This is a genomic window from Aestuariirhabdus litorea, assembly GCF_003864255.1.
GTDB classification, from domain to species: Bacteria; Pseudomonadota; Gammaproteobacteria; order Pseudomonadales; family Aestuariirhabdaceae; genus Aestuariirhabdus; species Aestuariirhabdus litorea.
Window position 1 is genome coordinate 2,055,615 of record NZ_QWEZ01000001.1, and the last position, 57,671, is coordinate 2,113,285.

Genomic DNA, 57,671 nt, shown 5'->3' on the forward strand with positions numbered 1-57,671 from the left:
TAGATCTGCCCCTGGTTGATCAACTCGATGATGATGTTTGCGTCCTCCTGCGAGGTCATCACTACCGAGACAATTTCGGGATAATGGCGCTTCAACAGCTTGATCAGAGTGGTGACATCCCCGCTCCCGATACTGACTTCGGAGATCACCACCCCTACCGGATTGCTCTCCAACAGGCTCATGGCATCATCCATTGAGCGCGCAAACAGCAGGTTGTGGGTCGTGCCTAGCACCTCCTGCAGCTGATTACAGGCGGACTCATCATCATCGATCACCAGGATATTACCCGACTCAACCACTGCGGACTGAGCCCCCAGGGAGGGGCCATCAGCTACAGCCTGCTCGGGCACTATTTCGGGGGAATTAAGGGCAGTATTGGCCGCCTCTTCAACCACGCTACGAATCTGGCTATTCACCCAGGGCTTGTGCACAAAGCGGTAGATCTCACCCTCGTTCACCGAGTTGACCACCGCCTTGTAGTCCGAGTAGCCCGTCAATAGAAGGCGCATGGTGCCGGGAGAGATCACCTTAATCTGGTTAAGCAGTTGGGTACCGGTCATGCCCGGCATGCGTTGATCGCTAACAACCACATCGGGCTTGAAGGTTTTGACTTGCTCAAGGGCCTCCTGGCCACCTTCTGCAACCGCCACATCGTACCCTTTTCTGAACAACCACTTCAGTGCGTGCAGAATTTTAGGTTCGTCATCCACAAACAATATTCTTGCGCGTCGAGTTACCATATTCTCACTCCTGACATCATTGATGCCCTTAGTTAGGCAGGTCAGCCACAGGCAGGCGAACAGTGAAACAGCTGCCCTCGCCAACGACCGTTTTAACGGTCAAGTCACCACCATGCTCAGCAATGATCTCCTTGCAGATTGAGAGACCCAGGCCGGTCCCCTCACCCTCACCCTTGGTGGTATAGAATGCATCGAAGATGTGCTCCAGGTCTTCCGGCTTGATGCCAGGCCCGTTGTCTTCGACATCGATCACGACATTATTGCCTTCCATACGCGAGCGGATCGTCATCTTGCCCTCATCACCCAGCGCCTGACCGGCATTGATCATCAGGTTCATCAACACCTGATTGATCTGGGATGGCATGCAGGCCACCGGATAGATCTCACCCAGATCCTGCTCGAACTCAATGGTGGTGGCGATGGAACTGCGGGCGATATAGAAGACATTCTTGATTGCATCGTTCAGGTTGTACTCACTGACCTTGGCACGATCAATACGGGTGAAGTTCTTCAGGTTAACGACCAGATCGCGCATCTGCTCTACACCACTGAGGGTTGAGTCGATCAGCTCTTCCACCTCGCTCAACTCCATCGCCTCATAGTTATTGATCTCTGAGGCATAACGCTGCTTATCCAGCTTGACCAGCACTTCGGGCTGGTCACTCTTGCCCGCCAGCTGGATCAGGCGAGAACCCCAGCGGTGGGGCAGTTCGATCTCCTCCAGCACCTCCCGCATCATGGAGACGTTACTTCCCACAAAGGCCAGGGGGGTGTTGAGTTCGTGGGCCACCCCCGCCACCATACGACCGAGGGAGGCCATTTTGTCGGAGTTCGCCAGATGCCCCTGGGCACGGGTGTTCTCTTCGGCCTGCTCCTTGATGATGTTGTTGGCACGCAGCACGATCAAAAACAGCGCAACATAAAGCAGGATGGAGAGGCCGATAACAGACCCCAGCACCAGATACTTGGTTTCATCGATATGGTCGATCAACGGGGTCATGTCGGAGTAGATCTCGAATACCCCTACCAGGTTGCCGTCGGCGTAGAGCGGCACGTAGCTGGAGATAACGTCACGATCCTCTACCACCTGCTCGAAAGCACTGAAGGTGTCTCGGTGAGTCAACTCACTCGCCGGACGCTCGCCTACCGCCGACAGGTAACCGGCGTTCTTGCTTTTGTCATCTCCAATCTGGGCGGCCTCCGTGGAGAAGACGGTAAGGCCCTCTAGATTGAATACTTTCACTTTAAGTGCGTTGGTACCCGCCATCATCCCCTGCACGAGGCCGTAAAGATGAGGCTGCTCGGGGGCGTTTTTTAACTGCTCACGGGACAGGGTTGAGGCGCGGTTCACCAGAGGTTCGAACTCCGCCCACAACGAGTTGGCAAACGCCTTGGCCAGGTTGACGTTACTGCTTTCTGCCTGGGCCACCAGGTTATCCAAAGCGGTCCGGTTCTGCAGATAGGCCAAGCTACCAGCGACAATCGAAAATGCCACCAGACTCGTTAATAGGAAGTAACGGACTAGATGAAAACGCATAGTTTAAGTGCCTCAAGTTACGCCGATCATTATTCCTAATGGCTGCAGATTGTCTGCGGCACTCCCGGCACGGGCACAAGCACAGTGTATGGCACCAAATGGCGGGAGCCGTACGCGACTTCGGCTAACGTCGCATACGACTAGCATAAAGCAAAAAGCGAACCATGAACTGGTTCACACTCTAAATAAGGAGACAACCCCAGCAAAAGTGACCGGATTCACACTTTGAGTCAGGGGACAACCGAATCAATATTGACCTGGATCACTTTTTCACCCATCTCGGACAGGGTCATAGGGCTGGTAACGCCCCTCAGATCACCAGATTTAGTACCTGCGGTTCCCGATTTTGAGAGTGTCGCGCTCAGCAGCAACGCCTCCCCGGAGTCCACTATGACCCCCTGGGTCAGCAGGTTACGATCATCGATCGATACCAGGGTAGGCAACTGTCCCGCCTGCAAGCGAACAGCCGCCAGCGGCATGGGGGGGCCATCGGCGCGCTTGAGGGCGACAAACACGGTGCTGGAGCCATCAACCTGCTCCAGCAGGCCTGGGTCAATTTCAACCAGAACCTTCAGGGGCTTGTCACCAAACACACCCTGCCCGCTAGCAGCAGCTGCCGACGCAGGCGACGAGGAAGCGGCGGCCGGTAACTCTCCACCGGAGCCTGCCAGCTGCTGGCGAGCCATTTCAATCGCCTGCCGGATACCCTCTTCACTCATGCCAGGGCGAATATTGGTCAGCATTCTCTCCCAACGCATGACCGCATCCGCGAAGTTCCCGCTGTCATAGGCGATCATACCCAGCAGGCCGTTCAAACCCGGATCCATGTCATCATCGGCGAGCGCCTGATCGATAATTGCCTGGATCTGCGGTGTCACCTGGTTACCACTACCGAAGTAAAGGGCCTGCGCCTTTTGCGCCAAAATCTCTGCGTGCTCCTTGCCCAGAATCTGGCTTACCCGGTCAAAGGCTTCTGCCGCTTGCTCATACCGACCGATCGCCGTGTAGGTACGCCCCAGGGTAAACCAGCCCTGGGAGTTATTAGGATCGGCCTCAAGCTCCTGCAACAATGCAATGGCCATCCCCTCCATGGAGCCCTCTCCGTGGGGATTCGCCGCTTCGGCCTGGGGTGGGAGAGTCAACAGGTCACTGGCCCCCAGTTTGAGGTACAGACCGTAGCTGGAGAGAGGTAGCAGCACCAGTACCAGGGCAGGCAATACCCAGCGAGCCCCCTCGTGGCCGGCCTTTTTAGCCACCACCATGGCATCATCTTCCAGCAACGCCCGTTGCTGTTCCAGCTGCAGGCGGGCAAACTCCTTGTCGTCGATCTTGCCCTCTGCGCGATCCGCCTCCAGCTCCGCCATCCGCTCGCGGTAGACCGCAACGTTAACCGCCGATTCATCCAGCACATCGGCATCCGCCTTTGTTGACCGCATCAGAGGAACCAGCACAAAACCCAGTGCAACAACAACCATCAGCACCGTAATCAACCAAAACAGAAACATGGATACCCCGCCCGTTCTATTGAGATAAAAGCCTAAGAATCAGCAAGGGATTCTATATGATAAAATTGAGGGATGCGCGCTTATCGTCCCACTCTCTCATCAGCTGCTCGAAATCTGTGAGACCCAGTGGCTTACTGAACAGGTAGCCCTGCAGATAATCCACCCTCATGCCGCTAAGCAACTGGTACTGCTCTGCCGTTTCGACCCCCTCAATGACCGTTTGCAGGTCCAGCGCTTCCGACAGTGCCGCCACCGCCTTGACGATCTGTCGATCATCCTCGCTGGTGTGCAAGTTGGTAATGAAGGCTCGATCCACTTTGAGATAATCAACCGGAAAACGCTTCAGGTAGCCCAGCGAAGAGTAACCCGTGCCAAAGTCATCAATGGAGAATTTGACCCCAAGTTTGCGGATTTTATCCATCAACTCCAGCACCCGGTGATCATCCTCGAGAATCATTCCCTCGGTGATTTCAAGGGTGATGTAACTGCGTGAAACATCGGCCTTTTTCAGGATTGACAAAATCTCCTTGGCGGTTTCAGGGTCATGAAACTGCCGGGGTGACACATTGACCGAAACCCTGATCGGCTCCCACCCGTTTTGTAACCACTGCTGGATCTGCTGGCACACCCTGTTCAGGACCCAGTTGCCGATACGCAGAATCTGCCCGCTCTCCTCGGAAAAGGTGATGAAGCCATCGGGGTAGACCATGCCCCGCTCGGGGTGGTTCCAGCGCACCAGCGCCTCGGCACTGGCCAGCTTGCCAGTGCGGGCCGAAACAATGGGCTGGTAGTGCACGCAGAACTCATCGCGTTCGATGGCGTTGAACAGCTCCGCCTGCAGCTGCCGGTGCTGGACAACCAAGGCGTTCATCTCTGGCGTGAAGAAGCGATAGCCATTACCACCATCGGCTTTAGCACGGTACATCGCGCTTTCGGCATGACGCAGCAGCTCCCGCACCGTTTCGGCCGGGTCGCTGGAGGGCTGGACATCCGAGGGGAAGATGGAAATGCCGATACTGCCGGTCATATGGCAGACCTCACCTTTGATGGTGTAGGGTTCAGCCACCTGCTCCAGCAACTTACGCGACAGTTTGGCGATCTTGTCCGGATTCTCCACCTTGGAGAGTATCACGGCGAACTCATCGCCCCCGAGGCGGGACAACTTGCTTTCGCCAAGGCACAACCTCAGGCGCCGACTCACCTCCAGCAGCAGCTCATCTCCACGGTTATGGCCGAGGGTATCGTTGATCCATTTAAAGCGATCCAGGTCGATCATCAACACCGCCACCTGGGTACCATTGCGATAAGCCTTGAGCAGGGCATCGGACAACAGGGTAAAGAACAGGTGCCGGTTGGGCAGGTCGGTCAGGGCATCGTAGTTTGCCTGGTGGAAAATCAGCGACTCGTTCTCCTTGCGCCGGGTAATATCGCTGAACACCGCCACGTGGTATTTGACGCTCTGGTCGTTTTCCCGCAACACCACGATCGACAACCACTCGGGGTACACCTCTCCGTTCTTGCGCCGGTTCCAGATCTCCCCCTCCCAGTGGCCAAACCGATCCAGGGATTCCTGCATCTGGCCATAAAACTCGGGGCTTTGCCGGCCCGAACTCAGCAGGCCCGGATTGCGGCCAATCACCTCTTCGGCGGTATAGCCGGTAATGCGGGTAAAGGCCGGGTTGACGGTTACGATGCGGTTTTCGGAGTCGGTCAGGATGATCGCCTCACTGGTCACATCAAACACGGTTTCAGCCAGTTTGAGACGGGACTCCTGCTGCTTGCGCAGGGTCAGGTCCTCTTTCAGGGCCACATAGTTGACCGGGGTGCCCTGATCATCCACCAGCGGGTAGATGGAGACATGCTCCCAATATTCGCGCCCATCCTTGCCACGGTTAACCATATCACCATGCCACTCACGACCGCTGGTGATCTCCCCCCACATCGCCCGATAAAAGGCGTCGTCCTGCTTGCCTGACTTAAGTATGTTCGGGTTCTGGCCAATCACCTCGGTGGCACTGTAGCCGCTGATCTCACTAAACACCGGGTTCACGTACTCAATCACACCACTGGTGTCGGTAATCACAACCGATACCGGACTCTGCTCGACCGCCTGCAAGACCTTGCTGTAACTATCCTGCTGCCGCTGGCGCTCCATCTCCGCTGACGCCCTGACGGCAAATATCTTGAGCAGGGACTCGATCTCCTTGGGCTTCTGGATCACATTACGCCCAAGCAACACCAGCAAGCCGCAGTGGTTGCCCTCACTGTCAACCAGCGGCGTCCCTACGTAGCTCTCCAGCTGCATCTCTTCCAGCATTTTGTCTTCGGGGTAACGATTGATCACCCCGGAATCGACATAGCACATCTCACTCCTGAGCACATCCTCGCAGGGGGTACCCGCAAGCTCATAGACAAAATTGCCAACCGGTCGACCATCCTCGTAGCACACCAGGGTTCTCGCCTCGTTCCTGGCCTCATCCACGGTGGCGATAAACGCGATGTCCATACCACTGAGGCTGGAGAGATAGCTGAGCAGGGAGTGGAAAAAGTCCTCACCTATCTTGCCGGAAACCCCCTCGGCAATCTGACGCAGGCGCTGCTCCTGCTGTTTGCTTTCGGTAATATCTTCACAGATACCATCGATGCCCAGCAGTTTACCCTCATCATCATAGCGCGCACGGTCAAAGTGACGGAGGTAGCGCACATCCCCGGTCTCGGCATGCAATATCCTGAACTCACCCTCCCGGCTCTGCTTGCCCTCAAAGGCCCAGGAAAAGGCCTTCAGTGCCTGCCCCGAAGCGGTTCCGGTGACGGAGAAACTCTGGCGATCCAGCACATCAAAGATATTGAGGAACTCATCTGCCGGGACCCCAAAAATGCGGCTGACCGAGGGACTGATGTACTCGACATCGCCGTCAGGCAGGTTGACCCGGTACACCACCGAATCGATTCCCTCGATCATCTCCCGATAGCGCTGCTCGCTGCTGCGCAGAGCCAGCTCGCTGTTCTTGCGCTCGGTACTGTCCCGCGAGACGCCGATGTAGCCTAAAACATCGCCCCGCTCGTTTCGGTAGGGCAGCTTCAGGGTGTCGAGCAGCCGCTGCTGGCCGCCGATGCGCACCCACTCCTCATCGCGCCGCGGCTCCTGGCGCCGCCTCAACTCATAATCGATCTCATGAAAGTAGTTGCCCGGCTGGCGCTGGAACAGCTCGCCATCGGTATGCCCAATGATGGCGGTAATGGGCTGGCCAACGTAGTCGGAGAAAGCCCGGTTGCAGCCCTGGTAAACCCCCTTGATGTCTTTGAAGTAGATCATGTCGGGAATCGAGTTGATCAGGGAGCTCAGGCGAGCCTCTCCCCGCGCCAGCTGTTCGGTGGTCTCCACCAGCTCGGCTGTGCGCCGCTGCACCTCACGGCGCAGTAGCCGGGGGGCCTCCAGCAGGGCAAACACAACCAGGCCCAGCAGCAGCGCGAGGAGCGCCCCCAGCGGGAGCAGATGACGGCTGAAGGGATCATCAATTAGCCAGCCTCCCTTGGGGTAGGCCGCCAGTTGCCAACTGCCCCAGGGAAGCTCGACGTTCTGTACCAGCGCCTCTTTCTGGAACACCGAAAGGGGGCCAAAAAACACCTCACCATCGGCACCACGGGCATCCTTACCCCGCAGCGAGAAGTGGATGGGGCCATCCTCAAGCAGGCCGGCCTCACTCAGGAGAGGTTCAACATCCAGCACCATGGTTGCAAACCCCCAGAAAGCAGGCTCCCCATGTCGGTTGTGGTAGATCGGCAGGCGCGCAACCACCCCCTCCCCCCCCTGTAAGAGGGGGAAAGGGCCCGCCAGCACAAACGCCCGCTCCTTGATGGTTCGTAGCACCGCCTCCTTACGGACCGCGTCACCCAGCAGGTTGTGCCCAAGCACATTTTCATTGCCCTCGATCGGGTAGACGTAGGTCACCACGGCGTCGGGGGCCAGTTGCAAGCTGCGCACCCCGTCAACACGGCCGTAGAGCTCGGCGGCGAAGGTCCTGAATTTGGGGTCGGTCAGGGTGTACAGCTGGGTTTTTGCGAAGGCCGCCAGCCCCTGCACCAAAGCAACACGACGGTTAACCGCCGCCTCCAGCAGCGCGTGTTTTTTGCTTAACTGCTCAACCACCTGGCTGCGGAACTCATTACGGTGGGTCTGCCGGTCAAGATTACTCAGCCAAACAACAGCGGACAGTATCGCAACAAAGGTCGCGATCGCGATCACTAACGACAGTAATCTGTATCTCATACTAGACCCAAGATTCCTTTTAACCGAGACGCTGAGATCATTAACAGGCTCCCATGGTCTCAGGCCTCACACAGTTGAGGGCAACGGTGACAGTGCCAGCCAAAAGCCCCGATCGGCCTGACCGACTGTCCCTCTCGAGATTCGTTATTGAACTCTGAGTGAATACAAAATTCCCGCTTCATCCGCAGGCGCTCGACAATATCCCGCTTTGCCCTGAAGCTGAGTCCCCGTAGCATCGACTCTACCGAGGCGGGCATCAGTACCTCGTAGACAGGGCCATGAAGATCGAGCAGCAGGACCTCCAACCCCATGGAACGGCAGATCGTTTGCGCAAAGGAAAACTTGCAGTCGCTCACCCCCAGGACCTGTTCGGGAAGCCACTCCAGATGAAGCATCAAAGAGCCCTTCTGCAAAGAGGCCAGTTTGTACTTGCCATACGTGAGCGTCCGGGGTCCCCCCCCCACTCCCTCGATCATCTCGGGTAACACCTGATGAAACTTCAGCATCAGGTGGCGATCTTCCTGGAAGCGCCCGTCCGCCTGGTATCGACCGATGCGCGGGGCTTGCTGTAAACCGGCCATCAGGGTTTCCAGGTCACAGTAGCCCTCCTCGGGCCGCTGGGCCTGCTCAGCAACCAGAAAGGGTACATCTACGAGTTCGGGCTCAATCATTCAGTCCTCTCCTGCCTACGGATTAAATCCCAGAAGCGTCCTATTCGACCCGCCGGACAGCGAGCCTTCCGCCCCATTCAGCATCACGACTAGTCACCAAACGATGACAAAACAGCGCCACCCCTATAAGCGGATAGCAAAGAACCAACAATCCTGCAATAAATACGCCACTTGCCAAAACCTCCCTTTAGTTGCTGTTTTTAACCGCTTCTTCAGCCTCCGCCAGACAGACGCAGTTCCTTCCTGACTCTTTTGCGCGGTATAGAGCCTGATCTGCGCGCTTGATCATGTCATCTTCGGTAGTGCCTTCCAGAAACTGGGAAACACCAAAGCTGCAGGTGATCCTGGGGTGGGTCTCATCGTGCTCAATGGCCAGCCGCAAGCGTTCACAGATCACCAGGGCGTCCGCCTCGCTCGATTTGGGCAGCAGCAGCACGAACTCCTCCCCCCCCCAACGACCAATGCTGTCCACCGCCCGCAGCATGTTTGATGCGCAGTCAGCCACCCGCTGAATCACCTCATCCCCAACATCGTGGCCAAAACTGTCGTTGACCTGTTTGAAATGGTCGATATCAAAAATAACGAACGTAAAGCCGCCGCCGTAGCGCTGGCTGTAGTGAAGTTCCTTGCGCAGCTCCTGCTCGAACCGGCGCCGATTCCACAACCCGGTCAGGCTGTCGGTGGTCGCGAGCCGCTCCAGCTCCTTCTCGAGTTCCTTACGGCGCGTGATATCTTCGAAGGTGGAAACAAAGTAGAGCGTCTCCCCATCCTCGTCACGCACCGCCGTGATGGTGATCCACTCGGGGTAAATATCGCCATTTTTGCGTTTATTCCAGACTTCGCCGCGCCAGTACCCCTGATCCAGTATCGCCTGCCACAACTGCTGGTAGAAGGTGGCATCATGGTAACCCGACTGCAGCATTCTGGGATTCTCTCCCACCACCTCCTCGGCGGAGTAACCGGTAATACGGGTAAAGGCTCCATTCACTCGCTGGATGGAACCTGACGGATCCGTCACCACCACCCCGACGTTGGTCTCAAAGGCAGCCGCAGCCAGCTTCAGCTCCCGCTCCTGCTTTTTCTGCTCCGTAATATCGACGTAATGGGAGACATATTTGACGATCTCACCCTTCTCGCCCCGCACCGCACTGATCAACAGCAGCTCGGGGAACACCTCACCGCTCTTGTGGCGGTTCATGACCTCGCCCTTCCAGAACCCCTGGGTTTTGAGCGACGACCACATGGAGGCGAAGAACGCTTCATCATGACGCCCGGAGTTCAGGATGCTGATTTTTCTCCCGATCACTTCATCGGGCAGGTAGCCGGTGGTGCGCCCGAAGGCACCATTGACCGCCTCGACACGGCCCTCGGCATCGGTAATGCAAATAGCTTCATTGCTTTCAAACACCCCCGACACCACATCCAGCATGCGCTTGCGCAGGGTACGCTGCAGCAGGCCGCCACTGATGTACCAGAACCACCCCATTGCCAGCAGGGTAAAGACCGCCGCCCCGCCGAGGACCACACGACGCTGGTAGGCCGTTGCCTCCTCAACCGTTGCATCGGAGATGTAGGAGAGCAGGTAACGTTTGCGCGTGTGTTCGGAGAAGCCGAGACTGCTGTTGCGAAACACCACCATCCCCCCGGGGATCTTGACGCTGCCACTGTCCAGCACCTGCATGCTACGCCACAGCAGCGGGTGATCCATTCCAAGGCTGTCGGACAGCCCCGACTCCGAAGGTATCGCCTGGCTGCCGATCACATAGTCGCCCTGGTCATCCACCATGGCGTTACTGTAAAAGCCGCTACCCAGCCCCTGATAGAACCCGCCCAGCATCTGCTCAGCACGCAGAGAAAGCACCAGCAGCCCGTCCCGCTGTCCCGAGAGGTCAACCACCGGTGTAATGGCCCGCAGTACAATCTGGGGGATGGTTTCACCCTGGGCAAGGTCGATCCGGGAGAAGTAGACCTCACCGACTTCGAGGGAGGCGGCATCCTCGACAAAATAACTTTCTCCCAGATAATCCAGCTGGCTACCGGCGAAGGCCCGGTTGTTGATCGCATCGTATTCAACCCGAACCATCTCCAACCCATAGGGGTCCAACAGGCTGATCTGGCTGTAACGCGCCTCAAACCAGGCGACCCCAACCCAATGGGTCTCCAGGGTTTGGCGGGACTGGATATCTCGCTCGGTAACGTAACTGAGCAGGGTGCTGTCCCGGGAAAGGGCCACCACCTCTTTAGCCAGGTTACCCAGACGCTCCGCCTCAAAGGCGGTATAGGCCTGCAGCTCCAGCTGGGCCGAGCGAACCAGGCGGTCGGTTTCGATCTTTTTCACCTGATTGAGGGCAAAATCGACCACCACCAGGACAACCACCACCAGCACCGCGCTCCAATAGATAAAGTCGCGCAATTGCTGGCGCTGGAGGTGACGGCGCTCCTCTAGGGTAAGTAGATGCTCGAAACTATTCATAAACGAGGGGAGGGCCCCCCTAAATCACGTCATGATACATGGTCAAACAATACAGGCTGATCCCCGGCGAAACAACCAAAGGCTTGGGCCCTGTAATAAAACAGCCATAAACCTCCAACGCCCTGTGATAAGAGCCCCAAGGCGGTGTTTAGGTTGATAAAAAATCGACCTCACTCTCCCCATCACCCTCCACAGGGTGTACCCTTAGGATCTGAATAATGCTTCGAATGAACATCCCGAATAGAGAGACCATGAGCTATCCTCGCCCCCTCCTGATTGCCGCCATTACCGGCTGTATAGGCGTCAGCCAGCCGCTGAGCGCAGCCGACAGCCACACCGCCGACTCCATGGACGGTCACACGATCTACCAGAACTACTGCTCCGTTTGCCACGGGGACAAGGGGAATGGTCAATCGCGGGCTACCGGCGGGCTATCCGTCCCCCCCCGTGACTTTACCTCCCTGCAGTCGGCCCAGGAGCTCACCCGGGAGCGCATGATCTTCTCGATCTCCTACGGGCGCCCCAATACCCCGATGACCAGCTGGATCAACCGTCTGGGCGAAGAGCGAATCGAGATTGTGGTGGACTATATCCGCAACACCTTTATGCCGCTCGACCAGCTCGCCGCCAACCGCGCAACGGATGAATCCACCCCGGCCGGGCACGATGACCACTCCGCCATGGGCCCTATGGACGGTGGTGACAACGACCACAGCTCCGGCGCCATAGGCGAGGAGCATGAACACGAGTTCAAGGTGGCTGATATGAGCCTGGGCATGCCGATGGGGCTCGAAGGCAAGGCAGCCTGGGGCAAGCTGTTCTACGACAGCACCTGCGCTAACTGCCATGGTACCGAGGGGGATGGAAACGGACCCCGTTCAACCTTCATCTTCCCCAAACCACGGGACTTCCACCACCCGGCGGCGCAGCAACAGCTCAACCGCCCCCACCTGTTTGATGCCATCGCCCAGGGTAGCCACGGCTCCGAAATGCCCGCCTGGGATAAAGTGCTGACCTACCAGGAGGTAGCCCACGTCACCGAATACGTCTTCACCGCCTTTATCCGCCCGGACCTGGCAGAGGACGCCGAAGGGGCACTGCAGTCAGAGCACAGCAAGCACTAACATTAATAGCGCGTTGCTCAGGCAAAAAAAAACACCGGCCTGACCGGTGTTTTTTTTGCTTCTTTACTGCCCAAAGGGGGTATAGCGGGTCTGCAACCAGGCGGCTATATCTTCCGCCTCCTGGGCCGTCAACGTGACATAGGGCATCAAGGCTGCCGGTGGCTGCTCATCCCACTTTTTAAGCTCATGTATCACATTTTGCTGGCGACTCGGGCGCAGGATAGAGGCCGCATTCAGGATAGCCTGTGCCGAGGTACGCTGGTTACGGGGGTAATCCCAGGTCTCTCCGTTAAAGGTCCCCTCGCCATTTTCACCGTGACAGGCGGAGCAGGCCTTCTCCTTGAAGAGTTGTGCGCCACGCTCAATATCGCCCCGCACCACCAGCTCATCCACAGGGGGAGGGGCATCCGCACCGGGGGTGAACTGGCGATCGTGCTGCTGGTCAGCGGTGACCAGTTTACGCTTCAACTCCAGGGTCCAGCGCCCTGTAGCCTCATCAAAACGGGCGTCGCTGTAGACATCGTTACGGCTTCCCTGACCCGGGGTGCCTATGTAGTAGGGCAGGGAAACCCCTTCAGCGAACTGCATATCCTCGGTAATCGGAATGAGGTCCGCCTCGACAAGGCGCTCGGTCCTGAAGCCAGGGATGGTGTAAGAACCCGATTCCAGGTCACCCCGGTGAACGTATTGCGGGCGGAACGGCTTGGTCAGGGCGTTATCGATAAAGGGCTCGTTGCCCTCATCACCTTTACGCCCGTTGTAACTTTCCAGGCCATACTCCACGCGGCCATCCCAGAGCGTATTCATGGGCAGGTGCCGGGTAGCGGTCCAGTGCCACAGGTCCGCGATATCACCCTCAACAGTGGTGTGCATCGCAGCCGAGCCATCGCCTATTCCCGCCTTGGCAGGGTCCCCACTCACGGCGAGGTTGGCATGGCAGTAGCCACCACACCCCTGGCCACCGCTTTTGAAGTTACCCTGACGATCCACCATCGGGAACATAAAGAAGGCGCGGTCCTCGCTTTCCACACCCTGCATACGGTCATTGCGGTTCACCGCCGTCGCCGCAGCGGTACCGGGCCGGAAAGGGGTAAGGGGCATGGGTACCCACTGTCCGCCCCTGTAGACCCAACGATTACGATTGATGGAGGCATCGCCGTTGGCATCCTCCCACTGCACCACAAAATAGAGGTACTCGCCGTCCCAGGCGGAGCCCAACAGGATGTCGGTGGGGGTCGCATCACGGTGATTGCTGAGGGGATAGTTATTCATCACCCGGGGCTTGATCAGGGTGAAGCGCGACGAGTCCCACTCATCAGCCACCCCGTCTGCAGTTATCTGGCCCGGTTCGACGCGGACCGACTGCACCGTCCTGGGGTGCTGGGAAGCTCCCGCCTCCCTGGGGGAAAAGTCGAGATACAGCAGGTTTTCCCCATAATGATTATGGGAGTTTTCGGTGATGGCCATGGAGAAATAGGTATTGGCCGGTCGCTCGGCGGCCCAGGCGATAGATGATGCCACCAACAGGGGGGTTAACAGCCCCGGTCCAACAATTTTTTTCATTCCACGACCCTTTTCATTCGATCCAAACGACTCTTTTAGGCTGCCACATCCCAACCCTGAGGGTGCGAGCCAAAGCTGTCGCCGTAGTTTGATAGAGTGGCTCGGGAGGTGCAAGTTCAAATAACCCTTCCCGCCCTCCCTGAGGCTTCAAGGCCGGACAACCGGTAACGGTCGGCATGGCCTCCTCCATTGAAACCGGGACTAGCGAGACCCCGCTAGGGATCTTCCCAGCTCCACGGCTCGCTGGTTGGCCATCCTGACCACCTGGCGCTTCTCCTCCTCTCCCATCTCCCGCCAACGCATAATCTCCTGATCGGTTCTGTAACAGCCGATACAGATATCCTCCTCATTCAAGGCACAGATACTGACACAGGGGGAGGCAACCGGAGACTTATCCATGGCTAAACATCCTTCTCAAAGCGTGGGTCAGGCTGGAGCTCTTTGCGGTAGCGCCGGGCGTTTTCGACGTAGTGGTGGGCACCCACCGCCAGCATCTGCTGCTGGCTTTCACTCAACTGCTTCACCACCTTGCCAGGCGACCCCATCACAACAGAGCCATCGGGAATCTCCTTACCTTCCGGCACCAGCGCATTGGCTCCGATAATGCAGTTTCTGCCAATCTTCGCACCGTTAAGTACCACCGCATTGATTCCGACCAGGGAGCCATCACCGATTTCGCAGCCATGCAGCATCACCTTATGACCAATAGTTACATTTTTCCCAACGGTCAGCGGAAATCCAGGGTCGGTGTGCAACACGGATCCATCCTGGACATTGCTGTTTTCTCCAATGGTAATGAGTTCATTGTCTCCACGGATGACGGCATTGAACCAGACACTGGCGTTGGCTTCGAGTCGGACCGATCCGATCAGGATCGCACTATCGGCCACATAGTATTCCTGGTTAGCGGTTTCTAGCTTACGCTCTTCCAGCTGATAGATCATAAGGCATCCTTAATAGAAAGATTGATTTGGAAAAGGTTAATAATGGGCGGTGGCCGCCTTAGCGGGTCAGGTTATCGGCACTGAGCTGGGGGACGTCGAGTGGAATATTGGCATCGAAGGCTACGTTTAACAGCTCCACCAACATAACCGCAGTCAGACCCCAGATCTGGTACCCCTCATACTCATAGGCGGGCACATGGTAGGTCTTTTGCTGAAATCGTATCGGGTCGGTGCGCAAGCGATTATCCTGCAGGAAAAAGGCCAGGGGTACTGAGAAGATGCTCTCGAGCTCATCCGGGTTGGGGTAGAGTTCCGCATCCGGCGGAATCATCCCGACAAAGGGCGTCACCTTGATACCAAAACGGGAAACCAGGGGGCCCAACTCGCCCAGATGCACCACACTCGAGGGCTCCAGACCAATCTCCTCGTGACTTTCACGCAGCGCGGTGTGCCACAGGTCCTTATCACCCGCCTCCCACTTGCCTCCGGGAAAGGCCACCTCGCCGCTGTGGGTCGATAGCTGGCTGGACCTCAGGGTCAACACCATCTCCAAAATCCCCCCCCGCTCCCGCAGGGGAATTAAAACTCCCGCCTCGGGCAACTCTGTATCGACCCCCCTTGAAAAAAGAGCGCGCGGCTGATGTTGCTGCATTCGGGCGGTCAATTGCTTGATCATGATGTCCTGCGATGAGAGCGGCAAAAACAGCGGCCACTTATCCGGTTCGGGGAGCCCCATTATTGCCAGAAGCTGGCGGGACTTCAATCTCCACCCCTCTGCCTTGAGAAATATCAACCAAGGGCACTTATAGCAAAACAGTCAAGTTCTTATGTATACAAGCGCAGATATGCTTTCTAGTATCTAGGGTAAGGCCAACCACAGTGCGGGAGGCAGTTTTGACCGACATACCCTCATTTGATGAGTTGATGCAGCTGGTGCAATCCGATCCCGAGCAGTTCGACGCCCTCAAGGCGCGGCTGATCGATCAGCAGATACAGGATGCCCCCCGGCATCTTCAATCCCGCTTGCGCAGCGTCCAGTTCCAGGCCGATATAAAGACTCGCAACAGTACCAACCCCGTCAGCCGTTGCGTTGTGCTCTCCAACCTGATGCACGAAGCACTCGACTCGCTGGGCGAGGTGATTAGTAACCCCTACGCCTACCTCCAAAACAGGGCCAACGTTTACCCCCTGAGGGCGAGTCGCTCCAGCCATCGCTAGCCTTGGCCGCTGTCCGGGCCCGAAGGGGTCTGGTTTCTGGCCGTTTCTTTTTTCTTATCTCCTTTTATACTGGAGTGGCTCGCGACTTAACGGGGGAAGCATGAAGTTTTGCAGTCAATGTGGCGCGTCGGTTCGCCTCACCACCCCCCCGGGGGACAACCGGCCCCGCTACGTCTGTTCCAGCTGCCACCTGATCCACTATCAAAACCCAAGGATCGTCACCGGCTGCATCCCCATCTATGGTGATAAGGTATTGTTGTGTAAACGCGCCATCGAACCCCGCTACGGATACTGGACCCTACCGGCCGGCTTTATGGAAAACGGAGAGAGTTGCGAAGAGGGGGCCACCCGGGAAACCCTTGAAGAGGCCTGTGCTGAGGTCAGGGAGCTGCAGCTTTATACGATGTTCAGCCTCCCCCATATCGACCAGGTGCACCTCTTCTATCTGGCACAGATGAGCTCTGAGAACTACGCGGCTGGTACGGAAAGCCTTGAGGTCCAGCTGCTTTCCGAGCAGGAGATCCCCTGGGATGAGCTCGCCTTTCCCACTATCGGGCGCACCCTGCGCCACTTCTTTGCCGACCGGCAACACAACCACTTCCCGGTGCGCTCCGAAGCCCTGCTGAGACCAGTGCGCGCCAACTGACTAGAAGTCGGCCAGGGGCCACACCTCGTAGGCGGGAGTCTCATAGGGGTGGGCCTGCCTGAGGGCCGCCACCGCCGTGGCTATGCAATCATCAGCACAGACCATCTCCACCTTGAACTCGGGCACCCGTTCCAGCACACCCGGGCTTCCGGTGAAGGGGTCCGCCCCGGCCAGGGGCATGAACTGCCCCTCACCCCGGATTTGCCAGGCACAGCGGGCATAGTCCCCGAGGGTGCCGGCACCGGCCGCAAACAGCGCCTCTTTCACCGCCTCAAGGTGGCTTTCAGGCACGAAGAATGCAATCTTATACATCGCTGCTCCTAAAGCGTGGTAAACAGCTTGACCACCTCGCCGGCACGGTAGACCGTCATCTCGATACGATCTCCCTTGTTCAACTGCGCCATCCGTTTGCGAATCGGTGAATCCAGCGACTCCAGCAAACCTTCGGTCAACTGAACCCCCATGATACTGATGATGATGTCCCCCCCAAGCAGGATATCCTCATGGCCGATTTTGACCGGAATAGAGCCGTGCCGCAGCCCCAGGAAATAGGCGGGCGAGTTACGTGCCACCCGCTGCACCAGCAAGCCATAGTCCTGGGGAAGATTCAGCGCCCGCGCCTCATTCTCACCCAACGCCATCACCTCGACCCCGGCCCAGAAGCTCGGATCCTCAAGCAACAGCCTGCGCGCGAGGTTAATGGTAGAGGCAAAGCCCACCCCCTCATTGCCCCCGGAGCGGGTACGAATATGGCTGACGATGCCCACCACCTCACCGGCGATATTGAACATGGGGCCACCGGAGTTACCCTGGTTGATGGCCGCGTCGGTTTGTAAAAACTCTACCGGGGTCAACTGACCGCGTACCCGGCCCGCTTCACGGCGACCGGTCACATAGCCTACCGACAGCGAATGTTTGACCCCGTAGGGTGAGCCGATCACCACCACCTGGTCGCCGATCCGCACCTTGTCGGAATTCCCCAGCTTGGCGACCGAAAGGGACTTGGGCAGGGAATCAAGCTGCAGTAAGGCTACGTCGCTGGAAGCGTTGGCCGCAACCACCTTGGCGGTGATCATCTCGCCAGAGACAAACTCAACTACCACCGCATCGGCCAGCTCAACCACATGGTTGGCGGTCATCACCTGCCCCTCGCGGGAGATCACAACGCCAGTGCCCAGGCTGCGGCTGGAGCGCAACGCGCTGCTTTTTTCCGGGTCGATCACCTGTTCACTCACCCGGATGGTAACGACGCTGGAATCGACCCGCTCAAACAGGTCTGCCAGCGCCTGTGCCCGCACACCGGTGCTGGAGAGGAGAAGCAGCGCGTAGGCCAAGGCGAGTAAGCTGTTTAACGACATCCTTTTCACGGAAGGAACTCCTGGTTGAGGTGATAACCGACGCACCATGACAGTTCTGCCTTCGCGGCGCAAGCCATCAACGAGCAGCGATACCGATGGACAATCTCGTACACATAAGACTACCGAAAACCGACAACCTCCGACAAAAGTGAACTTGATCACAAACCCGATCCACCTATAATCCAAGTATGGATCAAGAGCAATGGAGTACCGCCATGGATGACCAGTTGACTAACAGGGAAATTCTTTTGCTTGGCACCGCCTTTACCTCCCTGTGCACCAGCCTTTACCTGATCCTTAACCAGCTGGGTTAAGGGCCACATCAGGCCGTCCGCTACGGCGATGTTTTTTAACGGCCAGAAACAAAACACCCCGCTCTATGCGGGGTGTTTTGTTTTATGGGCAGGCAGCGCCCGCCGCGGCTCGCTTCCGGATCAGTCCACCCACACCCGGGCGTTACGGAACATCCGCAACCAGGCCCCATCCTCCTGCCAGCTGTCGGGAGCCCAGGAGTTCTGCAACGCCCGATAGACCCGCTCGGGGTGCGGCATCATGATGGTGACACGCCCGTCGAGATTGCTGAGGCCGGCGATCCCTTCGGGGGAGCCGTTGGGGTTGGCGGGGTAACGCTCGGTCACCTGGCCGTAGTTGTCCACATAGCGCAGCGCTGCTACCCCCTGCTGGTTCAGCAACGCCAACTGCTGGGCACTGGCAAACTCGGCGTGACCCTCACCGTGGGCAACTGCGATCGGCATGCGTGAGCCTTCCATCCCCTTGAGCAGGATGGAGGGGCTCTTGTGTACCTCAACCATGGCTACCCGCGCCTCGAACTGCTCGGAGCGGTTACGCACAAAGTGGGGCCAATGGTCGGTGCCCGGGATCAGCGCGTGCAGGTTGGAGAGCATCTGGCATCCGTTGCACACCCCCAGCGCAAAACTGTCGGGGCGCGCAAAGAAAGCCTCAAACTGCTGCCGGCCACGCTCGTTGAAGAGGATCGACTTGGCCCAACCTTCGCCGGCACCCAGCACGTCACCGTAGGAGAAGCCTCCGCAGGCCACCAGCCCCTTGAAGCGGGACAGGTCCACCTGGCCGCTGAGGATCTGGCTCATGTGCAGGTCAACACTGGCAAACCCAGCGCGGTCGAAGGCCGCCGCCATCTCGATATGGCCATTTACCCCCTGTTCCCGCAGGACGGCGATCTCGGGGCGCACTCCACGACTGATGTAGGGCGCGGCAATGTCCTCGTTGATATCAAAGCTGAGTTCGGCGTGCAGGCCCGGATCATCGCGGTCAGCAAGGGCATCGAACTCCTGTCGGGCGCAATCGCTGTTATCGCGCATCGCCTGGATACGGTAACTGGTCTCTGCCCACCAGCGCTGGTACTGCTCCAGCGAGTTCTCCAGAACGGTCTCCCCCGCGAACAGGAAACTGAGACTGTCGGTGGCCTCCACAGAGCCAATTACACTGCTCTGCTCGCCCAGACCCACGGCGGTCAGCTGCTGCAGCACTTCCTCGGTATCCCCCTGGCGCACCTGAATAACCGCACCCAGCTCCTCGCTGAAGAGCACAGCCGCCAGTTCATTCTCAGCGCCGCACAGGCGTTCGAGGTGTACTTCAACCCCGGCACGGCCGGCGAAGGCCATCTCCGCCAGGGTGACAAAGAGGCCGCCATCGGCGCGGTCATGGTAGGCCAGCAGCTTGTTGTCGCTGTTCAGCCCCTGAATGACGGCGAAGAAGGCTTTGAGATCCTCGGCATCGTCCAGGTCCGCCGGGGTCGCCCCCACCTGCTTGTAGACCTGGGCCAGGGCACTGCCGCCGAGACGGTTCTGGCCACTGCCCAGATCGATCAGGATCAGGTCAGTGTCCCCCTCGTCGGTGCGCAGCTGCGGGGTCAGGGTACGACGCACATCCAGCACCGGGGCAAAAGCCGAGATTACCAGCGACAGCGGCGCGGTCACCGACTTCGCTTCACCTTGATCCTGCCACTGGGTTCGCATCGACATAGAGTCCTTGCCCACCGGGATACAGATACCCAGCTCCGGGCAGGTCTCCATGCCCACCGCACGCACGGTGTCATACAGGTTTTCATCCTCGCCAGGGTGACCTGCGGCGGCCATCCAGTTGGCCGACAGCTTGATGTCCCCGAGCTTGCCAATGGAGGCGGCGGCGATATTGGTGATCGCTTCGGCAATCGCCATGCGACCGGAGGCCGGCGCGTCCAGCAGGGCGACCGGCGTACGCTCACCCATCGACATCGCCTCACCCGTTACCCCGATGTAATCGGTGGCGGTCACGGCGCAATCGGCCACCGGCACCTGCCAGGGGCCCACCATCTGGTCACGGGCCACGGTACCGGTAATGGAGCGGTCACCGATCGTAATCAGGAAACTCTTGCTGGCCACCGCGGGCAGCTTGAGCACCCGCTCGGCGGCCTCGGCCAGGTCAACCCCCTGGCCATCAAACGCCTGGGGGGTAAAGCTCTGGCGGGTCACACTGCGATGCATGCGGGGCGGTTTACCCAGCAGTACCGACAACGGCATATCCACCGGATTGTTGTCAAAGTGGCGATCCCCTACCCTGAGGTGGCGCTCCTCGGTCGCCTCCCCGATCACCGCATAGGGGCAACGCTCACGCTCGCACAGGCCGACAAAGCGGTCCAGGTTTTCCGGCGCAACCGCAATCACGTAGCGCTCCTGGGACTCGTTACACCAGACCGCCAGCGGACTCATGCCGGGCTCATCATTGGGAACATTGCGCAGCTCAAAGTTGCCGCCACGGCCGCCGTCGTTCACCAGCTCCGGAAAGGCGTTGGAGAGACCACCGGCGCCCACGTCGTGGATAAAGGCGATGGGGTTGGCATCACCCAGCTGCCAGCAACCGTCGATCACCTCCTGGCAACGGCGCTCCATCTCCGGGTTGCCCCGCTGCACCGAGGCAAAATCGAGGTCGGCGTTACTGGTACCGGTCGCCATGGAGGAAGCGGCGCCTCCGCCCAGGCCAATCTGCATGGCGGGACCGCCGAGCACGATCAATTTCGCCCCCACCGGGATTTCGCCCTTCTCGACGTGGTCTTCGCGGATACTGCCAAGGCCGCCGGCGATCATGATCGGCTTGTGGTAACCACGCATCTCGACCCCGTTGACGCCGGGAGCCTGCTCTTCGAAGGTGCGGAAGTAGCCACACAGGTTAGGACGGCCAAACTCATTGTTGAAACTGGCGCCGCCAATGGGCCCCTCAATCATGATATCCAGGGCCGACACGATGCGCTCAGGTTTGCCGTAGTCACCCTCCCAGGGCTGGCGGAAACCGGGAATATTGAGGTTGGACACGGTAAAGCCGGTGAGACCTGCCTTGGGCTTGGAGCCACGGCCGGTGGCTCCCTCATCGCGAATTTCACCACCGGAGCCGGTGGCCGCGCCGGAGAAAGGGGCGATCGCGGTCGGGTGGTTGTGGGTCTCCACCTTCATGAGGATATGCACCTTCTCCTCGGAGGCCTGGTAGGTGCGGGTATCGGGGTTGGGGAAAAAGCGGGTGGCGCTGAACCCCTCGATCACCGAGGCGTTGTCCTTGTATGCGGACAGCACCCCTTCGCTGTGCATCTGGTGGGTATTGCGGATCATGGCGAACAGGGATTTCTCCTGGGCTTCACCGTCGATATCCCAGCTGGCGTTGAAAATCTTGTGGCGGCAATGCTCCGAGTTCGCCTGGGCGAACATCATCAGCTCCACATCGGAAGGGTTACGCCCCATCTGCTGGAAGTTGTCCACCAGATAGTCGATCTCATCCTCGGCCAGCGCCAGCCCCAGGGTGCTGTTGGCCGCCACCAGAGCCTCGCGGCCACCGCCGATGACATCCACCCGGGTCATGGGGGTGGGCTCGGCATGGCTGAACAGCGCTTCGGCCCCGGCACTGCTCTCGAGCACCGCCTCGGTCATGCGGTCGTGCAGTGCCGGCAACAATGCCTGGGTCTGCTCTGCGGTCAGGGGCTGACCACTCTCGATGTAGTAGGCGATGCCGCGCTCGATCCGCAGTACCGGATCAAGGCCGCAGTTGCGGGCAATGTCGGTCGCCTTGCTCGACCAGGGGGAGATGGTGCCCGGGCGCGGCACCACCAGCAGTAGTTGGCCTCTGGGCTCATGGGCCGCCATCGCCGGGCCATAGCGCAGCAGTTGATCCAGCACCCGTGCCTGTTCTGCCGACAGCTCGGCGTCAAGGTCTGCAAAGTGCAGATACTCCGCATAGAGGCCGGTCACCTCAGGCACCAAGGCCTTGAGCGTCGTTAACAGTTTATTGGCACGAAATTCTGAAAGGGCAGGTGCGCCACGCAACTCAAGCATCGGTAGACTTTCCTCTGGCAGGCATCTGAAACGGCTGGTCAGGACCATAAGCCATGGCCCACAGCCCCCGAAACTCGGAGGGTTTCCAGCTCAATCCGGGGGGTTAAAAATTGCGCGTATCATACTCCATTCCCCCGCCGACAACCAGCCGCAGGTTCCTCCCGGGAGGCGAACGCAGTATGATGTCGCCTGTATCCAATCAAGCCGCAGGTGAGTATGGGAATTGGTCGACGTTCAGGCTCCCTATCAGTAGGGGCACTGGCGGTCTGTGCTGCCATGGGCCTGCTGCTGGCGGGTTGTGACAAGCCGACCCAGCTGGAGCAGCTCAAGCAGCAAAACCGGATACTGATGCTGACCCGCAACACCCCCACCACCTACTACAACGACCGGGATGCCCCCAGCGGCTTCGAATACGAGCTGGCCAGCCGGTTTGCCGAGGAGCTGGGAGTCGAGCTGCAGGTGCGGGTGATCAACTCGATCGACCTCCTGTTGCAGACCCTGATGCGTCCCGCCTTCGAACAGCCCGTTACCTTCGCCGCCGCCGGGCTCAGCATTACCCCCGAGCGCCAGCGCCGGGTCGCCTTTGCCTCCCCGTACAAGAACATCAACCTGCACCTGGTCTACAACCGATTCCTGACCAAGCCGACAAGCTTTGACGAGCTCACCGAGGGGGAGCTGAGGGTCGAGCAGGGCAGCCACCACGAGGAGCGGGTGCGCTCACTGATCGGCGACTTCGAGCCCAACTGGAGCAGCAGCAATGAGCTGGAGAGCATGGACCTGCTGCAGATGGTGAACGACGGCGAGATCGCCTACACCATCGTCGACTCCAACCTCTGGGCCACCAATTACATCTATTTCCCCAATGCCCGTATTGCCTTCGACCTCCAGCCCGGTGAGCAGGTGGCCTGGGCCTTTGCCAAAAGCGACGACCGCAGCCTGGTAGAGAGGGCAGAGCAGTTTTTCCAGCGGGTCGAGGAGGATGGCACCCTGGAGCAACTCAACGAGCGCTTCTATGGCCATATCGACCAGCTCGACTACGTCGGTGCTCGCACCTTTATGCGCCAGTTGGACCGACGCCTGCCGCGCTATCGGGAGCTCTTCATGCAGGCCGCGGAGGAGGAGGAGCTCGACTGGAAACTGCTGGCCGCCATCGGCTATCAGGAGTCCCATTGGCGTGCCAAGGCCCGCTCCCCTACCGGGGTTCGTGGGCTCATGATGCTGACCCTGCCCACCGCCAAGGAGATGGGGGTGGATAACCGACTCGACCCGGTGCAGAGCATCAACGGGGGCGCCCGCTATTTCGCCCGGATCAAGCGTCGTATCCCGGAGCGCATTCCGGAGCCCGACCGCACCTGGATGGCCCTGGCCGCCTACAACGTCGGCCACGGCCACCTGGAGGATGCGCGGGTCATCACCCAGCGCCGGGGGGGCGATCCCGACCGCTGGATCGACGTCAAGGAGAGCCTGCCGCTACTGGCACAAAAAAAGTGGTACAAGGGAACCCGCTACAGCTACGCCAGGGGGCACGAACCAGTGGTCTACGTGCAGAACATCCGCCGTTACTACGATGTTCTGCAATGGCTCGAGGCGCCCCCCAACGAGACCACCCAACTGGCACAAACCAGCCACCAGCCCGGCATTACCGAAGAGCCCGAGCTAACTCCCTAAGTCGAATCACCCCGGGAGCGCTCGCGCTCGGCGCGTTTTTGTGCACGACGACGGCGAAAAAAGCCCGATATCAGCTCGGAACACTCCTCACCCCGCACCCCACCGCTCACCTCGACCCGGTGATTCATGGTCTCCAGTTCGAGCACTCGAGCGCGGCTCACTACCGCTCCGGCCTTGGGCTCGGTGGCACCGTACACCAGTCGATCGATACGGCTGTGCACAAGCGCACCGGCGCACATGGTACAGGGTTCCAGGGTAACGTAGAGGGTACAGCCGAGCAGGCGGTAGTTGCCGAGGGTACGGGCGGCCTCTTCGAGGGCGAGAATCTCGGCATGGGCCACCGGGTTGCAGCTGCTGATCGGTTGGTTGAAGCCCCGCCCGACCACCACGCCATCACGGACCACCACCGCCCCCACCGGCACCTCATCCCGCTCGGCCGCATGGCGCGCCTCGTTCAGGGCAAGGCCCATCCAGTGCGCGTCAGCGGTGGGCTCAGGCTGGTCGGGTGGCGTTTCCATGGGAGAGAAAAAGAGGGGCTACCGCAGGTGTAGCCCCGGGCCGCTAGGGCATCTGGTCCGCTTCATCCTCCTCCTTCTGCGGCGGCAGAAGGTCTTCACGGGTGATGTCCATGAAGAGCAGGATGTTGGCCGCCACGTAGATGGAAGAGTAGGTACCGACACCCACACCGATCAGCAGCGCCAATGCGAAGGCATGGATCATCTCCCCTCCAAAGTAGAAGAGCGCCACCAGCACCATGATGGTGGTCAAGGAGGTGATAATGGTCCGACCAAAGGTCTGGGTCAGGGAGGCGTTGATGATCTCGATCTCGGTTCCCTTGCGCATCTTGCGGAAGTTCTCGCGGATACGGTCGGATACCACGATGGTGTCGTTGAGTGAGTAACCGATCACCGACAACACCGCCGCCAGCACCGTGAGGTCGAAACCGACCCCCAGGATCGAGAACACCCCGAGGGTGATGATCACGTCATGGGCTAGGGCGACCACCGCCCCGATGGCAAATTTGTACTGGAAGCGGATGGCGATATAGACCATCACCAGCGCGAGCGCCAGCAGCATGCCCAAACCGCCCTGCTCACGCAGCTCCTCACCCACCTGCGGGCCGACAAACTCGACCCGGCGCAGATCGATCTGCCCGCTATAGCCCGCCTGCAGGGTGTCGACGACCTTGTCACCCAGCTTGGGATCATCCCCGGTCAGGCGGATCAATACGTCGGTGGCACTACCGTAGTCCTGCACCACCGAGTCCTTGAAACCGGCACTGCCCAGGTCGTCGCGAATCTTCTGCAGGTCCGCCGCCCTGTCGTAGCCCAGCTCGACCAGGGTACCCCCGGTAAAGTCGAGCCCGAACTGCAGGCCATTGACCGCCAGCGAGGCGATGGAGCCCAGCACCAGGGCGATGGAGAGGGCGGCGGCCAGCATCCGCGCCCCCATAAAATTAATCACTTTATTGGCTGACATAAGTGTCTCTCTCCCGTTCCGCGACCATCAAATCCACAACCGCTTGAGCTGGCGGCCGCCGAAGCTCAGGTTCACCATGGCCCGCGTTACAACAATCGCGGTAAACATGGAGATGATAATGCCCAGTGACAGGGTCACCGCGAAGCCCTTGACCGGCCCGGTGCCCACGGCGTAAAGGATCACCGCCACCAGCAGGGTGGTGATGTTGGCGTCCAGGATGGTCACAAACGCGCGGTCATAACCCTCATGGATCGCACGCTGCGCCGACAGTCCGTTCTTAAGCTCCTCCTTGATACGGGAGAAGATCAGGACGTTGGCATCCACCGCCATACCAACGGTGAGTACGATACCGGCAATACCCGGCAGGGTCAGGGTAGCTGACAGCATCGACATCAGGGCCACCAACAGCGCCAGGTTGAGGGTCAGGGCGATATTGGCAAACAGGCCAAACACCTTGTAGTAGACGAGCATAAAGATCAGTACCAGGGCGAAACCGATCACCACCGAGTTGATCCCCATGCGGATATTGTCCTTGCCCAGGCTCGGGCCCACGGTGCGCTCCTCCACAAAGTACATGGGAGCCGCCAGGGCACCGGCACGCAGCAACAGGGCCAGCTCGGAGGCCTCACCCACGCCATCGAGGCCGGTGATGCGGAAGCTGGTGCCAAGGGCACTCTGGATAGTGGCCAGGCTGATAACCTCGCGCTCTTCCCGGAAACCGGGCACCCGAACCTGCACCTTCTCCCCGTTCACCTCCTGGGTTTCGATACGGGTGGTCGGCTTCTGCTCGATAAAGAGGACCGCCATCCGGCGACCGACATTGTCGCGGGTGGCGCGGTTCATCAGCTGACCACCGCTGCTGTCGAGGCGAATGTTGACCTGCGGGCGGCCGTTCTCATCAAAGTTGGACTGGGCATTGGAGACCCGGTCACCGCTGATAATGATATTGCGCTCAAGGCGTGCCGGCGCTTGGCGGTTCTCCTTGAAGGGGAAGGTCTCGGTCGAACTGGCGGCCGCATCGGCGGTGGCTTCCAGGCGGAATTCGAGGTTGGCGGTCTTACCCAGGATACGCTTGGCCTCGGCGGTGTCCTGCACCCCCGGCAACTGCACCACGATGCGGTTACGGCCCTGACGCTGAACCAGTGGCTCGGAAACCCCCAGCTCGTTGACCCGGTTACGCACCGTGGTCAGGTTCTGTTTGATCGCATAATCCTCGATCTCTCGAACCTGGGTCTCCTTAAGGGTAAAGCTGAGGAAGAAGCCCTCCGCCTCCTCGTAGCTGTTGATTGCCAGCTCCTGGAACTCGTCGGCGATTCGGCTGACCGCTTCATCGCGGGTTTGCTCGTCGGCAAACATCAGCTGGCGGGCGCCGTTGTCCAGGTCGGGGGCGGAACGATAACGCAACCGCTCCTTACGCAGCAGGGTGCGTACCTCGCTGTTGTAGACCTTCAGGCGGGTATCCACCGCGCGCTGCATATCCACTTCCAGCAGGAAGTGGACACCACCACTGAGGTCCAGGCCCAGCTTCATGGGGCCGGCCCCCAGGGAAGAGAGCCACTCCGGGGTGGTGGGAGCCAGGTTGAGGGCGACCACGTAGTCGTCCCCCATAGCACGCTGGATCGCCTCCTTGGCAGCCAGCTGATCCTCGATATCGGTCAGGCGCAGCAGGGCCGATTTCTCCAGCAGTTCACTGGCTTTGAGGGGAATATTGGCCTCGACGAGAGACTTTTCGGCCCGCTCGATAGTGCGCTGGTCGATGGTCAACGAGGTGCGCAGGCCGGAGATCTGGATCGACGGATCATCCGGATAGAGGTTGGGGAGCGCGTAGATGGCACCCACCACCAATGCAACGACGATCAGCAGGTATTTCCAAAACGGGTATTTATTGAGCATCGTGGTGCCCTAGTGGTTATCCATGGAAAAGCCGCAGCCCGCTACAAACGGGGCTGCGGCCGACGGCACAGCGGCAAGGCGATATCAGATCGCCTTGATGGTGCCCTTGGGCAGCGCAGCCGCGATGGAGACTTTCTGGAAATTCAACTCAACGTTGTCGGCGACCTGCAGGGTAACGAACTCATCGTTTACCTTGGTCACCTTGCCCAGGATACCGCCACTGGTCACCACCTCGTCACCCTTGCTGATGCCGCTGACCAGCTCTTTGTGCTCTTTGGCACGCTTGCTCTGGGGACGCCAGATGATGAAGTAGAAGATCAGCACGAAGCCGCCCAACATCAGCAATTGACCGACCATGCTGGGACCGGCGGCGGCACCGGCAGCGGCGGTTTCGGCTACAGCTTCACTGATAAAAAAACTCATGTCTTACTTCTCCAAAAAGGTTATTAGAAAACGGAATTCAAAGGACCCCGCACCGGGGTTCGGATCGACCCTGGCGCGTTAAACAAGCGGGCTAGTCCAGCGGCGGCGTTTCCAGCCCCCGCTTACGGTAGAACTCATCCACAAAGTCGCTCAATTTACCCTGTTCAATGGCATCTCGCAAACCCGCCATCAAGCGCTGGTAGAAGCGCAGGTTGTGGATGGTGTTCAACTGTGACCCCAGAATCTCGTTGCACTTGTCCAGGTGATGCAAATAGGCACGACTGAAATTGCGGCAGGTGTAGCAGTCGCACTCGGCATCGAGGGTGGAGGGGTCACGCTTGTGGGGGGCGTTGCGAATCCGCACCACCCCGGTGGAGGTAAAGAGATGGCCGTTGCGGGCGTTGCGGGTCGGCATCACGCAGTCGAACATATCCACCCCGCGGCGTACTGACTCGACAATATCTTCCGGCGTCCCTACCCCCATCAGGTAGCGGGGGCGATCCTCGGGCATCAGCGGCGTCACACCGTCGAGCACCTTCATCATCTCCTCCTTGGGCTCGCCCACCGAGAGGCCACCGATGGCGTAGCCGTCGAAGCCGATCTCGTTGAGGCCCGCCAGGGAGCGCTCACGCAGGTGCTGGTGCATCCCCCCCTGAATAATACCAAACAGGGCGGAGGGGTTGTCGCCGTGGGCCTCCTTGCTGCGCTTGGCCCAACGCAGGGAGAGCTCCATCGAGGTTTCGGCGGTCTTCTCATCGGCGGGATAGGGGGTGCATTCGTCGAAGATCATGACAATGTCCGACCCCAGCTCCCGCTGCACCTGCATCGATACCTCGGGGCTCAAAAACACCTTGGCGCCATCCACCGGCGAGCGGAACGAGACCCCCTCCTCGGTGATCTTGCGCAGATCCCCCAGGCTGAATACCTGGAAACCGCCGGAGTCGGTGAGGATCGGTCCCTGCCAGCCATTGAAATCGTGCAGATCGCCGTGGGACTGGATGATCTCGGTCCCCGGGCGCAACATCAGGTGGAAGGTGTTGCCGAGGATGATCTGGGCACCGATCTCCTCGATATCCCGCGGCAGCATGCCCTTGACCGTACCGTAGGTGCCGACCGGCATAAAGGCGGGGGTCTCCACCACACCCCGAGGAAAGGTCAGGCGCCCGCGGCGCGCGCGGCCGTCACTGCCCAGCTGTTCAAAGGTCATAAAGCATTCTCGGCTCATCACATCGACTCCTGCATTGAGCGGGGGGAGGCCGGGCTCAACAGCATGGCATCTCCGTAACTGAAAAATCGGTACTTCTGTTCCACCGCCACCCGGTAGGCATTCATCATCGTCTCGTAGCCAGAAAAGGCGGACACCAACATCAGCAGGGTGGACTCCGGCAGATGGAAGTTGGTCACCAGCAGGTCCACCGAGCGGAAGCGGTAGCCCGGGTAGATAAAAATATCGGTCTCACCCCGGTAGGGGCGAATCTCACCCGCCTGGCTGGCGCTCTCCAGGCAGCGCACACTGGTGGTACCCACCGCCACCACTCGCCCACCCCGGGCACGGCAGGCGTTGACGGCATCACAGACTGCCAGCTCCAGCTCAAGGTACTCGGAGTGCATCTGGTGGTCTTCAATCCGCTCCACCCGCACCGGCTGGAAGGTGCCCGCCCCCACGTGCAGGGTAACAAAGGCGGTCTCGATCCCCTTGTCGGCGAGCCGCTGCAACAGGGCTTCGTCGAAATGCAACCCCGCAGTGGGCGCCGCCACCGCCCCCTGGTGACGAGCGTAGACGGTCTGGTAGCGCTCGCGATCCGACAGCTGGTCGTCCCGCTCGATATAGGGGGGCAAGGGCATATGGCCGTGCCGCTCCAGCAGCTCCAGCACCGGGCTCTCCCCCTCGAAGCGCAACCGGAACAGGCTCTCCTGCCGCTCCACCATGGTCGCTTCGATCCCCCCCTCCAGCAGCAGCCGGGTACCCGGCTTGGGGGACTTGCTGGAACGCACATGGGCCAACACCTCGTGGGCATCCAGCACCCGCTCCACCAGCACCTCGATCTTGCCCCCCGACGCCTTCTGCCCGAACAGGCGGGCCGGGATCACGCGGGTGTTGTTCATCACCAACAGGTCCCCCGGCTCCAGCAGCTGCTCGAGGTCGGAAAAAACACGATGCTCCAGCGCCCCGCTCTGCCCATCCACACAGAGCAAACGGCTGCTGCTGCGGTCGGGTTTCGGGTAGCGGGCGATCAGCTCATCGGGCAGATCAAAGCGAAAATCACTGACTTGCATGGGGTATGGGGGGCACAGGAAGCAAAAGGCCGGCGATTTTACCCAAAATTGCCCGCTGGCGCCACGCCAACCGAACCCCGAAGCCCCCAAAGCGCCAACCACAGGAGACAGGTTGCAGCCCAGGCGGAGGCTAAAAAGGCAGCGGCGGGCAATTGACCTTAAACCCCACTTTGCTATACTGCGCGCCGTCAAGCAGTGCGGCATCGCCCGCTGCGGCCCAGGATGGGCCAAGCTGTGCCAGAGTGGTGAAATTGGTAGACACAGGGGATTCAAAATCCCCCGCCCTTAAAAGCGTGCCGGTTCGAGTCCGGCCTCTGGTACCATCCCTAAAGCCCGCCATCGAAGCGGGCTTTTTTGTGCCCGCCGATCGGCCCGGGCCGAACCTACCCCCCGGGGGGTATATCCCCCATCCCCCGCCTGAACCTAGAGTGACCCCATAGCACACCGCTGCCACCCGATCTTCAGGAGAGTTGCCATGAACCCGATTGCCCACACCGGCTCCTATTACGCGGCTTCGGCCAACGACACCCGCCAGCGCCCCTCTCTGAATGGCGAGCTGAACGCCGATATCTGCGTGATCGGCGCCGGTTATACCGGCCTCTCCAGCGCCCTGCACCTGGCAGAGAGCGGTTTCAAGGTGGTAGTGCTGGAGGCCAGCCGCATCGGCTTCGGTGCCTCGGGTCGTAACGGCGGCCAGATCGTCAACAGCTACAGCCGTGATATCGACTTTATCGAACGTCACTACGGTACCGAGGCCGGCGCGCAGCTGGGCAAGATGGCCTTCGAGGGAGGGCGTATCATGCGCCGCATCATCAGCCAGTACGGCATCGCCTGCGACCTCAAGGCCGGCGGCATCTTCGCCGCCTGCAACCCCAAGCAGCTGCGGGAGCTGGAGGCCAAAAAGCGCCTTTGGGAGGCCCATGGCCATCAGGAGCTGGAGCTGCTCGACGCCGACTCGATCCAGCAGCACGTCGGCAGCCAGCGCTACAGCGGCGGCCTGCTCGACCACCAGAGCGGCCATATCCACCCCCTCAACCTGGCACTTGGAGAGGCGGCCACCATCGAGTCCCTGGGGGGGCAGATCTTCGAAGCCTCGCCGGTGATCCGCGTCGAAGAAGGGGCCAAACCCCGGGTACACACCGCCAACGGCAGCGTCAGTGCCGACTTCGTGGTGGTGGCGGGTAACGCCTACCTGGGTGGGCTGATCCCCAAGCTGCAGCAGAAGGCGATGCCCTGCGGCACACAGGTGATCGCCACCGAGCCCCTCGACCCCAGCCTGCAGAAACAGCTGCTGCCCAGCGACCACTGCGTCGAGGATTGCAACTACCTGCTCGACTACTACCGCCTCTCCGGTGACGGTCGCCTGATCTACGGAGGCGGCACCACCTACGGCGCCCGCGAACCGTCCAAGGTCGAATCCCTGATCCGCCCCAAGATGCTCAAGACCTTCCCCTCCCTGGAGGGGGTGCGGGTCGATTACGCCTGGACCGGCAACTTCCTCCTCACCCTGATGCGCCTGCCCCAGTTCGGTCGCATCGGCAGCAACATCTACTACGCCCAGGGCTACAGTGGCCACGGACTCACCTGCACCCACCTGGCGGGCAGCCTGATCTCCGACGCCATTCAGGGACAGGCGGAGCGCTTCGATGTGTTCGCCCGCCTGCCGCAGCCCCCCTTCCCGGGCGGACGCCTGCTGCGCATCCCCTTCACCGCCATGGGGGCCTGGTACTACAACCTGCGGGACCAGCTGGGGGTCTGACCCCGCCGCGTCGGTAACGACCACTTTCGGCGCCCTTTCCATCGGTGGCGGTGGCGGGCACAATGCAGCCATCCCTAACCACTCGGGGGCGGGCTGCCCCGCTCCCCGCCGCAGCGAACCCCATGACCGACAAACCCAGCGCTATCGCCCTCAACGCCCCCTGGCAGAAAAACCTGGCGGTGCTGATCGACCACCATCGCCTGCGCAGTTTTCCCGTCAACCTGGAGGCCTACCTGGGCACCCTGTGCCGCTTCGACACCTTCCTGATGATCACCTTCAAGGAGTCCTGCCAGCCGATCATCATCCACCCCACCGACCCCGACCAGCAGAGCCAGAGCCTGCGTCACTACCTGGACCGCGCCTACGTACTGGACCCGCTGTTCAACGCCATCCAGCAGGGGCTGCCGCCGGGAGTCACCCGCCTGGCCCAGATCATGCCGGACTCCTTCGAGGCCACCGAGTATTACCAGAGCTGCTACCAGAACTTTGGCCTCAAGGATGAGATTGACCTCTGCATCCGCCTCGACGAGCAGACCACCTGCGCCATCGCCCTCGGGCGGCGCACCGAGCTGGGGCCCATCACCCGCAGGGAGTTGAAGCAACTCAGCGAGCACTACCCCCTGATCGATGCCCTGGTGCGCCAGTTCTGGCTCAGCCAGGCGGCGGACTATGTGCAGTACGAGCGCTCCGATGGCCCCCTGAAGCAGGCGTTGGACAGCTTCGCCAGCGGCGTCCTGACCCAGCGGGAGCGGGAGGTGACCGCGCTGATTCTCAGGGGCTTCTCCACCCAGGCGATCGCCGAGACGCTGGGCATCAGCGCCGCCACCGTCAAGGTGCACCGCAAGAACATTCACGCACGCCTCAACACCTCCACCCAGTCGGAGATCTTCTCGCTCTTTATTGCCCACCTGGGCGCGCGGGAGGCCCCCGCAGGCCCGCCCGCCTAGGGGGCTGGCGGAGCAGGAGGAGGGTACCCGACCCGGGTCCACTCAGAGATAAAGGCATTGGAAAAGGTTTGCCGGTAGGGGCCATGGCGCGTCAGCTGGTAAAGGTAGCGCTCCAGCCCCGTCTCCGCGGTCTGGTCGAAGACGATCTTGTCAAAGCGCCCCGCAAGGATCTGCTGGAACAGCGGCTCCAGTTCGATCCGCCCCGAGCGCTCCAGCAGTTCCAGCAGGAACCAGTCGATCGCCACTACGCGCTGGCTCTGGATCGACAGCCGCTCATCCACCAGCAGGAGGGTGCCGGGGAAGGCCCGGTAATGGTCGGCATAGCGCCGCACCGGCATGCCGCGATCCTCATACTGGGCCACCACCGTACTCCCCTGCTCCAGCAGCAGGCGCCCCGATTGCCAGGCCTGCAGCGACAGCGCCGCCAGCACCAGTACCCTGACCGCCAGCGGCGCCTGCCGCAGGGCAACCCCCAGCGCCAGCAGCAGGAAGATCACCAGTTCGCCGAAATAGCTGTCGCTGGCGCCGGCCTTGCCCGCGATCATAAAGGTCCACAGCAGCGACAAGGGCAGGGAGACGCGCAACAGCAGGGGTGCACTGCGGGCCGGGAGGCACCACAGCAGGACGATCAGGGCCGCCACCCAGAAACCGGGGTAGCGCTGGAACAACATGGGTCCATAGTAGGCCGCATGCTTGAACGGAGTCATCGCGTTTGACCCCATCGCCAGCAGGGTGTGCTGGAAGGCAGCAACGCCCCAAAACCATCCCATCAGCAGGTAGATCACCGTCAGTCCGGCCAGCATCAAGAGGGTAAAGGTGAGTAGATCTCGCCAGCGGCGCTGGATCAGAAGCCAGGCAAAAATCGTTGCGGGGATCAGTATGTAGGACTGCTTGACCGCAAACGCCAACAGGCAGCACAGTGCCGCCAGTGCCAATGAGCGACGTGACTCCTGTGCGGCAAGGTACCAGCCCAGAAACCCCAACAGCATCGCCAGCGACTCGGGGCGCAGGCGAAAAAAGTCCGGCACCGTTAAACCAAAGATGGTAAAAAACAGACCGAACAGCAGTACCGCGCTCAACCGGTCAGCCTGTTTCCTGCCCCACCAGGCCAGCAGCGCCGCCAGCAGTAGAGCGGCTCCCCAGCTGATCAGGCGCCCTCTCCAAAGCGCCTGGTCGGGGGAGTCCGACAGCCAGGCGGTCGGCAGGTAGGTGAGCGGATTGTAGACCCGGTATCGGTAGAGGTGCTGGTGCCACTCGGGGTAGAGGTCGCCCCCCGCCAGCAGCCCTACAATGCCGTCGTAAACAAAGCCTTCGTAGCGCGAAACAACATGAGAAATACTCAGCGCCTCAAAGGCCGCCAGCAGGTTGACCAGCGCCACCGCCAGAAACACCAGGGCCAGTGCACCGCCCCACCCCTTGAGCAGTTCCTGTTGGCCCAGCCGCTGAAGCAGTCCCTCCTTCACCGTCCACCTCCCGGATCACCGGCACGGCTCGCCAGGGCCAGCAGTGAGACCCCCACGGGAAAACCGAGCCCTCGGCCGATGCAGTGGCGCTCCCAAGCGAAGACCCTAAACAGCAGGGTGTTTAGCCACGGTCCCGGCATCTGGTCGTCGGCGCCCCGGAGCAGACCGAGCCGGGAGCCGAGCCGAGCCAGTGCGATCAGTGGCAGCAAAAGGCTATTGAAATACTTCACGCGCTCGACCCTGAAACCGCTCTCCTCCAGCAGCCGACGCAGCTCCCCGGCCTGGTAGCGGCGATGATGATGATGACGCTCGTCGTGCGCGCTCCATAGCGCCTGCAGGGCCGGAACCGTCAGCAGTAATCGTCCGCCGGGGGCTAACCGTTCCAGCAGCCGTGACAGCGCCGCCCTGTGTGGTTCCACGTGCTCGAGCACATCCATCAGCACAATCAGGTCGTAGGGGACATCGCTTTCCGGCAGGGCATCCGGTAACGATCCCGCCAACAGCTCTACCCCGTGCACCTCGGCGGCCAACTGACGGGCCCTGGCATCGGGCTCCACGGAATCGACAGAACCAAACGCCTTCAGCATCGCGCTGTTACCGCCGGTCCCGGCCCCCACCTCAAGAATGCGGAGCTCAGGGCCCAGCCCAAGACGCCGGATCAGGTCGGCAACAATGGCGCGCCTTCCCCTGAACCACCAGTGCTTCGACTCCAGTCGCGCCATCTGTTCGTATACGTCAGCGTCCATCTGCGGGGAAATTTCCTTAGAATCAACAGGGGTTTACAGCGGATTATCCAGCGCATAAAGTCTCACATCAAGCCAATAAGGAAATCTCCATGCACGGCAGCACCGCCCTGATCAGCCTGATCGTTCCCTGCTTCAATGAGCAGCACAACCTCGACGCCCTCTATCGGCGACTGATCGAGGTGATGTCGGCGCAGCCCCTGGCGTTCGAACTCATCCTCGTCAACGACGGCTCCACCGACCAGACCCTGCAGGCGATCCAGGCACTGAGCCGGCAGGACAAAAGGGTGCGCTACGCCAGTTTCAGCCGAAACTTCGGCCACGAAGCGGCCTCCAGCTGCGGCTTCGAGCTGGCCCGGGGAGACGCGGCCATCCTCCTCGACGCCGACCTGCAGGACCCACCGGAGCTGATCCCGCAGATGATCGAGCGCTGGCAGCAGGGGGCACAGGTGGTCTACGGCAAACGCACCAGCCGCTCGGGGGAGAGCCTGGGCAAGCGCGCCACCTCCTACCTCTTCTACCGGCTGCTCAACCGCCTTTCCTCGACCCCGATTCCCGCCGACGTGGGTGACTTTCGCCTGGTGGATCGCGTGGTCATCGACCATTTCAACGCGCTACCGGAGCGCAACCGTTTCGTGCGCGGCATGTTCTCATGGGTCGGTTTTCGCCAGGAAGCGATCCCCTTCACCCGCGAAGCGCGTCACCAGGGGGAGACCAAATACAACTGGCTCAAGCTGTTTGTGCTGGCCTTCGACGCCGTCACCGCCTTCAGTGTCTCCCCGCTTCGCCTCTGCTCACTGGTGGGGCTACTAGTGACCCTGGCCAGCTTCAGCGCCGCCATCGTGGTCAGCTTGCAGAAGATCTTCTGGGGTATGCCGATCCCCGGTTACGCCTTCGCGACTGCCGGTATGTTCCTGCTTGGCGGGGTGCAGCTGTTGTTTCTTGGCATGATTGGGGAGTACATCGGCAAGATCTACACCCAGGTGCAGGGACGCCCCCTCTATATCATCAGTGAAACCGAGCCTTCGAAGGAGTCGACAGGTGAGCCGCAGGGAGCCGGCGACTGAGCCATGACCAGCACCTCCAACCCGCGAGCCTCGCTTTTACCCTGGTGCCTGTTGCTGCTAGTGGCCTCTCTCGTGCCCTACTACCAGGCACTGCTGTCGGGCTTTGTACTGGATGACTGGCCGGTGATCGTGGAAAACCCGGCCATCCGCTCGCTGGATTCGATCGCCAGCTTTTTCACCCAGAGCGTCTGGAGCAACACCCCGGAGCGCTCCAGCAACTTTATCTATCGCCCGCTTTTTCTCTTAACCCAGGCCCTCAACTACCAGCTCTGGGGGCTGAACCCGCTGGGCTACCACCTGCTTAACCTGGCGCTGCACTGCGCCAACACGCTCCTGCTGCTGCTGATCCTGCGCCGCCTGCTACCCGCCGCCAGCCTCAACGCCCTTGGGCTGGCCTGCCTGCTGTTCGCACTTCATCCCACCCATGTGGAGTCGGTCAACTGGATCGCCGGCGTCACCGACCCCCAGCTGACCGCCCTGATCCTGATCAGTTTCTACGCCTACCTGCGGGGCGACCAGCGGGTCTGGTTGCTCCTCTCCTGGGTCGCCTTTGCCCTCGCCCTGTTAGCCAAGGAGGTCGCCGTCAGCTTTCCGCTGCTGTTACTGGCACTCCACCTGCTGCGACGCCAGCCGCTTCCCTGGGCCCGCTGGCTGCCATTCCTGGGGTTGACGCTGGCCTATTTTATCCTGCGCTCACAGGCCCTCGGCAGCGGGGTCGCGCTGGGCCGTTTCAACCTCGACCAGCTGCCCCTGCTGCTGGGGTTCAGCGGCCAGTATCTGCAGCTGCTGGTGATCCCCTGGCCCTCGGCTTACTACTACAACGCACCCATGGAGCCGCTCTCGATTCTCATTGGCTGGCTGGTCATCCTCGGTCTGGGCCTGCTCTGCTGGCGTGCCTGGCAGCGTGCCCAGTGGGTATTGCTGCTGGGTGGCGCCTGGTTCGCGGCCAGCCTGGCACCGGCTCTGGCACTCGCGCTGCTCGATAACCCCACCTTCGCCCAGCGCTTTCTCTACCTGCCCTCGGCAGGCGCCGCCATCGCCCTGGCGGCGGTGTTGAGTTCCGTCCGGCTGAGTCGCCCGCTCTATGCCGGCCTGGGGCTGGCCGCGCTGCTGTTCGCTGGCCTCTGCGTGCACTACAGCAGCCACTGGAAAAGCGACCAAAACTTCTACCTCTTTGCATTGGAAAACAGTGGCCAGCATCGCGGCCCGATTGTGGGCCTGGCGCGCACGGTCGCCCGGGAAGAGGGCTCTTTGACAACGGCGCAGTTGCTGGAACTGATCGAGCAGCGCTTTCCCGACCCCGGTCAACATGCCCTGACCCTCGAGACGGTGGGAACCGATTACGGCCAGCGCGGCCAGCTCGAGTTGAGCGACGCCATCTTCAGGCATCTGCTGGACCGCTACCCCGACTACGCGATGGGCTGGTTTGGGTTGGGTAACCTTGCCTGGATGCAAAAGGATCTCAAGGGGGCGGTCGCCCACTACCTCAGGGCCGCACAACTACAGCCGCGGGATCCGCAGATCTGCCAGAACCTGCAAGCCGTCCTGCGCGCTGCCCGCGACCCGCAACACCGAAGTGACTTCCAGCGCCTCTGCCGCGACTGAGCTGGCCCTTAAGCAGGCACTGGCCGGGCTCGAGCCGAGCAAGCGCTTGCTTATCAAACAGGCTAGCGACTACCATGGAGAAAAACCTTACCGGAGATTCCCATGGCGATTCCCTCCTCCCTGGCCCCCCATCTCAGCCTGCCGCTGGTGTGCGCCCCTATGTTCCTTGTCTCGGGCAGCGAGCTGGTGAAAGCCAGCTGCCTGCAGGGGGTGGTCGGCACCTTTCCAGCGCTCAACCTGCGCACCAGCGAGGCCTTCGAGCAGCAATTGATCGAGATCAGCGAGACCCTTGAGGCCGCACAGAGCGCCGACCCGCAACGCTCCATCGCCCCCTATGGGGTCAACCTGATCGTCCACGGCACCAATCCGCGCCTGCAGGAAGACCTTGGCCTCTGCATCAAACACCGGGTCCCGCTGGTGATCACCTCCCTGGGCGCTGCCGCCGAGGTGGTCAACGCGGTTCACGGCTACGGCGGACTGGTGTTCCATGATGTCACCAACCTGCGCCATGCCCAGAAAGCGGCTGCGGCCGGAGTCGACGGCATCATCGCCGTGGCCGGCGGCGCCGGTGGCCATGCCGGCACCCAAAATCCCTTCTCACTGATCGCCGAGATCCGCCGCTTTTTCAGCGGCACCCTGCTGCTGGCCGGCGCCCTCTCCCGCGGTGAAGACCTGCTCGCGGCCCAGGCGATGGGAGCCGATATGGCCTACATGGGAACCCGCTTTATCAACACCCGGGAGTCCCTCGCCAGCAGTGACTACAAGGCGATGGTCATCGAGGCGGGGGCCGCTGACATCATCCATACTCCGGCGGTGTCCGGGGTACCGGCGAGCTTTATGCGCCAAAGCCTGGAACGGGCGGGATACGACCTCGCCCGACTCAGTAAGCCCGGTGACATCAACTACGGCGAAAAGCTGAAACCCGCTGATGATGAGGCCAAGGCGTGGAAAACCGTCTGGTCCGCCGGTCACGGGGTGGCGGTGATCGACGATCTCCCCAGCGTCGAAGCACTCTGCCATCGGCTCAAGCAGGAGTACCACGACGCCCACCAGCGCCTGCTGGCCGACAGCGCCCCCTTTATCCTATAGCCCTCTCCTGCCGAACCCGCGCCGGGCTCGGCACCAGCGCCTCCCTGCACCCCGGCGATAGCCGGGGCCCAACTCGCCTCTTTCATCCCCCAGCCAGGTTCCTCGACCTTGGTACCAGTTGCTTTTTCCTTGCCAGCGGCACAAAATCGTAAAATAAACATACAAGCACACAAAAAAGTACTTAAATGCAGGATTTCAGTGCCGCCTTTCAACTGGCTTTCCAACTCGCCCTCTCGGCCGACCCGGACCTGTTGGAGATCATCGGGTTATCCCTGCGGGTCAGCGTCAGCGCTGTGCTCCTCTCCTGCCTGCTCGGCTTGCCCCTGGGGGCCCTGCTGGCGATCAGCCGTTTTCCCGGCCGCAGCGCCGCCCTCATCCTGGTTAACGCCCTGATGGGCTTGCCCCCGGTGGTGGTGGGGTTGCTGGTTTACCTGATGCTCTCCAACGCAGGCCCCATGGGAGGCTTCCAGCTGCTCTATACCCCGACCGCAATGGTGATCGCCCAGACCCTGCTGATCACCCCCATCGTCGTGGCCCTCTCCCGCGAGGTGATCGAGCAGCTGCACCACGACTACGCCGAGCAGTTCCGCTCTCTGGGGATCTCCCGTCGCGTCGAGGTGCAGGCGCTGCTGTGGGATGCCCGCTACAGCCTGTTGACGGTGGCGCTGGCCGGCTTTGGCCGGGCGATCGCCGAGGTGGGGGCGGTGATCATGGTCGGTGGCAACATCAACCACCTGACCCGGGTGATGACCACCGCCATCGCCCTGGAGACCTCCAAGGGCGACCTGGCCCTGGCCCTGGCCCTGGGAATGGTACTGATTCTGATCGCCCTCAGCGTCAACGCGCTGGTAATGGCCCTCAAGTTGAGCGCGGCGAGGCAAGCCTATGCTTGAGATCGCCGAACCTTTGGTTGATAGCCGCCGCCCCGAGCATTGCCTGCTGCCCGGTGAGGCGATCGGGCTCGGTTACCGGGTGCGGGGGAAATCCCTGCTGGAGCAGATCGACCTGCGCATCGAAGGCCGTGGCACCAGCGTTATCCTCGGCCCCAACGGCGCCGGCAAGAGCCTGCTGCTGCGGCTGCTCCACGGCCTGCTGGAGCCCACCCAGGGTGAGGTGCGCTGGGGAGGCAAACCCCTGGACCCGTCCCTACAACGCAGCCAGGCGATGGTGTTCCAGAAACCCGTTCTGCTGCGCCGTTCGGTGGCAGCCAACCTCCGCTTCGTCCTCACCCTCGAGGGGCGCCCGCCACGCCGCGTGTTGGATAGCCGCATTAATCAGCTGCTTGAGGGGGTGGGCTTGCGGGAACAGGCCGAGCAACCGGCCCGCCTGCTGTCGGGAGGTGAGCAACAGCGGCTGGCGATGGCACGGGCGCTGGCCCTCAATCCCCAGGTGCTTCTGCTGGATGAGCCGACCGCCAGCCTCGACCCCGCCTCCACCGCCGCCATCGAGGGGATCGTGGAGCGCTGTGTCCAGGCGGGTATGCGCGTCCTGTTCGTGACCCACGATCTCGGCCAGGCCCGCCGCCTGGCCGACGAGATCATCTTTATCGACCAGGGCCGGGTGACCGAACGGACCCCGGCCGCCTCTTTCTTCGAGCAACCCCAGTCCCAGGCCGCCCGCGACTACCTCGCCGGGCGCCTGCGATTCTAGCCCCGGGAGATTTTTCCATGCGCCGATTTATCCGCATCAACCTGATGATGATGGCCGCACTGCTGTGCCTTGGCGTTGGCGCTGACACTTCGATCCTGGTGCAATCGACCACCTCCACCGCCAACTCCGGCCTCTACGATCTGCTGCTGCCCCAGTTCAAAGCCCGCACCGGCATTACCGTCAATGTGGTCGCGGTCGGCACCGGACAGGCAATCAAAAATGCCATGAATGGCGATGCCGATGTGCTACTGGTGCACGCCAAATCCGCCGAGGAGAAATTCGTGGCCGAAGGGTACGGGGTCGAGCGTTTCGACCTGATGTACAACGACTTCATCGTGGTGGGACCGGCCAATGACCCGGCAGGCATCGCCGGTGGACGCGATGCGGTAGTCGCCTTCGAGAAGATCGCCGAGAGCAAGGCGCTCTTCGTCTCCCGCAGCGACAACTCCGGCACCCACAAAAAGGAGCAAGCGCTGTGGCGGGACGCCAATATCAACACCGAGGAGGCCAGTGGCGGCTGGTACCGCGAAACCGGCTCGGGTATGGGGGCCACCCTCAACGCCGCCGCTGGCATGGGGGCTTACAGCCTCACCGACCGGGGCACCTGGATCAGCTTCAAAAACCGGGGGTCGCTGGCAATCCTGGTCGAGGGGGACCGGGGCCTTTTCAACCAGTATGGAGTGATTATGGTCAACCCCGCCAAGCACCCGAAGGTGAAGGCAGAGGCCGCCCAGCAGTTTATCGACTGGCTCACCGGCCCTGAAGGACAGCAGGCGATCAACGACTACCAGCTCAACGGCCAGCAGCTGTTCTTCGCTAACGCTCGCCGCTAAGGCTGGCGGATGTGGGGAGCCGGCCGGCGGCTCCCTTGCAGGAGGGAATCATAGGCTGCGAGGGTTAGAAAGGGTTGACCGTTGAGTGAGCCAGCTTCAGCCGCCTTTGGTGAAAAGGCTGCCTAACGGGGGAGCCCCTGAGTGGTGAGTATCCATTCAGGGGAGAGATCAGGGGTGCTAACCGCCTGTCCCAGGCTCGGACGCTTGCGCCCGCCTTGCCCCACCGCCCTCCCCTGCTCGCTCGGGGATCGGCGAGAAGTAGCCCATCCCCACCAACACAGCCCCCACCACCAGGAAGGAGACGATGCGCTCCAGGGTACCGCTGGCACCGAGATCGATCACCAGCATTTTCACCAGTACCACCGCCACCAGCGCGCCACCGGCGACCCAGGCACTGCGCCACTGGCGGCGCGAGGCCACCAGCATGGCCAAACAGCCCAGCAGGGTCCAGAGGATCGATAACCCGATCTGTACACGGATGTCGTGAGCCATCTCCTCCAGGTGATAGGGGATCGCCAGCCACTGGTGCAGGGCACGCAGCATCACCGCGTTAATCCACACGAAGGCCAGCCCCGCCAATGCTGACACCAGACCGCGCCTGAGCTCAGTCGAACCCTCATAGTCCGCGACCAGGCGAACCCCCAACAGCAGGTAGAGCAGCTGCAGCAGCTCCACCGGGTTGGCCACCGGCATGAAGGCAAGCGGGCTCGCATCGGCGGCGCTGCCTAGGTTGACGACCAGTGACCAAAGCGCCGCCACCAGCCCCAGGGACGCGAGGATCTTGTCGCGCAGGGCGCTCCCCAGGCGCGCCAGTGCGCCCCACTTATAGCGGTGGACCGCCACCATCACCAGCCAGGGCAGCACTAGGATAATGGCCTGCGACCAGCCGGTCCCCAGCGGCAGCACCAGCGCCTGCCCCCAATGATCGAGGCGCCAGTAGAGCTCCACCGACAATAGGCCCGTCACCGTAAGCAGCCAGGTCAGGTAGAGCCAGGGAAGCAGGCTTGGGGGCAGCAACCCACCCTCCAGGCGTGCCAGGATCGCGTAGGCCACCGCCATCGCCGCCCCCCAGAAGAGGGCGTCAGGCATGAGCAGGGCATGGCCGTTGCTCAGCAAGGCGTATCCCCCCACCAGCGCCAACAGCGGAGCCAGCAGCGAGGCACAGCCCTCGGCGGGCCGCCAGCACCAGCCGCGCACCCGACTCAGGTAAACCAGCGGTGCAGCAGTCAGGGTAAAGAGCAGCAACAGGGCGATCACCTCCTCCTCGAAATAGCGGTCGATTTGCAAGAGGGAGGAACCGATCCACCACAACATCCCCCAGATAAAAAACGGCAGCTGCCCCCGGCCGGCGGGGGCTTGGGGGCACTTCCGCTGCAGGCGGTAGAGTTGCCAGGCGCTGATCATCCCACCCAACGCCACAAACAGCCCCCCCATAAAAGCGGGGTTGAGCCAGGCCTGAGTACCCAGATCATCGGCATTGCGCGCCAGGAACAGCACCCCGGCCGCCAGCTGCAGGGCGAGGGCGAAGTACTGGCTATAGAGCCGTCCCTGTTTGATAGCGACCCAGAGGATGGCGGACGCCTCCAGCGCCCAGGTAGCGGTGGTCCAGTGACCGTCCAGGGCGTAAGGGATGGCGAGGGTCAGGAACACTACTCCGATGGCCAACATCGACTCCGCCAGCAATCGCAGCCCGTCCCCCGCGCGCGCCCAGAGCAGTCCGGCCAGGGCCAGGTAGTAGAGGCCAAAGCCGGTCGCACCCAAGGCGATGCCGTAGTCCCGCGAATGCACCAATAGCGCCAGCAGGCCAAAGGCGATCAGGGGGGTGCCGAACACCAGGCTGCCATCCACAACCCCCTTCAACGCCAGCGGCTGGCGCAGGGCGTAGAGCACACCGATCAGGCTGTAGACCAGGAAAAAGAGCAGCAGAAACGCGGTCGCGCTCCAGATCATCGGGGGCTCGTAGCCGTTGAGCACCCAGAGAGCAAAGAGACCAAATGTGAAGCCAAACCCAACCAGGTTGAGGGGACGCCAGGCTTTGTGCCAAGCGATGGCCAATACCGCCAGATCCAGCACCAGGTAGTAGCTGAACAGCCCCACATAGTTTCCGCTACCGGTGGAAGCCAACAACGGTGCCAGAAATCCTCCCAGCGTACCGAAGAGTGCGAGGTGACGGGAATCCTGGACCACCGCCAGCAGGGCAGTCCCCACCGACAGGGCCGCCAGCAGGGCGAAGGCGGGGGTGGCAGGGATAAGCCCCTGCAGCTGGTAGGCGGCGAAAACGGTGATGTAGGTGATGCCGATCCCGCCACCCTGTAGCAACAGCGCATAAACGGGTTTGCGCAAGCGCAGGTGCCAGCCGCCCCCCATCAGCGCCAGGCCCGCCAGCGCGGTCCCCAGAAAACGCGCTTCCAGGGGCAGGTTGGAGTGCTCGGCCGCGTATTTGAGTAGGAAAGCCACACCGAAAAAGAGCACCAGAAGGCCCAGCTGCACAAAGAGGTTCGCCTCACCGAGATACCCACGAACCCGGTTCAGCAGCGTCTCGAACAGGGTTGGGGGGTTGGCCGATGGTGAAGTGGCCGAAGGGGTGGCTGTTGATTGCGCGACTGTCGACCGACCGGCGGGTGAAGCCCCGCCTTCGGGGATGCGCTTGCCGGTCCAGGGGTCGATCCGAGGGGGCGTTACGGCCACAGGGGCTGGTGTGGACTGGGGTTGTTCGGACGACAGGGCTTGCGCGGGTTGGGGGGACGGGGCAAGGGGTGCGTCGTCGAGTTCAATATCCAGCTCGATCTCCTCCTCCGGCCCCACTTTATCCGCCTTTTCCCGCACCGCAAGAGGCGCCGCCGGCGACCGCTCGGCCAGCGCCTCACGCAGGCGTGCCATCTCTGCGCGCAGGTTCTGCATTTGGCGCGAGAAGTGCCAGTAGAGCCCCCCCAGACCAACGATCAGCCCCAGCGCCAGGGCGGGCAGGCTTCCGCCCAGCAGATAGGCCGCCAGCATCACAACCGCCGTCAACAGCAGTGGCATTCCCATAGTCCTTGCCTCTATTAATCCTTAGCCGTTACCCCCTGCCCCCGGCGGGCACACCCATTAGCTGCTGCGGGGCAGAAGCTAACGACACTACCGGGTTGCCGGGCGTTAGGCCAGAAAGTCCGGGGTTGGAGGGGCCAAAGCGAGAAGGGGTCGAAAATGCGGAGGGGAAATTGCCGACGAGCACCCAGGGAAGCAAGGCTCAGCGACCTTCTCAGGGTACTTGCTGTCGGGAGATCCAGATCGCCAGCTTGTGGCGCATGCTGGGTTGGGAGACCTGGTCTTCGGGTAGCGGCTGGATGAGCTTATCGTGGACCAGCAGGCGGTAGAGGTACTCTACCTTTTCATTGGAGGAATCGGTGGCCTCGAAACGGGCGGCGCCTCGGGCCTCGGCATAGCGCACCCCCACGGCGATCGCCTGCTTGACCAGCTCGGCCTCGTTTTTCAGCTTTTTCATTACGCCCCCGTCACCACTCCCAACCCAAGTTCTACTGAGCGTAGCACCATCTCGGGTTGAGAGTGTGCGGTTTGGCGCCGGGGCCGCCGAGGTTAAACGCCGTAGTGGGCGTCGGACAGCTCGCTGACCACCGCGTCGGAGATGCAGGGCTGCTGGGCGAGCCACTGTTCCACCGCTTTGCGGTCTTCGTCGGTGGCGGACTGGTAACGCTCACTGGAGACCACATAGCCTTCGAAGCTCTCCTCGCTGCCGCCACCAATCACCAACAGGTTGCGCTCGCCCATCAGGTCGGCCAGTGCGTCGAACAGGGTGTCGAACTCTGCCTCATCTTTCAGGTTGATACGGCAGGTAAATTCGAATCCCAGCACTGCGAACTCGCCCAGGTACAGTTTCTTGCGCAGGCGGCGGCTTCGTTTTTTGTCGTCTTGCATGCTTTAGTTCCTCTTCGGTTTCAATCGTTTATCGGTCCCGCCGCGATGGGAGTCTAATGCTCGCTCGCAACGGCTGACCGGTTCATGGCCGGCACGGCCCAGGGCCGCGCCGGCGTTGATCAGGAGTGCCCCCAGGGCGAGGGACGCAGTTTTTTGGCGCGGCTCCCCCCTTTGGGTTCGGCCTTGGCCCCACTGGCGGCCTTGCCACCGCTGCCCCGAGCGGGCTTGGCCGCACCTCCCGGGCTGGCTTTGGCGGCGGCTTTGCGGCCTGCTCCGCTTGCGGTGCGAGGCTTGCGGGTAGCCACCCGGGCGGTGGCGGCTCCCGGTTTGCGGGGGGCGTTGCGCTTCTGCTTGAAGCTCTTTTTCACCACTGTTTTGATCGCCCCCGAGTCGGCCATCCCCAGGTGGCTGGCGGTGGAGAGATCCAGCGGCTGCTCCACCCCATCCTCGTAAAAGGGCAAGGGCTCGGGGCTGAGGGGGCGTTTCAACAGCTGCTCGATCCCCTCCAGCCACTTGCGCTCGGAGCGGCTGAACAATGTCATGGCCCGCCCCTCGGCACCGGCCCGGCCACTGCGGCCGATACGGTGTACGTAATCCTGGGCCACCCGCGGCAGGTCGTAGTTGATCACCAGCGGCAGCTCCGCGATATCCAGTCCCCGCGCAGCAATGTCGGTCGCCACCAGCACCTGCACCTCGCCTCGTTTGAAGGCGTCCAGGGTACGGGTACGCAGGATCTGGCTCTTGTTACTGTGGATGGCGGCGGCGGCGATCCCCTCCTGGCGCAGGTAATCCACCAGGTCGTCGGCGCTTTTCTTGGTACGAATAAACACCAGTGCACGGGACCAACGCCCCTCCTCAATCAGGTAACGCACGGTGTCCGGCTTGTCCTCCCAGTCGACCTCATAGACCGATTGCTGGACCAGCTCGGCGGCGCTGTTGGCCGGACTCACCTCCACCCGCACAGGGTCCACCAGCAACCCGTTCGCCAGCTCCATCACGGCGGGGGCGAAGGTGGCCGAGAACAGCAGGTTCTGGCGGCGGGCGGGGAGCTGGGCGATGATCCGCTGGACCGCATCGATAAAGCCCAGATCCAGCATCCGGTCGGCCTCATCCAGCACCAGGGTTTCCACCGACTCCAGGGTCAAAGCGCCCTTGTGCAGCAGGTCCAGCAGGCGGCCGGGTGTGGCCACCAGAATGTCCACCCCCTGTTGGAGCTGGGCCACCTGTGGGGCCATATCCACCCCGCCATAGACCACCGTGGAGCGCAGGCTCAGGTGATTACCGTAGGCCGCCACCCGTTCGGCCACCTGGGCAGCCAGCTCGCGGGTCGGGGCCAGCACCAGTGCCCGCACCCCTGCCCTGGCGGGGGTGGTCTCCGCCAGGCGTTGCAGAATCGGCAGCGCAAAACCGGCGGTTTTCCCGGTGCCGGTCTGGGCCGCCGCCAGCAGATCCCGACCCCGCAGAATCGGCGGAATCGCTTTGCGCTGGACCGGGGTGGGGGTCTGGTATCCCTGATCGTTGAGGGCCTCAACGAGCGGGCCGGACAGACCCAGTGAGGTGAAGGCATTCATTGGAGTGTACTCGATGGTTTGCACGCCACCGACGAAGGGCGGCGGACAGAGGGGAGAAAGGGCGCAAGCATACCCGAAAGCGGCGGCCGACGCGACTACTGGCGCCGCTTGCAGGAGGACAAAAGGCCACTCTAGCGAAGTATTGGGGGCAGGGTCGCCCCTTAGGCGGGAAAAAAACGGGGGCTAGGCGCCGGCGTTGTACCAGACCCGCCCAAAGCCGCTCACATCGTAGCCCCGGTACTCACCCGCTTTTTGTCGAAAGGCTTCACCCTGGCAGAAGTGGACGAATCGCTGCCAGGGCTCGTCGAACCAGGCCTTGCGATCCACCAGCAGGTCGTAGCGCTCCTCCAGCAGGGGTACAAAATCGAGTCGATAGGCCTGGGCCAAGCTCTGTAAACCCAGGGTCGCTGCCGCCTTGCCCTGGCTCACCAGCAGGGCCGCGTCCGCCTCACTACGGGCCAGCTCGCCCGGCCCAAAATCATCGGCCGACAGACCCGCCTCCGCAATCAACTGCTCCAGCAACGCCTGGCTGCCGGCGCCAGGCTGGCGACTGACCAGTGTCTGCTGGCGCAGGTCGGCCAACCCCTTAATGGAACCGGCGGTCCCTGCGGCCACGATCAGTCCCCGCTGGCGGCGGGCAAACTCCACCAGCACCACGGCTTCATTGGCAAAGCGGGCGGCCACCCGGGGCCGGTTCCACTGCTGTCTGGCCGACTCGAACAGGTGCAGGCCGGTGGCGATCCCTTCGCGCCCGGCAAAGCGCTCCAGGCCATCCTCGCTGGAGTCGAACAACATCGCCAACCCCGCCCCCGACTCACGCAGCGCCCACTCCAGCAACGGATCATGGCTGCCCAGAACCACGCCGGGCCGGGGCGAGGACTGGGTGGTCGATACTGAAGCCTGACCACCCTCGCCCTTACTGGCGATCCACTGCATCACCCCGGCGCGGGGAAAAAGCAGCTTGCCGGTGGCACGGGTGCAGGGCACCTCACCGGTGGCCACCAGGTCGTAGACCTTGCGCTCGCGGATGCGAAGCAGCTCCGCCAGCTCCCGGGTAGTAAGAAATTCCTGCGCCATCGACTACAACCGCCTCATCGTCCTGGGGTGGGTAAAGGGGCCATTCTACCCTATGGGCAGCAAAAAACCCTGCGGATCGGCCGCCTGGGGGCCGATCCGCAGGGCAAGTCGTTGGCGAGCTACTGCTGCACCCGGAAACGCCCGGAAATCTCCTGCAGGTGTTCCGCCAGCACCGCCAGCTCCTCGCTGGCCCGGGCAATCTGCAGGTTACCCTGGGCACTCTCTTCGGTGATATGGCTGATATTTTCCAGGTTTCGGTTGATCTCCTCAGCCACTGATGACTGCTCCTCGGAGGCGCTGGCAATCTGCACCGTCATCGCATTCACCTGCCCGGTCTCGCGGGTGATGGTTTGCAGGGCCTCACCGGCCCGTGCAGCATCCTGCGAGGCGGTTGCCGCCTCATCGCGGCTCTGCAGCATAACAGTGGCGGCATTTTGTGCCCCCTCCTGCAACCGTTTGATCAACTCATAGATCTCATTGGTGGACTGGCTGGTGCGCTGGGACAGCGTCCGCACCTCATCCGCCACCACCGCGAACCCCCGCCCCTGCTCACCCGCCCGGGCCGCCTCGATAGCCGCGTTCAGCGCCAGCAGGTTGGTTTGCTCCGCGATGCCGGTGATCACCTCCAGAATTCCGCCAATGCTCTCACTGTCATTGCGCAGGCTCTGGGTCAAACCAGTAGCCTCATCCAGGCGTGCCGCCAGTTGCTGAACCGCCTCCGCGTTATGCTGCACCAGGGCGTGCCCTTCGGCGGAGGCCTCGGCACCGTCGCGGGAAGCGCGGGCCGCTTCGTTGATATTACGAGCCACTTCATGCACGGTGGCGTTCATCTGGCTCATGGCCGTGGCCACCTGGGTCGTTTCCTGCTGCTGCAGTGACATCCCCGTGCTGGTCTGCTCGGTGGTCGCCGACAACTCGGTTGCCGCAGCGGAGACCTGTCGGATGGCGGCGGTGGTTTCCAGGACCATCCCATTGAAACGTTCCATCATGCCGTCGAACGCACGGGACATGTTGCCCAGCTCGTCGCGGGTGTCGATGCGGGTGCGCAACGTCAGATCGCTGCCTTCGGCAACGGCCCGCATGACCGCGCTTAATTTGGCAATGGGCGCGGCGATGCTGCGGCTGATCAACACGCAGGCCCCCAGCGACAACAACAGACACAGCAGCAGATAGCCGCCGGCAATCATCGCTTCGTGCCAGAAGGTGGCGTACAGGTCATCCATATAGACCCCGGTTCCCAGGACCCAGCCCCAGTCACTGTGGAATCGTGCGTAGGAGAGTTTGGGGAAAAGCCCCTCCTGTCCCGGCCGCGGCCAGTTGTAGGCGGTCACACTATCGCCGTCGCGAACCGCGTTATCGACCATTACTTTCAAGAAGGGGCGCCCGTCGCTGTCGGTAATGCCTGTGACATCCTTGCCATTGAGCGCGGGTTTGATCGGGTGCATCAGCATCCGATACTCTGTATCCAGCACGAAAAAGTACTCTTCTCCGGCGTAACGCAGCGCACGCAGGTCGTCAAGCGCCTCCTGCTCTCCCGCTTCCCGGCTCTTTTCACCGGCAGCAACCAGCTTCTCCTGACGCTCGATCAGCGAATAGGCGGTATCGGTCAGCGCCTGCAGCTCCACCTTTTTTTCTTCGTTGATATCCGCCCACATCTCATTCAGGCTCAGCAACTGCAGGGAGATCATTCCCAGCATTACCGCCGCCACCAGCGCAAACAAGCGTGTGCTTACCTTCAAGTTTCCCAGTACCTTGTACATTACATCAACTCCTCCTGAGATCGTCCCAACCTTGGGACCGCCTTCCTGTTTCTCCAAACCCCGTTGGGGGCTGCACCCGACGGGAAGGAACTGCGAGCGCTTCAATTAGGCTAGGCTTTTTGCTAATGGCTCTTTATTGATCTCTGTCAAACCGTTTTTTGAGAAAAACGCGCCACACCAAAAAGGAGGCAAATAGCGATACCCCAACCCGATACCAGGAGCCACCCCAGGAAGAACCAGGGAAAGAAAAACCAGATAAATCAGAAAGATATGTTTTGTTCGCTTAAAACGCTTCCGACATAAGATGACATATATTCACAATATGAATGAGCGCCGCCTGCAGCGTCCATCCCTAAAAGCGTGACCCCGTAGACAGTCGCGCCTCGCCGCAGCCTGACGTTTGGTGCCTATATTCAGGATGGATGCCAGGGCCTGCCAGCCTACAGCGGAATAAGACGACACAGGAGAAAACTCCAACGGTCGACCCCGACTCGCATATCTACGCCGGGCAGATTGGTGTGGGTTTCTAGCCGTAAGGAAAAACGGAGAGCTCCAGCGAACGCTCCAACGCGAGGGTCAATAGGGGGGTAACAGAATCTCCCCTCAGCCACCCAGGCGCCGTGCTCGACGGTTCCAGGCCCAGCGAAAGCTGAGGGCGAAGAGCAGGCTGTAGCTGCCGACCCCCACCGCCAGGATGATCAACAGCCGCACCGCGTCCAGGGGGATCGAGCGGTAGATCAACAGCAGCAGGATTAAAAGAGCAGTCAGCGGCCCGAACAGGAGACTGAGTTTGCACAGTGTCAGACGGTCAATGGGGGTCTGTGCCGAGGGGCGTAACCCGAGCAATGGCCACCAGCTCCAATCCTGGTCGGAGATCGAGTTTAAAAATCGCTCCAGGCCATCAATCACATTCCACCTCGCGGCGCTTCCATACCTGCCATTGATCCTGCCCCTGGAAGACAGCCAGGGAGTCACTGACCGGCTGGCGGTCGATGCAATCGAAGGCCGGGGACAAAAGTGCTTCCAGCTCTGCCTCAGAAATCGGGAAGGGGGGGCCCCGACGGCTCTCACCGAGGAGAAAGTAGCCGACCAGCAAACCACCGGGGCGGACCTGGCGGGTCACCCATTGAGCGTAGGCGGAGCGCAGCGCTGGCGGAATGGCGGCCAGAAACGCCCGCTCATACACCAGCTCCACCGGGACTTCCTGCACCGGGCTGGTGAAAACATCCTCCTCCCTCAGCTCCACTTTGGCGGTGCCGATCTGCTGGCGGGCGATGGCGATCGCCTCAGCGCTGAAGTCGATCGCGGTCACACCCCAGCCGGCGTTGGCAAAGGCCACCGCTTCGTAGGCACTACCGCAGCCGGGAATCACCACCCGTGCGGGCGTCGGGGCATTACCGATCCAGTGCGCCAGCTGGCGAGGCACACCGCCGCAATCCCAGGGCATCACCCCTTCGGCAATGCGCAGGTCCCAAAACTCGGCGCGGCTGGCATCCCTCTGCTGCCGCAGGCTTTCTGGAATTGTGGTTTCAGGCTCCATCAGGATGCGCCTCCCAAGCGCTGTTATCTGCTAGCAAACTCAGGTAGTTTATGTGCAACACCCGTCTCACGCCAATGGGGTGAAGCAAGCGGTGCTTCGGGCAGTTGCCCGTAACAATAACAACTCTATCAACCACCATAAGGATGGATGTAATGGTCAAGCACCTGAAAAACACCATGGTTCCGCTATTGCTATTCGGCGCCGCACTGGCCGGGGCCGCTGAGCCGGTCAAGATCGGCATGATCACCACGCTCAGTGGAGGCGGCTCCTCCCTCGGCATTGATATCCGCGATGGTTTCCAGCTCGCGATGAATCAGGAGCAGGGTACGCTGGGGGGCTATCCGGTTGAACTGCTGGTTGAAGATGATGCCCGCAACCCGGGCACCGCCAAACAGATCGCCACCCGCCTGACCAAAAAGGAGCAGGTGGACCTGCTCACCGGTATCGTCTGGTCCAACCTCGCCATGGCCGTTGTGCCCTCGGTGACACGCTCTGGCACGCTTTATATCAGCCCCAACGCAGGACCATCGGCCCTGGCGGGTGAGGGTTGCTCAGCCAACTACTTCAACGTCGCCTGGCAGAACGACAACCTGCATGAAGCCATGGGGCAGTACCTGACCGACAAGGGCTTTAAAAACGTCTACCTGCTGTCCCCCAACTACCCGGCCGGTAAGGATGCCCTCACCGGTTTCAAGCGTTTCTTTAAAGGCACCATCGCCGGCGAGGTCTACACCAAACTGGGGCAGAGCGATTACGCGACCGAACTGGCCGCCCTGCGTGCGGTGAATCCTGATGCGGTGTTCTTCTTCCTGCCCGGCGGCATGGGGATCAGTTTCCTCAAGCAGTACCAGCAGGCTGGACTTAACAATAGCGTACCGCTGTTTGGACCTGCGTTCTCCTTCGACCAGGGTATCCTCAAAGCCACCGGCGATTCCGCTCTGGGGGTCGTCAACAGCTCCCAGTGGAGTCAGGACCTGGACAACGCCGCCAACAAACAGTTTGTGAGTGATTTCCATAAAACCTACAACCGTCTGCCATCGCTCTATGCCAGCCAGGGTTACGATGCGGCCCGCCTGATCGCCTCGGCGCTCAAGGCCACCGGGGGCAATATCAAGGACAAGGAGGCGTTCAGGGCCGCCCTCAAACGCGCGGAGTTTGAGTCGGTGCGTGGCAGCTTCCGTTTCGGCAACAACCAGCACCCGATCCAGGATATCTACATTCGTGAAGTCTACCGTAACGACGCGGGTGAGCTGACCAACCGGATGATTGGGGTTGGCCTGCGCGAACACCAGGATGCCTACGCCAAGCTCTGTACCCTCTAACTGATAGCTGCGTGAGTTCAGGGGCGGCTCTGCGCCCCGATCTCTGCGCTTAACCCGACCCGACTATCTGGACCGCTATGTTGTTGTTTCTGGAGCAGGTGCTGAACGGCCTGCAGCTCGGCTTTATGCTGTTTTTGATGGCCGCCGGCCTCACCCTGGTGTTTGGCATCATGGGGCTCATCAACCTCGCCCACGGCTCCCTTTACATGGTGGGCGCCTATGGGGCGGCGGCTGTCACCGGCCTCTCCGGCTCTTTCCTGCTGGGACTGGCCGCCGCCCTCCTGAGTGCAGGGCTCTGTGGCCTGCTGCTGGAACTGGTCGCCCTGCGGCGCCTCTACGACCGCGATCACCTCGACCAGGTGCTGGCCACCTTCGGCCTGATCCTGTTCTTCAATGAGCTTACCAAGATCCTGTTTGGTCCCCAGCCGCTCTACCTTAATGTCCCCGACTGGTTACAGGGAACCGTCGAGCTGATTCCCGGCGCCCCCTACCCTGCCTACCGGCTGGCGGTGATCGGCGTCGGGATTCTGGTGGCGCTGGGGCTGTTCCTGCTGGTCAACCGCAGTCGGCTGGGGATGCTGATCCGGGCCGGCGCCAGCAACCGCGAGATGGTCAGTGCGCTGGGGGTCAATATCGGCCTGCTCTATACCCTGGTGTTTGGCCTCGGCGCCATGCTCGCCGGACTGGCCGGTGCGTTGGTGGGCCCGCTGCTCTCGGTTGAGGTAGGCATGGGCGAAGGAGTATTGATTCTCACCTTTGTGGTGATTGTTATCGGTGGCATCGGCTCCATCAAAGGGGCACTGGTGGGTGCCCTGCTGGTGGGTTTGGTCGATACCCTGGGGCGGGCCTTCCTGCCCGGCCTGCTGGAATGGAGTCTCAGCACGGAGGCCGCCAGCAGTCTGGGTGCGTCACTGGCATCCATAGCGATTTACCTGTTAATGGCCCTGATCCTGGTCTGGCGCCCACAAGGATTATTCCCGGCACAATGATAAGCTCTCGCCTGACACGACGTTCCGTCATCTATATCGGTATCTTCTGCTGCGCCCTGCTGGTTCCACTCTATGCCCAGCTCACCCAGGATGCCTACCTGCTGTCGATGGCCAGCCGTATGCTGATCTACGCCCTCGCCGCCCTCAGCCTCGACCTGTTGATCGGTTACGGAGGGCTGGTCAGCTTTGGTCACGCCGCCTACGTCGGCATCGGTGCCTACACCGTGGGCATTCTCTCCTTCCACAGTATGGAGGGCAGCCCGATCGGTTTCCTGCCCGGCCACTGGGAGGGCAGCGAATCGGCCCTGGTCAGCCTGCCACTAGCCATGCTCAGCGCCGGCCTCGGAGCCCTGGTGTTCGGTGCCCTCAGCCTGCGCACCCGCGGCATTCACTTTATTATGATCACCCTCGCCTTCGCGCAGATGCTTTACTATCTGTGCATCTCCCTCTATCGCTACGGGGGGGAGGATGGCCTGTTGCTGGCGGGACGTAACCAGCTGCCGGGGCTCGATCTCTATAACGACCTGCATTTTTACGGCCTCTGCCTGGCCTGCCTGCTGCTCTATGGGTGGTTAATCCGGCGGCTCCTCAATGCTCGCTTCGGCCAGGTGATTCGGGCCGGGAAACAGAATGAGCAGAAGTTGCAGGCGCTGGGGTTTGCCAGCTACCGCTACCAGCTGCTGGCCTTCGTGATCGCCGGCATGGGGGCCGGACTGGCCGGAGGCCTGCTGGCCAACCAGACCGAGTTTGTCAGCCCCGACCTGCTGAGCTGGCACCTTTCCGGTGTGTTGATGGTAATGGTGATCCTGGGGGGGCTGGGTACCCTGCTGGGCCCCGTGATGGGGGCCGTGGCCTACCTGTTGATGGAGGAGGTACTGGCCGGCTATACCGAACACTGGCAGCTGATCCTTGGCCCACTGCTACTGCTGGTGGTGCTCTTTTCGCGCAAGGGAATTTTCGGCCTGCTGGCGGGAAAGGAGGCGGAAGATGGTTGATTTCAGCCCGCCCCCGCTGCTGCAGATCCGGGGACTGCGCAAAGCCTTCGGCGCCCTGGAGGTCACCCGCGGGGTCGAGCTTCGTATCGAACCCGGCGAAATCCACGCCATCATCGGTCCCAACGGCGCTGGCAAGACCAGCCTTATCAACCAGATCAGTGGCGAGCTGGAGGCCGACAGCGGTTCGATCCTGTTTGCTGGTCGTGAGCTGCGAGGCCTGGCCGTGCACCAGCGCGCGCGCCTGGGGCTCGGACGCACCTACCAGACCAGTTCACTGTTCGACCGCATGAGCGTCGAGCACAATGTGATGCTGGCCCTGCAAAGCCGGGAGGGGCACAGCTTTCGCTTCTGGCGCCCAACCGCCAGCGACCCCCGCCTGATCAACCCCGCACGGGAGATCCTCCAGCGCCTTGACCTGCTACCGCTGAGGACGCAGCGCGCCGCCGACCTGGCCCATGGCCAGCGGCGCCAGCTGGAGATCGCCATGGCCCTCGCCACCCGGCCTAAACTGCTGCTGCTCGATGAGCCGATGGCGGGCATGGGACAAGAGGAGAGCTGGCAGATGGTGGAGGCACTGCGCCGCCTCGGCAAGGAGGTCAGCATTCTCTTCGTCGAACACGACATGGAAACCGTGTTCGCCCTCGCCGACCGCATCAGCGTACTGGTCTACGGCAGGGTGATCGCCTGTGGCGATGCCGACAGCATCCGCAACGATCCCCAGGTGCGTTCTGCCTATCTTGGAGGGATCGAGGATGCTTGAGGTTCGCGATATCGAAGCCGGTTACGGCAGCAGCCAGGTGCTGTTCGGGGTCACCCTCTCTATCCGCCAGGGGGAGGTGGTCACCCTGCTGGGCCGTAACGGTATGGGTAAAACCACCACGGTACGGGCCATTATGGGACTCAACCGGATCTCAGCCGGAGAGATCAGCTTCAACAACCAGCCCCTCGGCCGGGTCGCCCCCTACAGGGCCGCCCGCGCGGGTATCGGCCTGGTGCCCGAAGGGCGGCAGATCTTTCCCACCCTGAACGTGCGGGAAAACCTGATCGCCACCGCAGCCAACCACCGTCGGGCCCGGGAACCCTGGAGCTTGCAACGCATCTACCAGCTGTTTCCCCGCCTGGCGGAGCGAGAGCAACACCTGGGAAGCAACCTGTCGGGGGGCGAACAGCAGATGCTGGCCATCGGGCGGGCCCTGATGACCAACCCCCTGCTACTGATACTCGATGAAGCGACCGAGGGGCTGGCCCCCCTGATTCGCGAAGAGATCTGGCGCTGCCTCGAGCTGCTGAAGCAACAGGGGGAATCGATCCTCATCATCGACAAAAACCTCGACGCCTTGATGCGTATCTCGGACCGGCATTACATTATGGAAAAGGGACGTATCGTGCACCAGGGGGATATCCAGCTGCTGCGGGATGACCCCGATCTCAAATACCGTTACCTTGGAGTCTGACCATGCTCGATCCCCTGTTGCGTATCAGCGGCGAAGAGGCCTGCCAACAGTACATGGCGCGTCGTGCCGTGCCCGAACATCCGCAGTTTTTCGAGCGCTGGGCGGCCCGCAGCGAGACCCTGCGCCAGGAGTACCGGCGCCAACGCCTGATGCAAAGTGACAACCCCCGGGAGTTTATTGATCTCTACTGGCCAAAGAGCCTCAGCTCCGACCAGTTGCACCTGTTTATTCACGGTGGTTACTGGCAGTCGCAGCACCCCGACTCCTTCGGTTTTCTGGCCCGCCCCTTTCTTGAGCGGGGTATTCCCTTCGCCGTGATGGGCTACCCATTGTGCCCTGACGTGTCTATGGTCGAGCTGGCCCAAAGCGTACAACGCCGGTTATCGCGTCTCTGGCGTGAGCGGTTGTCACTTCCTCTGGAGGTCAACCGGATTCACCTGAGTGGACACTCGGCAGGGGGCCACCTGGCGGCATTGATGGGCTGCCAGGGCTGGGGGGGTGAGTTGGTGGATGCAGTCGGCAGCATCCTTTCCCTGAGCGGACTGTTTGAACTGAGCCCCCTCATGCATACCCCCATCAACGACGCACTGCGACTGCACTCTGACCAGGCCCGGGAGCTGAGCCCCCTGCGACTCAAGGCCCTGCTGAGTATTCCCCATGCAATGGTGGTGGGAGAGCGAGAATCCGTCGCCTTTCATCGGCAAAGCGATATCTTCAGTCATCACCTGCAAATCCAGGGGATTCCCTGCGAGCGCTGGGATGCCGAGGGGTGCAACCACTTCAGCGTGCTGGATAACTTTGCCGAGCCGAACAGCGCCAGCCAGCGCTGGGCACTGCAGCAGATGCTGCCGGCAGCGGGTTAACCCGCCCCCAGGCTTTCAGCTAACCCGCCCCCGTGGCGCAGCAGGGTCATGGGGGCTGCTTCCATTTCATAGTTCTCAAAAAGTGGCTTGATGAACTTCCACCTCAGCCCTGAAAAACTATCGATTCTCTTCGACTCCACCAGCGGTAGCAGCCTTTTCTCAAATGCAACCGCTTCCTTGGCCATGTCATATTCTATTCCCCGGGGATGGCGGTGTGCCTGGTAAACTTCCGTATTGAGGTGCATGTAATACTCTATCATATCCAGCAGGGCCAGATTGACCGCAAAGACTTCCCCCCCTTCACCCTTTTCATAGTTGCGTTGCAGCAACTCCAGCAGCACACGATGCCCTTTGTAGAGATCCTGCAGTGAATACCAGTCCGGGTATTGCTGTTGCCTCCAATTCCCTACAAAGGCCTTGAGCGCCTGGTCATAGCCCTGCCAGGCCTCCTCGAGCTCAGTAGAACCGGTGGCCGCCACCAACGCCCTGGCCGCATTCGTCGCCCCTTCTCTATGCTCATTGATTCCTTGGGTACCGGAGAAGTTAAGGTAGTCATCCCCCAGATAGCTATAAAAACGCAGCATATAGCTGTCCGTTATCAACTGCATGGCGAGGCGGCGCTGCGACGCATCAACCTCGCCCTGGGCCTGGAGCGAACCGCTTAACATTGCCAGAAGCACCCAAAGGCACCCCCCCCGAACAGCCCGGACTAGGAATTTCATTCTGACCTCCACGAACAAGGCATTGTTTTGGTTGTTATTGTTATCAGCAGGGATCACAAAAAATAGCGCCCCTCTCCCGATACCCAGTGTGCTGGCTATGCTTCCGGAATCACATCACCCTTTTTAACGATTTTTACCCGCCCCCATCCGCCCGGAGGTGAATACTCAGGACAGTGCCGTC

48 protein-coding genes and 1 tRNA gene (1 of these 49 only partly in view) are annotated in these 57,671 nt (G+C 61.3%); 19 read left to right on the forward strand and 30 right to left on the reverse strand.

What is annotated here, in order from left to right; all coding sequences use genetic code 11:
• The 6 genes from D0544_RS09505 to D0544_RS09530 form a co-directional block, all read right to left on the reverse strand.
• Positions 1–740 carry the 5' portion of a response regulator gene (locus D0544_RS09505; RefSeq protein WP_125015705.1) on the reverse strand. The gene continues 256 nt to the left of window position 1, outside the view, so the window shows 740 of its 996 coding nt (coding positions 1–740); the start codon lies at positions 738–740; the stop codon falls past the left edge of the window.
• Between the two features lie 28 nt (positions 741–768).
• Positions 769–2,235, reverse strand: a complete 1,467-nt coding sequence (locus tag D0544_RS17405; protein WP_164880889.1) for a sensor histidine kinase — start codon at positions 2,233–2,235, stop codon at positions 769–771.
• Between the two features lie 272 nt (positions 2,236–2,507).
• On the reverse strand, positions 2,508–3,782 hold the full coding sequence (ccmI, locus tag D0544_RS09515; RefSeq protein ID WP_125015707.1) for a c-type cytochrome biogenesis protein CcmI: 1,275 nt from the start codon (positions 3,780–3,782) through the stop codon (positions 2,508–2,510).
• 52 nt (positions 3,783–3,834) lie between these two features.
• Complete coding sequence (locus D0544_RS09520; RefSeq protein WP_125015708.1) at positions 3,835–8,052, reverse strand: EAL domain-containing protein; 4,218 nt, start codon at positions 8,050–8,052, stop codon at positions 3,835–3,837.
• Between the two features lie 59 nt (positions 8,053–8,111).
• On the reverse strand, positions 8,112–8,723 hold the full coding sequence (locus D0544_RS09525) for a hypothetical protein (protein WP_125015709.1): 612 nt from the start codon (positions 8,721–8,723) through the stop codon (positions 8,112–8,114).
• A 187-nt stretch (positions 8,724–8,910) separates the two neighbouring features.
• Complete coding sequence (locus D0544_RS09530; RefSeq protein ID WP_125015710.1) at positions 8,911–11,196, reverse strand: sensor domain-containing diguanylate cyclase; 2,286 nt, start codon at positions 11,194–11,196, stop codon at positions 8,911–8,913.
• Positions 11,197–11,447: 251 nt separating this feature from the next.
• Here D0544_RS09530 and D0544_RS09535 point away from each other — a divergent pair, with 251 nt between their 5' ends.
• Positions 11,448–12,320, forward strand: coding sequence for a c-type cytochrome (locus D0544_RS09535; protein WP_164880890.1), 873 nt, complete (start codon positions 11,448–11,450; stop codon positions 12,318–12,320).
• Positions 12,321–12,383: 63 nt separating this feature from the next.
• Here D0544_RS09535 and D0544_RS09540 read toward each other — a convergent pair whose 3' ends face one another.
• The 4 genes from D0544_RS09540 to D0544_RS09555 all read right to left on the reverse strand — a co-directional run bounded on the left by D0544_RS09540 (position 12,384) and on the right by D0544_RS09555 (position 15,503).
• The gene (locus tag D0544_RS09540; RefSeq protein ID WP_125015712.1) at positions 12,384–13,883 is read right to left on the reverse strand and encodes an ethylbenzene dehydrogenase-related protein; all 1,500 of its coding nucleotides are present in this window, start codon (positions 13,881–13,883) and stop codon (positions 12,384–12,386) included.
• A 201-nt stretch (positions 13,884–14,084) separates the two neighbouring features.
• Positions 14,085–14,282: a DUF1289 domain-containing protein gene (locus tag D0544_RS09545; protein WP_125015713.1), complete on the reverse strand. Its 198-nt coding sequence runs from the start codon at positions 14,280–14,282 to the stop codon at positions 14,085–14,087.
• Positions 14,283–14,284: 2 nt separating this feature from the next.
• Positions 14,285–14,827 carry a gamma carbonic anhydrase family protein gene (locus tag D0544_RS09550; protein WP_125015714.1) on the reverse strand — a complete coding sequence of 181 codons (543 nt, stop codon included), beginning with the start codon at positions 14,825–14,827 and terminating at the stop codon, positions 14,285–14,287.
• 58 nt (positions 14,828–14,885) lie between these two features.
• Complete coding sequence (locus D0544_RS09555; protein ID WP_125015715.1) at positions 14,886–15,503, reverse strand: NUDIX hydrolase; 618 nt, start codon at positions 15,501–15,503, stop codon at positions 14,886–14,888.
• A gap of 218 nt (positions 15,504–15,721) precedes the next feature.
• Here D0544_RS09555 and D0544_RS09560 point away from each other — a divergent pair, with 218 nt between their 5' ends.
• Both D0544_RS09560 and D0544_RS09565 read left to right on the forward strand, forming a co-directional pair.
• Positions 15,722–16,045: a DUF3135 domain-containing protein gene (locus tag D0544_RS09560; RefSeq protein ID WP_125015716.1), complete on the forward strand. Its 324-nt coding sequence runs from the start codon at positions 15,722–15,724 to the stop codon at positions 16,043–16,045.
• Positions 16,046–16,145: 100 nt separating this feature from the next.
• Entirely contained in the window at positions 16,146–16,691 is a 546-nt protein-coding gene (locus tag D0544_RS09565; RefSeq protein WP_125015717.1) for an NUDIX hydrolase, read from the forward strand.
• Here the strand turns inward: D0544_RS09565 and D0544_RS09570 are convergent, their stop codons facing one another.
• From D0544_RS09570 to purL, 3 genes are all read right to left on the reverse strand, one after another.
• On the reverse strand, positions 16,692–17,003 hold the full coding sequence (locus tag D0544_RS09570; protein ID WP_125015718.1) for a YqfO family protein: 312 nt from the start codon (positions 17,001–17,003) through the stop codon (positions 16,692–16,694).
• A gap of 8 nt (positions 17,004–17,011) precedes the next feature.
• Positions 17,012–18,049, reverse strand: coding sequence for a S1C family serine protease (locus D0544_RS09575; RefSeq protein ID WP_243647312.1), 1,038 nt, complete (start codon positions 18,047–18,049; stop codon positions 17,012–17,014).
• Positions 18,050–18,483: 434 nt separating this feature from the next.
• Positions 18,484–22,386 (reverse strand): phosphoribosylformylglycinamidine synthase, encoded by a 3,903-nt coding sequence (gene purL, locus D0544_RS09580; protein WP_125015720.1) that lies wholly within the window; start codon positions 22,384–22,386, stop codon positions 18,484–18,486.
• Positions 22,387–22,602: 216 nt separating this feature from the next.
• Here purL and mltF point away from each other — a divergent pair, with 216 nt between their 5' ends.
• A complete protein-coding gene (gene mltF, locus D0544_RS09585) occupies positions 22,603–24,054 on the forward strand; it encodes a membrane-bound lytic murein transglycosylase MltF (protein WP_207905813.1) in 1,452 nt (483 codons plus the stop codon).
• Here the strand turns inward: mltF and tadA are convergent.
• From tadA to queA, 6 genes are all read right to left on the reverse strand, one after another.
• Entirely contained in the window at positions 24,051–24,572 is a 522-nt protein-coding gene (tadA, locus tag D0544_RS09590) for a tRNA adenosine(34) deaminase TadA (protein ID WP_125015721.1), read from the reverse strand. The genes mltF and tadA overlap by 4 nt on opposite strands.
• Before the next feature lie 43 nt (positions 24,573–24,615).
• Positions 24,616–25,533, reverse strand: coding sequence for a protein translocase subunit SecF (secF, locus tag D0544_RS09595; protein WP_125015722.1), 918 nt, complete (start codon positions 25,531–25,533; stop codon positions 24,616–24,618).
• Between the two features lie 27 nt (positions 25,534–25,560).
• Entirely contained in the window at positions 25,561–27,426 is a 1,866-nt protein-coding gene (gene secD, locus D0544_RS09600) for a protein translocase subunit SecD (protein ID WP_125015723.1), read from the reverse strand.
• Positions 27,427–27,510: 84 nt separating this feature from the next.
• Positions 27,511–27,849 (reverse strand): preprotein translocase subunit YajC, encoded by a 339-nt coding sequence (gene yajC / locus D0544_RS09605; protein WP_125015724.1) that lies wholly within the window; start codon positions 27,847–27,849, stop codon positions 27,511–27,513.
• Between the two features lie 91 nt (positions 27,850–27,940).
• Positions 27,941–29,056, reverse strand: coding sequence for a tRNA guanosine(34) transglycosylase Tgt (tgt, locus tag D0544_RS09610; RefSeq protein ID WP_207905852.1), 1,116 nt, complete (start codon positions 29,054–29,056; stop codon positions 27,941–27,943).
• Positions 29,057–29,073: 17 nt separating this feature from the next.
• On the reverse strand, positions 29,074–30,126 hold the full coding sequence (gene queA / locus D0544_RS09615; protein ID WP_125015726.1) for a tRNA preQ1(34) S-adenosylmethionine ribosyltransferase-isomerase QueA: 1,053 nt from the start codon (positions 30,124–30,126) through the stop codon (positions 29,074–29,076).
• Between the two features lie 236 nt (positions 30,127–30,362).
• On the opposite strand from queA, the gene D0544_RS09620 reads away from it, so the two are divergent.
• From D0544_RS09620 to D0544_RS09630, 3 genes are all read left to right on the forward strand, one after another.
• Positions 30,363–30,449 (forward strand) — tRNA-Leu (locus tag D0544_RS09620).
• A 152-nt stretch (positions 30,450–30,601) separates the two neighbouring features.
• On the forward strand, positions 30,602–31,885 hold the full coding sequence (locus tag D0544_RS09625; protein WP_125015727.1) for an NAD(P)/FAD-dependent oxidoreductase: 1,284 nt from the start codon (positions 30,602–30,604) through the stop codon (positions 31,883–31,885).
• Between the two features lie 122 nt (positions 31,886–32,007).
• Entirely contained in the window at positions 32,008–32,832 is an 825-nt protein-coding gene (locus D0544_RS09630) for a helix-turn-helix transcriptional regulator (protein ID WP_125015728.1), read from the forward strand.
• On the opposite strand, the gene D0544_RS09635 is transcribed toward D0544_RS09630, so the two are convergent.
• Positions 32,829–34,295 carry a hypothetical protein gene (locus D0544_RS09635; protein ID WP_125015729.1) on the reverse strand — a complete coding sequence of 489 codons (1,467 nt, stop codon included), beginning with the start codon at positions 34,293–34,295 and terminating at the stop codon, positions 32,829–32,831. The two genes, D0544_RS09630 and D0544_RS09635, sit on opposite strands and share 4 nt — an antisense overlap.
• Complete coding sequence (locus tag D0544_RS09640; protein ID WP_125015730.1) at positions 34,292–35,041, reverse strand: class I SAM-dependent methyltransferase; 750 nt, start codon at positions 35,039–35,041, stop codon at positions 34,292–34,294. The genes D0544_RS09635 and D0544_RS09640 overlap by 4 nt, the downstream gene beginning before the upstream one ends.
• 89 nt (positions 35,042–35,130) lie before the next feature.
• On the opposite strand from D0544_RS09640, the gene D0544_RS09645 reads away from it, so the two are divergent.
• The 6 genes from D0544_RS09645 (at position 35,131) to D0544_RS09670 (ending at position 41,282) form a co-directional block, all read left to right on the forward strand.
• Positions 35,131–36,105 (forward strand): glycosyltransferase family 2 protein, encoded by a 975-nt coding sequence (locus tag D0544_RS09645; RefSeq protein WP_207905814.1) that lies wholly within the window; start codon positions 35,131–35,133, stop codon positions 36,103–36,105.
• A 3-nt stretch (positions 36,106–36,108) separates the two neighbouring features.
• On the forward strand, positions 36,109–37,710 hold the full coding sequence (locus tag D0544_RS09650; protein ID WP_125015731.1) for a tetratricopeptide repeat protein: 1,602 nt from the start codon (positions 36,109–36,111) through the stop codon (positions 37,708–37,710).
• A gap of 102 nt (positions 37,711–37,812) precedes the next feature.
• The gene (locus D0544_RS09655; protein WP_125015732.1) at positions 37,813–38,799 is read left to right on the forward strand and encodes an NAD(P)H-dependent flavin oxidoreductase; all 987 of its coding nucleotides are present in this window, start codon (positions 37,813–37,815) and stop codon (positions 38,797–38,799) included.
• 185 nt (positions 38,800–38,984) lie between these two features.
• Positions 38,985–39,692 carry an ABC transporter permease gene (locus D0544_RS09660; protein WP_125015733.1) on the forward strand — a complete coding sequence of 236 codons (708 nt, stop codon included), beginning with the start codon at positions 38,985–38,987 and terminating at the stop codon, positions 39,690–39,692.
• Positions 39,685–40,449 (forward strand): ATP-binding cassette domain-containing protein, encoded by a 765-nt coding sequence (locus D0544_RS09665; protein WP_125015734.1) that lies wholly within the window; start codon positions 39,685–39,687, stop codon positions 40,447–40,449. The genes D0544_RS09660 and D0544_RS09665 overlap by 8 nt, the downstream gene beginning before the upstream one ends.
• A 17-nt stretch (positions 40,450–40,466) precedes the next feature.
• A complete protein-coding gene (locus D0544_RS09670; RefSeq protein WP_125015735.1) occupies positions 40,467–41,282 on the forward strand; it encodes an ABC transporter substrate-binding protein in 816 nt (271 codons plus the stop codon).
• Between the two features lie 177 nt (positions 41,283–41,459).
• Here the strand turns inward: D0544_RS09670 and D0544_RS09675 are convergent, their stop codons facing one another.
• The 8 genes from D0544_RS09675 to D0544_RS09710 form a co-directional block, all read right to left on the reverse strand.
• A complete protein-coding gene (locus D0544_RS09675) occupies positions 41,460–44,306 on the reverse strand; it encodes a DUF2339 domain-containing protein (RefSeq protein WP_164880892.1) in 2,847 nt (948 codons plus the stop codon).
• A 217-nt stretch (positions 44,307–44,523) separates the two neighbouring features.
• Positions 44,524–44,766 carry a DUF5062 family protein gene (locus D0544_RS09680; protein ID WP_125015737.1) on the reverse strand — a complete coding sequence of 81 codons (243 nt, stop codon included), beginning with the start codon at positions 44,764–44,766 and terminating at the stop codon, positions 44,524–44,526.
• Between the two features lie 92 nt (positions 44,767–44,858).
• Positions 44,859–45,197, reverse strand: a complete 339-nt coding sequence (locus D0544_RS09685) for a 50S ribosome-binding protein YggL (protein WP_125015738.1) — start codon at positions 45,195–45,197, stop codon at positions 44,859–44,861.
• Positions 45,198–45,316: 119 nt separating this feature from the next.
• Entirely contained in the window at positions 45,317–46,768 is a 1,452-nt protein-coding gene (locus D0544_RS09690) for a DEAD/DEAH box helicase (RefSeq protein ID WP_125015739.1), read from the reverse strand.
• 183 nt (positions 46,769–46,951) lie between these two features.
• Complete coding sequence (locus D0544_RS09695; RefSeq protein WP_125015740.1) at positions 46,952–47,845, reverse strand: helix-turn-helix transcriptional regulator; 894 nt, start codon at positions 47,843–47,845, stop codon at positions 46,952–46,954.
• Positions 47,846–47,964: 119 nt separating this feature from the next.
• On the reverse strand, positions 47,965–49,605 hold the full coding sequence (locus D0544_RS09700) for a methyl-accepting chemotaxis protein (protein WP_125015741.1): 1,641 nt from the start codon (positions 49,603–49,605) through the stop codon (positions 47,965–47,967).
• A 603-nt stretch (positions 49,606–50,208) separates the two neighbouring features.
• On the reverse strand, positions 50,209–50,514 hold the full coding sequence (locus D0544_RS09705) for a hypothetical protein (RefSeq protein WP_125015742.1): 306 nt from the start codon (positions 50,512–50,514) through the stop codon (positions 50,209–50,211).
• Positions 50,507–51,145 (reverse strand): methyltransferase domain-containing protein, encoded by a 639-nt coding sequence (locus D0544_RS09710; protein ID WP_125015743.1) that lies wholly within the window; start codon positions 51,143–51,145, stop codon positions 50,507–50,509. Before D0544_RS09710 ends, D0544_RS09705 begins: the two co-directional genes overlap by 8 nt.
• A 152-nt stretch (positions 51,146–51,297) precedes the next feature.
• Here D0544_RS09710 and D0544_RS09715 point away from each other — a divergent pair, with 152 nt between their 5' ends.
• The 6 genes from D0544_RS09715 to D0544_RS09740 all read left to right on the forward strand — a co-directional run bounded on the left by D0544_RS09715 (position 51,298) and on the right by D0544_RS09740 (position 56,768).
• Positions 51,298–52,467: an ABC transporter substrate-binding protein gene (locus D0544_RS09715; protein WP_243647277.1), complete on the forward strand. Its 1,170-nt coding sequence runs from the start codon at positions 51,298–51,300 to the stop codon at positions 52,465–52,467.
• Between the two features lie 77 nt (positions 52,468–52,544).
• Positions 52,545–53,456 carry a branched-chain amino acid ABC transporter permease gene (locus tag D0544_RS09720; RefSeq protein WP_125015744.1) on the forward strand — a complete coding sequence of 304 codons (912 nt, stop codon included), beginning with the start codon at positions 52,545–52,547 and terminating at the stop codon, positions 53,454–53,456.
• Complete coding sequence (locus tag D0544_RS09725) at positions 53,453–54,451, forward strand: branched-chain amino acid ABC transporter permease (RefSeq protein ID WP_125015745.1); 999 nt, start codon at positions 53,453–53,455, stop codon at positions 54,449–54,451. The genes D0544_RS09720 and D0544_RS09725 overlap by 4 nt, the downstream gene beginning before the upstream one ends.
• The gene (locus D0544_RS09730) at positions 54,444–55,211 is read left to right on the forward strand and encodes an ABC transporter ATP-binding protein (RefSeq protein WP_125015746.1); all 768 of its coding nucleotides are present in this window, start codon (positions 54,444–54,446) and stop codon (positions 55,209–55,211) included. The genes D0544_RS09725 and D0544_RS09730 overlap by 8 nt, the downstream gene beginning before the upstream one ends.
• Complete coding sequence (locus D0544_RS09735; RefSeq protein WP_125015747.1) at positions 55,204–55,905, forward strand: ABC transporter ATP-binding protein; 702 nt, start codon at positions 55,204–55,206, stop codon at positions 55,903–55,905. The genes D0544_RS09730 and D0544_RS09735 overlap by 8 nt, the downstream gene beginning before the upstream one ends.
• A gap of 2 nt (positions 55,906–55,907) precedes the next feature.
• A complete protein-coding gene (locus tag D0544_RS09740; RefSeq protein WP_125015748.1) occupies positions 55,908–56,768 on the forward strand; it encodes an alpha/beta hydrolase in 861 nt (286 codons plus the stop codon).
• Here the strand turns inward: D0544_RS09740 and D0544_RS09745 are convergent.
• Positions 56,765–57,547 carry a hypothetical protein gene (locus tag D0544_RS09745; RefSeq protein ID WP_125015749.1) on the reverse strand — a complete coding sequence of 261 codons (783 nt, stop codon included), beginning with the start codon at positions 57,545–57,547 and terminating at the stop codon, positions 56,765–56,767. The two genes, D0544_RS09740 and D0544_RS09745, sit on opposite strands and share 4 nt — an antisense overlap.
• Positions 57,548–57,671: the final 124 nt, after the last annotated feature.

Excerpts from the sequence above, each read along its gene's own strand:
- D0544_RS09660 (WP_125015733.1), top strand. The coding sequence starts at position 38,985 with ATGCAGGATTTCAGTGCCGCCTTTCAACTGGCTTTCCAACTCGCCCTC.
- queA (WP_125015726.1), bottom strand. The coding sequence starts at position 30,126 with ATGCAAGTCAGTGATTTTCGCTTTGATCTGCCCGATGAGCTGATCGCC.
- ccmI (WP_125015707.1), bottom strand. The coding sequence starts at position 3,782 with ATGTTTCTGTTTTGGTTGATTACGGTGCTGATGGTTGTTGTTGCACTG.
- D0544_RS09540 (WP_125015712.1), bottom strand. The coding sequence starts at position 13,883 with ATGAAAAAAATTGTTGGACCGGGGCTGTTAACCCCCCTGTTGGTGGCA.
- D0544_RS09690 (WP_125015739.1), bottom strand. The coding sequence starts at position 46,768 with ATGAATGCCTTCACCTCACTGGGTCTGTCCGGCCCGCTCGTTGAGGCC.
- D0544_RS09685 (WP_125015738.1), bottom strand. The coding sequence starts at position 45,197 with ATGCAAGACGACAAAAAACGAAGCCGCCGCCTGCGCAAGAAACTGTAC.
- D0544_RS09715 (WP_243647277.1), top strand. The coding sequence starts at position 51,298 with ATGGTCAAGCACCTGAAAAACACCATGGTTCCGCTATTGCTATTCGGC.
- D0544_RS09630 (WP_125015728.1), top strand. The coding sequence starts at position 32,008 with ATGACCGACAAACCCAGCGCTATCGCCCTCAACGCCCCCTGGCAGAAA.
- D0544_RS09530 (WP_125015710.1), bottom strand. The coding sequence starts at position 11,196 with ATGAATAGTTTCGAGCATCTACTTACCCTAGAGGAGCGCCGTCACCTC.
- purL (WP_125015720.1), bottom strand. The coding sequence starts at position 22,386 with ATGCTTGAGTTGCGTGGCGCACCTGCCCTTTCAGAATTTCGTGCCAAT.
- D0544_RS09735 (WP_125015747.1), top strand. The coding sequence starts at position 55,204 with ATGCTTGAGGTTCGCGATATCGAAGCCGGTTACGGCAGCAGCCAGGTG.
- D0544_RS09720 (WP_125015744.1), top strand. The coding sequence starts at position 52,545 with ATGTTGTTGTTTCTGGAGCAGGTGCTGAACGGCCTGCAGCTCGGCTTT.
- D0544_RS09555 (WP_125015715.1), bottom strand. The coding sequence starts at position 15,503 with ATGATCAAGCAATTGACCGCCCGAATGCAGCAACATCAGCCGCGCGCT.
- D0544_RS09570 (WP_125015718.1), bottom strand. The coding sequence starts at position 17,003 with ATGTATAAGATTGCATTCTTCGTGCCTGAAAGCCACCTTGAGGCGGTG.
- D0544_RS09675 (WP_164880892.1), bottom strand. The coding sequence starts at position 44,306 with ATGCCACTGCTGTTGACGGCGGTTGTGATGCTGGCGGCCTATCTGCTG.
- D0544_RS09645 (WP_207905814.1), top strand. The coding sequence starts at position 35,131 with ATGCACGGCAGCACCGCCCTGATCAGCCTGATCGTTCCCTGCTTCAAT.
- yajC (WP_125015724.1), bottom strand. The coding sequence starts at position 27,849 with ATGAGTTTTTTTATCAGTGAAGCTGTAGCCGAAACCGCCGCTGCCGGT.
- D0544_RS09640 (WP_125015730.1), bottom strand. The coding sequence starts at position 35,041 with ATGGACGCTGACGTATACGAACAGATGGCGCGACTGGAGTCGAAGCAC.
- D0544_RS09550 (WP_125015714.1), bottom strand. The coding sequence starts at position 14,827 with ATGATCTATCAGCTGGAAGAGCGTAAGCTAGAAACCGCTAACCAGGAA.
- D0544_RS09565 (WP_125015717.1), top strand. The coding sequence starts at position 16,146 with ATGAAGTTTTGCAGTCAATGTGGCGCGTCGGTTCGCCTCACCACCCCC.
- D0544_RS09665 (WP_125015734.1), top strand. The coding sequence starts at position 39,685 with ATGCTTGAGATCGCCGAACCTTTGGTTGATAGCCGCCGCCCCGAGCAT.
- secF (WP_125015722.1), bottom strand. The coding sequence starts at position 25,533 with ATGTCAGCCAATAAAGTGATTAATTTTATGGGGGCGCGGATGCTGGCC.
- D0544_RS09545 (WP_125015713.1), bottom strand. The coding sequence starts at position 14,282 with ATGGATAAGTCTCCGGTTGCCTCCCCCTGTGTCAGTATCTGTGCCTTG.
- D0544_RS09625 (WP_125015727.1), top strand. The coding sequence starts at position 30,602 with ATGAACCCGATTGCCCACACCGGCTCCTATTACGCGGCTTCGGCCAAC.
- D0544_RS09520 (WP_125015708.1), bottom strand. The coding sequence starts at position 8,052 with ATGAGATACAGATTACTGTCGTTAGTGATCGCGATCGCGACCTTTGTT.
- D0544_RS09650 (WP_125015731.1), top strand. The coding sequence starts at position 36,109 with ATGACCAGCACCTCCAACCCGCGAGCCTCGCTTTTACCCTGGTGCCTG.
- tadA (WP_125015721.1), bottom strand. The coding sequence starts at position 24,572 with ATGGAAACGCCACCCGACCAGCCTGAGCCCACCGCTGACGCGCACTGG.
- D0544_RS09525 (WP_125015709.1), bottom strand. The coding sequence starts at position 8,723 with ATGATTGAGCCCGAACTCGTAGATGTACCCTTTCTGGTTGCTGAGCAG.
- D0544_RS09740 (WP_125015748.1), top strand. The coding sequence starts at position 55,908 with ATGCTCGATCCCCTGTTGCGTATCAGCGGCGAAGAGGCCTGCCAACAG.
- secD (WP_125015723.1), bottom strand. The coding sequence starts at position 27,426 with ATGCTCAATAAATACCCGTTTTGGAAATACCTGCTGATCGTCGTTGCA.
- D0544_RS09695 (WP_125015740.1), bottom strand. The coding sequence starts at position 47,845 with ATGGCGCAGGAATTTCTTACTACCCGGGAGCTGGCGGAGCTGCTTCGC.
- mltF (WP_207905813.1), top strand. The coding sequence starts at position 22,603 with ATGGGAATTGGTCGACGTTCAGGCTCCCTATCAGTAGGGGCACTGGCG.
- D0544_RS09670 (WP_125015735.1), top strand. The coding sequence starts at position 40,467 with ATGCGCCGATTTATCCGCATCAACCTGATGATGATGGCCGCACTGCTG.
- D0544_RS09725 (WP_125015745.1), top strand. The coding sequence starts at position 53,453 with ATGATAAGCTCTCGCCTGACACGACGTTCCGTCATCTATATCGGTATC.
- D0544_RS09655 (WP_125015732.1), top strand. The coding sequence starts at position 37,813 with ATGGCGATTCCCTCCTCCCTGGCCCCCCATCTCAGCCTGCCGCTGGTG.
- D0544_RS09575 (WP_243647312.1), bottom strand. The coding sequence starts at position 18,049 with ATGTCGTTAAACAGCTTACTCGCCTTGGCCTACGCGCTGCTTCTCCTC.
- D0544_RS09700 (WP_125015741.1), bottom strand. The coding sequence starts at position 49,605 with ATGTACAAGGTACTGGGAAACTTGAAGGTAAGCACACGCTTGTTTGCG.
- D0544_RS09680 (WP_125015737.1), bottom strand. The coding sequence starts at position 44,766 with ATGAAAAAGCTGAAAAACGAGGCCGAGCTGGTCAAGCAGGCGATCGCC.
- tgt (WP_207905852.1), bottom strand. The coding sequence starts at position 29,056 with ATGACCTTTGAACAGCTGGGCAGTGACGGCCGCGCGCGCCGCGGGCGC.
- D0544_RS09710 (WP_125015743.1), bottom strand. The coding sequence starts at position 51,145 with ATGGAGCCTGAAACCACAATTCCAGAAAGCCTGCGGCAGCAGAGGGAT.
- D0544_RS09730 (WP_125015746.1), top strand. The coding sequence starts at position 54,444 with ATGGTTGATTTCAGCCCGCCCCCGCTGCTGCAGATCCGGGGACTGCGC.
- D0544_RS09535 (WP_164880890.1), top strand. The coding sequence starts at position 11,448 with ATGAGCTATCCTCGCCCCCTCCTGATTGCCGCCATTACCGGCTGTATA.